47 protein-coding genes (2 of these 47 running past the window's edge) are annotated in these 57,671 nt (G+C 56.7%); 29 read left to right on the top strand and 18 right to left on the bottom strand.

Translation table 11 applies throughout. From position 1 onward, the window contains the following. Positions 1–1,196 carry the 3' portion of an ammonium transporter gene (locus ABD013_RS05810; RefSeq protein ID WP_343803560.1) on the top strand. It extends 16 nt beyond the left edge of the window, so only the last 1,196 of its 1,212 coding nucleotides appear in the window; the start codon falls outside the window, past its left edge; it ends in the stop codon at positions 1,194–1,196. Positions 1,197–1,329: 133 nt separating this feature from the next. Here the strand turns inward: ABD013_RS05810 and ABD013_RS05805 are convergent, their stop codons facing one another. After that, on the bottom strand, positions 1,330–1,812 hold the full coding sequence (locus ABD013_RS05805) for an FKBP-type peptidyl-prolyl cis-trans isomerase (RefSeq protein WP_343803557.1): 483 nt from the start codon (positions 1,810–1,812) through the stop codon (positions 1,330–1,332). Positions 1,813–2,042: 230 nt separating this feature from the next. Between ABD013_RS05805 and ABD013_RS05800 the strand changes: the two genes are divergently transcribed. The 6 genes from ABD013_RS05800 (at position 2,043) to ABD013_RS05775 (ending at position 9,529) form a co-directional block, all read left to right on the top strand. Next, on the top strand, positions 2,043–3,008 hold the full coding sequence (locus ABD013_RS05800) for an NAD(P)/FAD-dependent oxidoreductase (RefSeq protein ID WP_343803554.1): 966 nt from the start codon (positions 2,043–2,045) through the stop codon (positions 3,006–3,008). A gap of 41 nt (positions 3,009–3,049) precedes the next feature. After that, positions 3,050–3,985, top strand: a complete 936-nt coding sequence (locus ABD013_RS05795; RefSeq protein WP_343803551.1) for an AAA family ATPase — start codon at positions 3,050–3,052, stop codon at positions 3,983–3,985. Then, positions 3,969–4,952: a DUF58 domain-containing protein gene (locus ABD013_RS05790; protein WP_343803548.1), complete on the top strand. Its 984-nt coding sequence runs from the start codon at positions 3,969–3,971 to the stop codon at positions 4,950–4,952. The genes ABD013_RS05795 and ABD013_RS05790 overlap by 17 nt, the downstream gene beginning before the upstream one ends. Next, a complete protein-coding gene (locus ABD013_RS05785) occupies positions 4,949–6,925 on the top strand; it encodes a transglutaminase TgpA family protein (RefSeq protein WP_343803545.1) in 1,977 nt (658 codons plus the stop codon). Before ABD013_RS05790 ends, ABD013_RS05785 begins: the two co-directional genes overlap by 4 nt. A gap of 2 nt (positions 6,926–6,927) precedes the next feature. Beyond that, positions 6,928–7,614 carry a M48 family metallopeptidase gene (locus ABD013_RS05780; protein ID WP_343803542.1) on the top strand — a complete coding sequence of 229 codons (687 nt, stop codon included), beginning with the start codon at positions 6,928–6,930 and terminating at the stop codon, positions 7,612–7,614. Between the two features lie 115 nt (positions 7,615–7,729). Next, positions 7,730–9,529 (top strand): methyl-accepting chemotaxis protein, encoded by a 1,800-nt coding sequence (locus ABD013_RS05775; RefSeq protein WP_343803539.1) that lies wholly within the window; start codon positions 7,730–7,732, stop codon positions 9,527–9,529. A 21-nt stretch (positions 9,530–9,550) separates the two neighbouring features. On the opposite strand, the gene ABD013_RS05770 is transcribed toward ABD013_RS05775, so the two are convergent. After that, entirely contained in the window at positions 9,551–10,354 is an 804-nt protein-coding gene (locus ABD013_RS05770) for a response regulator (RefSeq protein ID WP_343803536.1), read from the bottom strand. 224 nt (positions 10,355–10,578) lie between these two features. On the opposite strand from ABD013_RS05770, the gene ABD013_RS05765 reads away from it, so the two are divergent. Together ABD013_RS05765 and ABD013_RS05760 are read left to right on the top strand one after the other, a co-directional pair. After that, positions 10,579–11,769: an MFS transporter gene (locus ABD013_RS05765; protein WP_343803533.1), complete on the top strand. Its 1,191-nt coding sequence runs from the start codon at positions 10,579–10,581 to the stop codon at positions 11,767–11,769. 3 nt (positions 11,770–11,772) lie between these two features. Beyond that, positions 11,773–12,612 carry a class II glutamine amidotransferase gene (locus ABD013_RS05760; RefSeq protein ID WP_343803530.1) on the top strand — a complete coding sequence of 280 codons (840 nt, stop codon included), beginning with the start codon at positions 11,773–11,775 and terminating at the stop codon, positions 12,610–12,612. On the opposite strand, the gene ABD013_RS05755 is transcribed toward ABD013_RS05760, so the two are convergent. The 3 genes from ABD013_RS05755 to ABD013_RS05745 are packed head-to-tail and all read right to left on the bottom strand — an operon-like array spanning position 12,609 to position 16,157. Next, positions 12,609–13,136: a mechanosensitive ion channel domain-containing protein gene (locus tag ABD013_RS05755; protein ID WP_343803527.1), complete on the bottom strand. Its 528-nt coding sequence runs from the start codon at positions 13,134–13,136 to the stop codon at positions 12,609–12,611. The genes ABD013_RS05760 and ABD013_RS05755 overlap by 4 nt on opposite strands. A gap of 20 nt (positions 13,137–13,156) precedes the next feature. Further along, entirely contained in the window at positions 13,157–15,139 is a 1,983-nt protein-coding gene (locus ABD013_RS05750) for a flavohemoglobin expression-modulating QEGLA motif protein (RefSeq protein ID WP_343803525.1), read from the bottom strand. Beyond that, a complete protein-coding gene (locus ABD013_RS05745) occupies positions 15,123–16,157 on the bottom strand; it encodes a glutathione synthetase (protein ID WP_343803522.1) in 1,035 nt (344 codons plus the stop codon). Before ABD013_RS05745 ends, ABD013_RS05750 begins: the two co-directional genes overlap by 17 nt. Before the next feature lie 329 nt (positions 16,158–16,486). Between ABD013_RS05745 and ABD013_RS05740 the strand changes: the two genes are divergently transcribed. Then, positions 16,487–17,395: an ATP-grasp domain-containing protein gene (locus tag ABD013_RS05740; RefSeq protein ID WP_343803520.1), complete on the top strand. Its 909-nt coding sequence runs from the start codon at positions 16,487–16,489 to the stop codon at positions 17,393–17,395. Positions 17,396–17,426: 31 nt separating this feature from the next. On the opposite strand, the gene ptsP is transcribed toward ABD013_RS05740, so the two are convergent. Beyond that, complete coding sequence (ptsP, locus tag ABD013_RS05735; protein ID WP_343803516.1) at positions 17,427–19,730, bottom strand: phosphoenolpyruvate--protein phosphotransferase; 2,304 nt, start codon at positions 19,728–19,730, stop codon at positions 17,427–17,429. A 143-nt stretch (positions 19,731–19,873) separates the two neighbouring features. Between ptsP and ABD013_RS05730 the strand changes: the two genes are divergently transcribed. Continuing rightward, positions 19,874–22,411 (top strand): EAL domain-containing protein, encoded by a 2,538-nt coding sequence (locus tag ABD013_RS05730; protein ID WP_343803513.1) that lies wholly within the window; start codon positions 19,874–19,876, stop codon positions 22,409–22,411. An 18-nt stretch (positions 22,412–22,429) separates the two neighbouring features. Continuing rightward, positions 22,430–22,633 carry a hypothetical protein gene (locus ABD013_RS05725; protein ID WP_343803510.1) on the top strand — a complete coding sequence of 68 codons (204 nt, stop codon included), beginning with the start codon at positions 22,430–22,432 and terminating at the stop codon, positions 22,631–22,633. Between the two features lie 36 nt (positions 22,634–22,669). Here ABD013_RS05725 and ABD013_RS05720 read toward each other — a convergent pair whose 3' ends face one another. Beyond that, the gene (locus ABD013_RS05720; protein WP_343803507.1) at positions 22,670–22,822 is read right to left on the bottom strand and encodes a hypothetical protein; all 153 of its coding nucleotides are present in this window, start codon (positions 22,820–22,822) and stop codon (positions 22,670–22,672) included. A gap of 281 nt (positions 22,823–23,103) precedes the next feature. Next, on the bottom strand, positions 23,104–23,676 hold the full coding sequence (locus tag ABD013_RS05715; RefSeq protein WP_343803504.1) for a TIGR04211 family SH3 domain-containing protein: 573 nt from the start codon (positions 23,674–23,676) through the stop codon (positions 23,104–23,106). Between the two features lie 130 nt (positions 23,677–23,806). On the opposite strand from ABD013_RS05715, the gene ABD013_RS05710 reads away from it, so the two are divergent. After that, a complete protein-coding gene (locus ABD013_RS05710) occupies positions 23,807–24,619 on the top strand; it encodes a mechanosensitive ion channel family protein (protein ID WP_343803501.1) in 813 nt (270 codons plus the stop codon). On the opposite strand, the gene ABD013_RS05705 is transcribed toward ABD013_RS05710, so the two are convergent. The 4 genes from ABD013_RS05705 to ABD013_RS05690 all read right to left on the bottom strand — a co-directional run bounded on the left by ABD013_RS05705 (position 24,616) and on the right by ABD013_RS05690 (position 30,483). Beyond that, entirely contained in the window at positions 24,616–26,823 is a 2,208-nt protein-coding gene (locus ABD013_RS05705; protein WP_343803498.1) for a hypothetical protein, read from the bottom strand. The two genes, ABD013_RS05710 and ABD013_RS05705, sit on opposite strands and share 4 nt — an antisense overlap. Positions 26,824–26,855: 32 nt before the next feature. Beyond that, entirely contained in the window at positions 26,856–27,137 is a 282-nt protein-coding gene (gene yidD / locus ABD013_RS05700) for a membrane protein insertion efficiency factor YidD (RefSeq protein WP_343803495.1), read from the bottom strand. A gap of 103 nt (positions 27,138–27,240) precedes the next feature. Continuing rightward, entirely contained in the window at positions 27,241–28,794 is a 1,554-nt protein-coding gene (mqo, locus tag ABD013_RS05695; protein ID WP_343804000.1) for a malate dehydrogenase (quinone), read from the bottom strand. Between the two features lie 300 nt (positions 28,795–29,094). Further along, complete coding sequence (locus ABD013_RS05690; protein WP_343803492.1) at positions 29,095–30,483, bottom strand: PhoH family protein; 1,389 nt, start codon at positions 30,481–30,483, stop codon at positions 29,095–29,097. 208 nt (positions 30,484–30,691) lie between these two features. On the opposite strand from ABD013_RS05690, the gene ppnN reads away from it, so the two are divergent. Continuing rightward, positions 30,692–32,077: a nucleotide 5'-monophosphate nucleosidase PpnN gene (gene ppnN / locus ABD013_RS05685; RefSeq protein WP_343803489.1), complete on the top strand. Its 1,386-nt coding sequence runs from the start codon at positions 30,692–30,694 to the stop codon at positions 32,075–32,077. Between the two features lies 1 nt (position 32,078). On the opposite strand, the gene ABD013_RS05680 is transcribed toward ppnN, so the two are convergent. Next, positions 32,079–34,427: a proline dehydrogenase family protein gene (locus ABD013_RS05680; protein ID WP_343803485.1), complete on the bottom strand. Its 2,349-nt coding sequence runs from the start codon at positions 34,425–34,427 to the stop codon at positions 32,079–32,081. Positions 34,428–34,590: 163 nt separating this feature from the next. On the opposite strand from ABD013_RS05680, the gene ABD013_RS05675 reads away from it, so the two are divergent. The 9 genes from ABD013_RS05675 to ABD013_RS05635 all read left to right on the top strand — a co-directional run bounded on the left by ABD013_RS05675 (position 34,591) and on the right by ABD013_RS05635 (position 46,297). Then, positions 34,591–35,523, top strand: a complete 933-nt coding sequence (locus ABD013_RS05675; RefSeq protein WP_486336247.1) for a M23 family metallopeptidase — start codon at positions 34,591–34,593, stop codon at positions 35,521–35,523. After that, positions 35,472–35,948, top strand: a complete 477-nt coding sequence (locus tag ABD013_RS05670) for a bactofilin family protein (RefSeq protein WP_343803479.1) — start codon at positions 35,472–35,474, stop codon at positions 35,946–35,948. The genes ABD013_RS05675 and ABD013_RS05670 overlap by 52 nt, the downstream gene beginning before the upstream one ends. A gap of 3 nt (positions 35,949–35,951) precedes the next feature. Next, positions 35,952–36,734, top strand: coding sequence for a class II glutamine amidotransferase (locus ABD013_RS05665; protein ID WP_343803477.1), 783 nt, complete (start codon positions 35,952–35,954; stop codon positions 36,732–36,734). A gap of 4 nt (positions 36,735–36,738) precedes the next feature. Further along, positions 36,739–38,391, top strand: coding sequence for an AMP-binding protein (locus tag ABD013_RS05660; RefSeq protein WP_343803475.1), 1,653 nt, complete (start codon positions 36,739–36,741; stop codon positions 38,389–38,391). Positions 38,392–38,465: 74 nt separating this feature from the next. After that, positions 38,466–42,377: an ATP-dependent RNA helicase HrpA gene (hrpA, locus tag ABD013_RS05655; protein WP_343803473.1), complete on the top strand. Its 3,912-nt coding sequence runs from the start codon at positions 38,466–38,468 to the stop codon at positions 42,375–42,377. Between the two features lie 357 nt (positions 42,378–42,734). Further along, complete coding sequence (locus tag ABD013_RS05650) at positions 42,735–43,703, top strand: porin (RefSeq protein WP_343803470.1); 969 nt, start codon at positions 42,735–42,737, stop codon at positions 43,701–43,703. A gap of 165 nt (positions 43,704–43,868) precedes the next feature. After that, positions 43,869–44,573, top strand: coding sequence for an MlaA family lipoprotein (locus ABD013_RS05645; protein ID WP_343803467.1), 705 nt, complete (start codon positions 43,869–43,871; stop codon positions 44,571–44,573). A gap of 201 nt (positions 44,574–44,774) precedes the next feature. After that, positions 44,775–45,815: a PP2C family protein-serine/threonine phosphatase gene (locus tag ABD013_RS05640; protein ID WP_343803464.1), complete on the top strand. Its 1,041-nt coding sequence runs from the start codon at positions 44,775–44,777 to the stop codon at positions 45,813–45,815. Continuing rightward, complete coding sequence (locus tag ABD013_RS05635; protein ID WP_343803461.1) at positions 45,812–46,297, top strand: STAS domain-containing protein; 486 nt, start codon at positions 45,812–45,814, stop codon at positions 46,295–46,297. Before ABD013_RS05640 ends, ABD013_RS05635 begins: the two co-directional genes overlap by 4 nt. 23 nt (positions 46,298–46,320) lie before the next feature. On the opposite strand, the gene tal is transcribed toward ABD013_RS05635, so the two are convergent. The 3 genes from tal to ABD013_RS05620 form a co-directional block, all read right to left on the bottom strand. After that, on the bottom strand, positions 46,321–47,268 hold the full coding sequence (gene tal / locus ABD013_RS05630) for a transaldolase (RefSeq protein ID WP_343803458.1): 948 nt from the start codon (positions 47,266–47,268) through the stop codon (positions 46,321–46,323). A gap of 36 nt (positions 47,269–47,304) precedes the next feature. Beyond that, positions 47,305–48,348, bottom strand: coding sequence for a tRNA dihydrouridine(20/20a) synthase DusA (gene dusA, locus ABD013_RS05625; RefSeq protein WP_343803455.1), 1,044 nt, complete (start codon positions 48,346–48,348; stop codon positions 47,305–47,307). A gap of 179 nt (positions 48,349–48,527) precedes the next feature. After that, positions 48,528–50,162, bottom strand: coding sequence for an electron transfer flavoprotein-ubiquinone oxidoreductase (locus ABD013_RS05620; protein WP_343803997.1), 1,635 nt, complete (start codon positions 50,160–50,162; stop codon positions 48,528–48,530). Between the two features lie 262 nt (positions 50,163–50,424). Between ABD013_RS05620 and ABD013_RS05615 the strand changes: the two genes are divergently transcribed. Together ABD013_RS05615 and ABD013_RS05610 are read left to right on the top strand one after the other, a co-directional pair. Continuing rightward, a complete protein-coding gene (locus ABD013_RS05615; protein ID WP_343803452.1) occupies positions 50,425–51,174 on the top strand; it encodes an electron transfer flavoprotein subunit beta/FixA family protein in 750 nt (249 codons plus the stop codon). After that, positions 51,174–52,103 (top strand): electron transfer flavoprotein subunit alpha/FixB family protein, encoded by a 930-nt coding sequence (locus tag ABD013_RS05610; protein ID WP_343803449.1) that lies wholly within the window; start codon positions 51,174–51,176, stop codon positions 52,101–52,103. The genes ABD013_RS05615 and ABD013_RS05610 overlap by 1 nt, the downstream gene beginning before the upstream one ends. A gap of 86 nt (positions 52,104–52,189) precedes the next feature. On the opposite strand, the gene ABD013_RS05605 is transcribed toward ABD013_RS05610, so the two are convergent. Then, positions 52,190–52,465 carry a hypothetical protein gene (locus ABD013_RS05605; RefSeq protein ID WP_343803446.1) on the bottom strand — a complete coding sequence of 92 codons (276 nt, stop codon included), beginning with the start codon at positions 52,463–52,465 and terminating at the stop codon, positions 52,190–52,192. A 147-nt stretch (positions 52,466–52,612) separates the two neighbouring features. Between ABD013_RS05605 and ABD013_RS05600 the strand changes: the two genes are divergently transcribed. Together ABD013_RS05600 and ABD013_RS05595 are read left to right on the top strand one after the other, a co-directional pair. Beyond that, on the top strand, positions 52,613–53,314 hold the full coding sequence (locus tag ABD013_RS05600; RefSeq protein WP_343803994.1) for a flavin reductase family protein: 702 nt from the start codon (positions 52,613–52,615) through the stop codon (positions 53,312–53,314). Between the two features lie 81 nt (positions 53,315–53,395). Beyond that, positions 53,396–54,712, top strand: coding sequence for a Na+/H+ antiporter family protein (locus ABD013_RS05595; RefSeq protein WP_343803443.1), 1,317 nt, complete (start codon positions 53,396–53,398; stop codon positions 54,710–54,712). 8 nt (positions 54,713–54,720) lie between these two features. Here the strand turns inward: ABD013_RS05595 and ABD013_RS05590 are convergent, their stop codons facing one another. Continuing rightward, positions 54,721–55,854 (bottom strand): GNAT family N-acetyltransferase, encoded by a 1,134-nt coding sequence (locus tag ABD013_RS05590; RefSeq protein ID WP_343803440.1) that lies wholly within the window; start codon positions 55,852–55,854, stop codon positions 54,721–54,723. Positions 55,855–55,928: 74 nt separating this feature from the next. Here ABD013_RS05590 and ABD013_RS05585 point away from each other — a divergent pair, with 74 nt between their 5' ends. After that, entirely contained in the window at positions 55,929–56,375 is a 447-nt protein-coding gene (locus ABD013_RS05585; RefSeq protein ID WP_343803437.1) for an HIT domain-containing protein, read from the top strand. Between the two features lie 215 nt (positions 56,376–56,590). Next, on the top strand, positions 56,591–57,671 hold the 5' portion of the coding sequence (aspS, locus tag ABD013_RS05580) for an aspartate--tRNA ligase (protein WP_343803434.1). It continues 683 nt past the right edge of the window; the window shows 1,081 of its 1,764 coding nt (coding positions 1–1,081); the start codon lies at positions 56,591–56,593; its stop codon lies beyond the right edge, outside the window.

Here is a 57,671-nt window from a genome sequence, read left to right as displayed (position 1 = left end):
GTGCGATCAGCGAGCTGTCGCAAAGTGCGAATACGATGTTTATCCTGCTGGGTGCGATCATGGTGTTCGCCATGCATGCAGGGTTTGCCTTTCTTGAAGTTGGCACGGTGCGTCGTAAGAATCAGGTTAACGCCCTGGCCAAGATCATGAGTGATTTCGGATTCTCGGCACTGGCCTACATGATTGTTGGCTACTGGTTGGCTTATGGCGTTACCTTCTACGACAGCGCTGATGTGTTGTCGCAGGGCAATGGCTATGAGTTGGTCAAATTCTTCTTCCTGATGACCTTTGCTGCCGCCATCCCGGCGATTATCTCCGGCGGGATCGCTGAACGAGGCCGTTTCTGGCCGTTCCTGACCGGTTCCGCGCTTGTGGTTGGGCTGGTCTATCCGCTGTTTGAAGGTATCGCCTGGAACGGCAACTACGGTATCCAGACCTGGCTGGAGAACCAGTTTGGTGCACCCTTCCATGACTTCGCCGGTTCCGTTGTGGTGCACGGTGTCGGTGGCTGGTTGGCACTGGTAGCCGTCGTGCTGCTGGGTATCCGTAACGGTCGCTATAAGGGCGGCAGACTGGTCGCTTTCCCACCGTCCAATATCCCCTTCCTGGGTCTGGGGGCCTGGATCCTCTGCATCGGCTGGTTCGGCTTCAACGTCATGTCCGCGCAGACTCTGGATGGAATTTCCGGCCTGGTAGCGGTCAACAGTTTGATGGCGATGGTCGGTGGCATCATCAGTGCCTTGATCGCCGGTCGTAACGACCCCGGCTTCATTCATAACGGTCCGCTGGCTGGTCTGGTGGCTGTCTGTGCCGGTTCCGATGTGATGCACCCCTTTGGTTCACTGCTGGTGGGCGGCGTCGCGGGTGTGCTCTTTGTCTGGACCTTCACCCTGGTGCAGAACCGTTGGAAAATCGATGATGTTCTGGGTGTCTGGCCGCTGCATGGCCTTTGCGGTGTCTGGGGTGGTATAGCCGCCGGTATTTTCGGCAGCGAAGCACTGGGTGGCCTCGGTGGCGTCAGTCTGATGTCACAGCTGCTGGGTACGCTGCTGGGCGTGGTCATTGCGCTGGTGGGCGGCTTGATCGTTTACGGCCTGATCAAGACCCTTGTCGGCCTGCGCCTGGATGCGGAGCAGGAGTACAATGGTGCGGACCTGAGCATCCATCGTATCGAGTCCACTTCCGACGACCGATGACACTGTGCAGACCTCGATTGAGATCGGGGTTTGCCTGTCTTGTACAGATACAAAAAATCCGGCGCCTGGAAACAGGGCCGGATTTTTTTCAGGTCAGTGGCGGGCCGGTTGTGCCGGCTGCCGTTGACGCGGCTTAGTGGTGATGACCACCGGCGCCGTGAGCATGGCCATGCTCAACTTCTTCTTCAGTCGCTTCACGCACTTCGACAACTTCAACATCAAATGTCAGCGTCTGGCCTGCCAGCGGGTGGTTGCCGTCCAGAGTGATGTTGTCACCTTCAACCTTGACGACTGTTACCGGCTGCTCGCCCCAGGGAGTCTGAGCCATGAACTGCATGCCGATCTGGATATCGTCGATGCCGCTGAAGGCGCTGCGATCAACGTCCTGTACCAGTTCGTCACGTACCGGGCCGTAACCTTCTTCAGGCTCAACGGTGACCTTCAGGCTGTCGCCAACGGCCTTGCCGACCAGTGCATTTTCCAGACCGGGGATGATGTTGCTGGCGCCGTGCAGGTACGCCAGGGGATCCTGACCGTTGGAGCTGTCCAGCACGTTGCCTTCGGCGTTGGTCAGAGTGTAGTGAATGGATACGACGGATTTATCGGCGATCTGCATCAGGGGTCTCCTGGTTGCTTGGAGATGCGTCGATGCTCAGGCTACCGCTGGCCGGTCCCTGCCAATGATGACACAGGGCTCCTTGAGCCGGTAACAGGGCAGCTTGGCAGGGCTCCCGGTTGGTTTGAGGCACATGCTAACGGTCGTGTTCCACAGGCGCAACCCGAAACCGGTTGATGAGTGATCCCTGCACTCAAAAAAGTCGTAGCAGATACCTTTAATCGGAGAAAATGATGCTGTCAGGAGAGCGCATTGCGGTTATAGGTGCCGGGGTGGCAGGGTGCATGGTCGCAAGGAATTTGGCTGATAAGGGCGCAAGGCTGGAAGTCTTTGACAAGAGTCGGGGGACGGGGGGGCGGTTGGCGGCCTCCAGACTCGGAGACGTGTCGGCAGACCTGGGGGCAGACGTGTTCGACGAGAGTACAGCCATGCGGCTGATGAGAGTTGAATCGCTGCCGTTGCAGCTATGGTCACATACACGGGCAGACCTGCAATTGCAGTCCCGAACCCGGGCTGATGCCTGGGTGTCGGCGCCTCGTGCCAGCGCACTTACCCGGCAGCTGCTGGACGGTATACCACTGCATGGCCAAACCCGAATTACTGAATTGAAGCCGGCTGAACAGGACTGTTGGTGGTTGCAGGATGAGTCAGGCAGGTACTGGGGGCCTTACAATCGAGTCATCATTGCGGTGCCGGCACCTCAGGCGGTTCCGTTGCTGGCAGGTGCGCCCGACTTGCAGTCTGCTGCGGCTGCAGTACGTATGTCGTCTGCATGGGTGTTGCTTTTGGCTTTGTCTCAGCGGCCACGTGTGCTGCAGGCCGTTGATCTGCTGGAAGGTGAACACTCGGTGCTGTCCCGCGTGTGTCGCGACAGCGGCAAGCCTGGGCGCAGTGGTGAGGTCTGGCAGTTGCGGGCGAGGGCTGACTGGTCCGATCGGCATGTAGATGCTAATCCCGAATACGTTGCACAACAGCTGCTCGATGCCTTTGTCGACCTGGTGGAGGAGCCTGTGCAAGTTGCCCGGCATCGAATACACCGATGGCTCTATGCGGATGTTGCCACGTCTTCCGGTTCGCCCCCGCTTTGCGGAACAGGCAGGCTCGGGGTCTGTGGCGATTGGGTCTGTGGCCAGGGGCTATCAGCAGCAATGCAGAGCGCAGATCTATTGACCCGGGCACTGGAGGCCGATCAGTGAGCGCTGGTAGACTAGCGGCCACATTTTGAGGGAGCGTGGTTGTGACGGACAAACTCAGGACGCATGTAGAGCAGGCACTGGCATCTTTGTCGAGTGTACTACTGGGCAAGGAGCAACAGGTTCGTCTGGCGATGGCCTGTTTGCTGGCAGAAGGGCATTTGTTGATCGAAGATCTGCCGGGGATGGGCAAGACCACCCTGGCTCATGCGTTGGCACGGGTACTGGGGCTGGGCGACAAGAGGATTCAGTTCACCAGCGACATGCTGCCTGCGGACATTATTGGTGTCTCGATTTTCGAGCCGGGGGAGAGTCGTTTTCGGTTTCACCCGGGTCCCGTATTTACCCAGTTGCTGCTGGCGGATGAGATTAACCGCGCCACCCCCAAGACCCAGTCGGCGCTGCTGGAGGCGATGGAGGAGGGGCAGGTCAGCGTTGAGGGTGAGCGTTATCCGCTGCCAGAGCCCTTTTTCGTGATCGCGACCCAGAATCCGTCCAGCCAGTTTGGTACCTTCCCGCTGCCGGAGTCCCAGCTGGACCGGTTTCTGATGCGAGTCACGCTGGGCTATCCGGCGGCGGAAGTGGAGCGTCAGTTGCTGGCCGGAGGTGGTACGCGCGAGAAGGCCCAGCAGTTGGAACAGTGCCTGACGCCGGAACAGTTGGCACAGGTTCAGCTGGCGTGTGGCCAGGTGCATGCTTCCGCCAGTCTGATCGGTTATGTGCAGCGGTTGTTGCAGTATACGCGAGAAGCCGAAGGGTTCAGTTACGGAGTGTCGCCACGTGGAGGTTTGGCACTGCTGCGCTGTGCCCGCTGCTGGGCCTGGCTGGCCGGACGGGATCATGTGGTGCCCGAGGATGTGCAGGCCGTTTTGGCTGCCGTGGTGGGGCATCGTATCCGCTCTGCCAGTGATTTGGCAGGTCACGAGAGCGAGCGTCTGGTGGCGCAGCTGTTGGCCGAGGTCGATGTCATTGGTCACTGAGCTTCGTTTGGCCCTGAAGGCTAGCGTCAGGCGCTGGACACTGGCGAGACAGCAACCTGCGCGCTCGCACACGCTGACCCAGAACCGTATCTTCATCCTGCCGACCCGGGCCGGCAGTGCCTGGTTGTTGCTACTGCTGTTGATGCTGGTGATGGCGATCAACTACGAAAACAACCTGATCTATGCGCTGACTTTCCTGCTACTGGGTGTGTTTCTGTCGGCGATGTTCCATACCTATGCCAATCTGGCGGGTATCGAAGTGCGGGTGCTGCCATCCGAGCCCTGCTTTGCAGGCACCCAGGCGGGATTCGAGCTGGAGTTACAGCGGCATGCATCGCGGCCATTTGAGCAATTGAGCCTCAGGCTGGAACATTCGGATCAGTTGCAGGTGGTCGATCTGTTACACGAGCGCCAGACGGTACGTCTCTATTGTCCCGCAAAACAGCGCGGCTGGTTGTTTCCGGGAGGGTTGAAACTGGAAACCCATTATCCCTTGGGCTTGTTCCGGGCCTGGTCCTGGCTCAATCTGGAAATGAAAAACCTGATCTACCCTGAACCTCTGGAGACGCCGTTGCCGGGTGCGCTGGAAGATCGCTCAGGTCAGGGACATGATCGTATGAGCAGTCGCCGGGGGGATGATGATTTTGCAGGCCTGGAACGGTTTCAGCCGGGTATGTCGCCCCGTCAGGTGGACTGGAAAAGTTATGCCCGTGGGCGGGGGCTTCATGCCAAGCATTTTGCCGGTCATCAGGATCCCGATCTATGGCTCGATCTTGATGCGCTGGGGGGAGAGGCGCTCGAGCGAAGGTTGTCGCGACTAACGGCCTGGGTTCTGGCGCTGTCGGCCAGAGAGATGCGCTTTGGCTTGCGCCTGGGCAGTTTCGTGCTGACACCGGCCAATGGTGAGGCCCAGCGTACCCGGGCACTGTCAGCCCTGGCATTGTATGGTCTGGAGGAGCGCCGATGAAAGGCGGGATGATCAGTCGTACGGCAGTCGTCTGGCAGCTGCTGGCGGTGTTGCTGGTCGTTCTGCCGCATCTGCAGTGGTTGCCATTATGGGTGCCAGCGCTGGTGGTCGTCACCATTGGGGCGCGACTGATGATCCATAGTGGTCGCTGGTCTTTCCCGCATTGGTTGGTCAAAGCGATGTTGGTCCTCGCGTGCTCTGTGGGGCTGATTTTGAGTTTCAATCACCAGGCAGGCCCTGAAACCATGGTCGCCCTGCTGGTGGTTGGTCTGGCGCTGAAACTGCTTGAGATCTATCACCGTCGTGATGCCCTGGTTGTGCTGTTCGTGACCCTGTTTGTGGCGGCAACCGCCTTTCTGTTCAACGAGTCGGTTTGGATGGCGGCCTATGTTCTTTTGGTGGTCGGCCTCGCGCTGGCGGCACTGAACAGCATTCAGCAGTCAAGCCACGCCAACCGCTACCGCGACAACCTGAAAACGGCCCTGCGTCTGCTGCTGCCGGCGATTCCTTTCATGCTGGTGCTTTTTTTCCTGTTTCCCCGACTGGAGCCCTTCTGGTCGGTCACGATTGACTCGGGCCAGGGCACGACCGGTCTTTCCGATGAGCTGTCACCGGGTGATGTGAGCAAGCTGGCGCAATCGAGTGAATTGGCGTTCAGAGCTACCTTCGCTGGAGACGTGCCGCCACCGGAACAGCGTTACTGGCGTTCACTGGTGTTGAGCGAGTTTGACGGGCGTCGCTGGACGCGACCCGCTATGCAGATTCGCCGGCAGTTGCGACCCGAAAAGCTGACGCCACTATCAGTTGCGCAGAATTATGATGTGATCATGGAGGCCAGTCGTCGCCCCTGGCTGGTGGCGCTGGATCAGCCGGTATCGGCCGGCCGGGGCGTGCGGATGACGCCGGTCCGCACCCTGAGGGCGGATCAACCGCTGGAACGTCGGCGGCAGTACCGTGTGGAATCTGTAGCCGAATATCAGCTGCAACCTCTGCTGACATCGCAGGAAAAGCAGCGCTATCTGCAGTTGCCACTGGGAGGCAACCCGAAAAGCCGCACCTTGGCACGTCAGCTGCTGGTCGAAGGCGGAGGAGAGGCCAGTAGGGTGATCAGCCTGTTGCTGGAGCGATTCAATCGTACATTCATCTATACGCTTGAGCCCGGTTACCTGGGGCGTGACAGTGTCGATCAGTTCCTGTTTGAGACTCAACAGGGGTATTGCGAGCACTTTGCCAGTGCCACGACATTTGTGCTGCGCAGCGCCGGTATCCCTGCCCGTGTCGTGACCGGCTATCAGGGGGGGGAATGGAATCCTTACGAGGGCTACCTTCAGGTGCGTCAGTACGATGCTCATGCCTGGGTTGAATACTGGCTGCCAGGGCATGGCTGGCAGCGGCTGGATCCTACGGCGGCGGTGGCTCCTGAACGAATCCGCTCCTCGGCGCAGGATTTTTTTCGTGCTAACGAGAGTCGCTTTTCCGGTGTCGGCCTTGGCTTGAATACCGGCTGGCTGCGTAATCTGCGTCAGCGCTATGATGCCTTCAATTATGGCTGGCATCGCTGGGTGCTGAACTATCAGGGACAACAGGCAAATCTGCTGCATGACTGGCTGGGTGGTGGCGAGCAGTGGCGCAAGGCGCTGGCCTGGCTGCTGCCAACCGCACTCGTCTTTGGTCTGTCGTTTTGGTGGCTGATCAGGCCTCGGGGGAGCCGGCCGAAGGATCCTCTGCAGCGCCTCCTGATGCAGTTGGAGCAGCGCCTGGCCGCGCTAGAAGCGGAGCGTTTCCCGGCAGAGTCGTTGTCGATGTGGCTGCAGCGTATTGCTGAGCACTGGCCCGAACAGCGGGCCCTGATGCTCAGGCTGGCGTTTCTCGACGACCGTCAACGCTATTCGGCACAGCCCAAGTCTGGGCAGCGCAGAGAGATGCTGCAGTTATGTCGCCAACTGCTGCGATTGCTGCCGCGCCGGAGATGATAATGACGCCAAAATACCAGTTACTGCGCAGTGCACGACGCAAGACACTTGCAATCCAGGTCCGCGATGGTCAGGTTGTCGTGCGTGCGCCTGTACGGGCCAGCTCGGCGACAATTGAGGCGTTTATACGCAGTCGGGCCGGCTGGATCAGAGAGCACCAGCAGCGCCAGTTGCACGCGATTGATACCCTGGGGATTCGTTTGGAGCAGGGCGGTGCGGTGCCCTGGCAAGGCGAGATGCTGAGACTTGACTGGCAGCGGGGAGGCGCCAGTGAGGTAGGCCAGGATTGCAGCCGCTTTCTGGTGACGCTGTCTCACCGGATTAGGCGTGTCGAAGTGGATGCGGTCAGGGATCAATTGAAGCGCTGGTTTATGCAGCAGAGCGAAATGCGACTTAAGACCCGTATACATGAGTTGGCCGGCGAGACGGGCTTGATGCCTTCAGCCGTTGCCATCGGCAGCTGGCGGGGCCGTTGGGGACAATGTTCAAGCAAGGGTGAGGTGGGCCTGAACTGGCGTTTGCTGCAGCTGACGCCGGCATTGCAGGATTATGTGATCCTGCATGAACTCTGTCATCTGCGCCATATGAACCATGGGCGTGAATTTCATGCCCTGTTACGCTGGCATTGCCCGGCGCATCCGCGTTTGCATGCCGAAATGCAGCGTTATACCCCTTGGTTGAAATGGTGAACGATACCTTAGGAGGATAGCGAATCGTCTGGTCCTGTGGCAGAAATAAGACACCTGTTCAGTGGGTCAATTGGAATGGCCAGAAACCGGAATAACGATAATTAGCGGGACAACGATGAGTCTTTATAGAGCGATCGAAAAAGCGGCATTCAACACCCTGACCAAGAAAATAGTCGGTAACGTACTTTTCCTGTTGTCACCCCACCTGATCCTGATCCTGCTGGGCAGTTACTTCGCTGCCGAAATCCGCCAGGTGGTTGCTGATCTGGCATTGAGCCCGGAACAGCAGCAAGCGATCGAGGGCAGCCTGTCGGCCCTGCTGTGGACCACCGGCAGCACGATCAGCGTGGCGCTGGTGGCTGGTATCTTCACCATCTTTTTCATGCGCCACCTGTTCCTGCGCCCGATTCGTGAAATCACGGAGGTGCTGAGGGCGATCAAGGACAAGGACGGTGATATCTCCGGTACTTTACCGGAATATACCCATGATGAAATCTCCGAGATGGCCGCAGCGTACAACGAGTTTTCCGGCAGCCTGAAGAAGATGATTGCCGAGAGCCAGCGCCGCTCGGTCAGCGTGGCACTCTGCGCGACCCGGCTGCAGAAGGTGGTGAAGCAGGCTCACGGTTCGGCCCATACCCAGGAGGAGCAGGCCCAGCTGGTGTTCCAGTCCAGTCAGGAGTCCACCCAGGCGATCGATGAGATCGCCGGCAGCACCCTGACCATCAGTGAGCAGAACAATGGCAATATGCAGGAGGTGCATGCCTCCCGTGATGAACTGCAGCGCGTGCATGAACAGGTCAGCGCTGTCTGTGAACTGGCACTGGGCTTCCAGCAGACAGTGGACAAGCTCAGTGAGAACTCCGGCAACATCACCAAGATTCTGTCGATGGTGAAGGACTTTTCCGACCAGACCAACCTGCTGGCCCTGAACGCATCCATTGAAGCGGCACGAGCGGGGGAAGCGGGACGAGGCTTTGCCGTCGTTGCTGACGAGGTTCGCGGCCTGTCGCAGAAAGTGAGTAGCGCTACTCAGGAGATCGATAAGAACATCGGTGAAATGTCGGCTCTGGTGGAAGATACCCGCTCCAGTGCTCACAATATCCTGGAGTACGTGGAAAATACCGACCGGTTCATCACCAGTACCCATGAGCAGTTTGCCCGCATGGTGTCGGATTTCGAGGAGGTCAATGCCCAGCTGACCGGAATCAGTGCGGCGATCGATGAGTTATCACACACCAATCGCGAGTCTCACGGTCATGTGCAGGCGATCACCGAGCTGTCGACCGAGATTCGTGACGAGATGGCCCAGTCGCAGAACTATTCCGAAGAGCTCGAGATCTCGACCGAGGAGACGCAGGAGCTGCTGTCCCGTTTCGTCATCGGCTATGGCGGTTTCGAGCGCATGATTCAAACCGGCAAGCAGTGGAACCAGCAAACTGTGTCTGCACTGGAGCAACTGCAAGCGGAAGGGGTCAACCTGTTTGATCAGAACTACCGACGTACCAATGAAGGTCAGCAGCCGGAGAAATTCGACTGCAGCTATACCGACCGCTTCGAGCGGCTGCTGCAGCCGATGTTCGATAGTTTCATTGCCGAGCGTCCCGAGTTTACCTATGCCATCGCGGTTGACCGCAACGGCTATGCGCCGGCGCATCATGCCAAGGTGTCCAAGCCGTTGACCGGCGACCCTCAGGTGGACAACCTGCAGAGCCGCAACCGCCGCATCTTTGCCGGTAACCGGGCGGAGAAGCGACGTGCTTCCCATACCTCACCCTTCCTGCTGCAAACCTTTATTCGGGATACTGGTGAAGTGTTGAATGATCTGTCGATCCCGATCTACATCAATGGCAAGCACTGGGGTGCACTGATCATGGGCTTCGACCCGGAACACCTGCTCAAGGATGTGAGCTGAAGGAAAAAACGGGGCGCCGACTTACTGGTCGGTGCCCGTGGTGAACTGACGTACCATCTGTTTCAGGGTGTCATAGTTGAGAGGCTTGTTGCAGATGGCGGAAACTTCTGCGCTCTGAATGGCCGCAAGACGGCTCTGGTTTTGCTCGGAGGTGATCATCATCACCGGGACTGTGGGCTGGTCGCTGTAATGACGGATGTGCTCAACAAGCTCCAGACCGTCGATGTTCGGCATGTTGTAATCCGAAATCACCAAGTCAAAACGGCGCTGCTTCATGATCTGCAGTGCTTCGGCACCGTCCTTGGCTTCAATAACCTGCTCGATTCCGATCGCATTGAGTCCCTTACGGACATATTTGCGTGACATCTGGCTGTCATCGACGATCAGGACCTGCATGAACTCCAGTTCAGAATGGTCATCCGGATCATGCTCCTGAAGATCCCGAATGTAGTGCATGGTGTTGCGCAATGCTGTAGCCAGCTCTTCCTTGCAGAATGGCTTGGGCAGAATGGCAATGGCACCCGCCTGGCGAATCGGCTCCAGATAGCGATAGTGGGTCTCGGACGAAATCAGCAGGAAGGTGACGTCCATCAATTCAGGGCTTTGACGCATCCGGGTGACCAGGTCAGTGCCGGTCATGTCGGGCAGGTGCATTGATGACACCACGATATCGGGCACCACCTGCTGCATGCGTTCAAGCGCTGGCGCAGCCTCCTCGAATGCCTCGATATCCCTGAGGCCGACTTCACGCAGGTAGTCGGTAATGATCGTGCGTTGCAGTTTGGACGGCTCAATCACCAGTACCAACAGTTCATCGAGAGTCATATTCTGTTTCATCCAGTTCGGGCGGCAGATCTTTGCAGGACATCAGGTCATGCCCCGTATCGTGCAATATACAAAAACAGAGCATCAGTGTCTCAAATTATCCACGCTAAATCTCCCCCAAATGAACGCTAAAGCGCTGGTTTCAAAGCCTGTAACTCTGGTTGTACTTGCATCCCCTGGGCGGAGCTCTTTAAATAGGTGCTCTTGTTATATGGGATAGTTATATGAATAGAGATGTCTGGTTGCTGGCGCTGTGCCAGGCGCTACTCAATACCGGTAACGTGCTGTTGGTGTCGGTTAATGCCCTGATCGGGCAGCAATTGGCTCCGTCTGAGGCGTTGATTACCCTGCCGGTCGCCTTCCAGTTTGTTGGCCTGATGCTGGCGACAATCCCGGCATCGTTGATCATGCAGCGAACCGGTCGGCGAAACGGCTTTATACTCGGCAATATGATCGGGTTGAGCGGCGCCTTGACCTGCCTGTGGGCGCTGCAGATCGCCGCTTTCGAGTTGTTTTGTCTTGGCACGGCGCTGCTTGGGGTGGGCATAGGGTTTGGTATGTTGTACCGCTTTGCGGCCGTTGAAGTATGCACACCAGGTCATGAAAGTCGCGCCATATCCATGGTCATGCTCGGGGGGATCATTGCCGCCATAGTGGGACCCAATCTGGCGATATACAGTCGTACACTGGAATGGGGTGTCGATTTCAGCGGCGCATTTGCCGCTTTGGCCGGGCTGTATCTGCTGGCGCTGGGGCTGCTGCAGCGCATTCGTATTCCGCCGATGCCTACGGCGACTCAGGGGCAGACCCGCCCGCTGCGGGTGATCTTATTGCAGCCGCGTTTCCTTATGGCGGTACTGGTCGCGATGGCCAGTTATGCGGTCATGAACCTATTGATGACGGCGACGCCATTGGCGATGCACCGGTGCGGCTATGCCTTTTCCAGTGCCGCAAATGTAATCGAGTGGCATGTGCTGGGCATGTATCTGCCGTCTTTCTTTACGGCTAATCTGATCCGCCGCTTTGGTGAAGTACCCTTGATGAAGACCGGTGGATTGTTAATGTTGGCCTGCATCGCCATCAACCTGCATGGTCAAAGCGAATGGCATTTCTGGGCTGCGCTTGTCCTGTTGGGGGTAGGCTGGAACTGGATGTTCATCTGCGCTACCGCCTTCCTGACCAAGGCCTATGAGCCGGCAGAAAAGGCCAAGACCCAGGCGGCGAACGAGTTTCTGGTGTTTGGGATGGTCACCTGTTCGGCTCTGGCCGCCGGCTGGCTGGAATCCAGCCTGGGCTGGGCGGCGATGAACGTGTTGATGATACCGGTCGTCGGTTTTACGCTACTGGCTTTGTTCCTGCTGGAGCCGGTGAGGCGTGAAGCTGAAGCCGGTATCCAGCCTTTGAAGGTAAGCTGACGCATGTGCGAACTTCTGGCAATTACCACGGCTGAACCGGTTCATCTGTCCCTGTCCCTGTCTCGATTTGCCCGGCATGGAGGCCTGGATGGGGTACACGGCGATGGCTGGGGTTTTGCCTGGTACGAGCAGGGTGACGTTCAGCTGATCCGCGAGGCGGCGGCCTGTGCTGATAGCGAAACAGCTCAGTGGTTGACCCAACGTCATCGTCCATCACAGCTGTTTATGGGCCATATTCGGCATGCAACTCAGGGGGAGGTTGCGCTGCGCAATACCCAGCCGTTCCAGCGGGAAACCGGGGGCGTGACACACCTGTTCGCCCACAATGGTGACTTGAACCGTTACATCCATAACCCCAAGCGCTTTCCGAGCGGTCAGTTCAGTCCCGTGGGTGAGACGGATTCGGAGCGCGCTTTTTGCGTCCTGATGGCTCGCATGGCGGCGGTGTGGAACGACGGGCGTCCGGAAGCGGACGTGCGCCTGGCGGTAGTGGCAGACTTCGCCGCCCGCCTGCGTCAGTTGGGGCCGGCCAACTTTCTGTATTCCGACGGAGAGCTGCTGTTTGCGCACAGTGACCGGCGGCGTCAGGCCAACGGTGAAATGTCGGCCCCCGGCCTGTACCTGTTGCAATGTGAAGCCAGTGGAAGTGGTGATATCGACGGTCTCGATCTGGAGCAGCGGGAGGAGGTTACGACCGCCATGCTGGCCAGTGTTCCCCTGGATGAACGCCTCTGGCAGCCGTTGCCCGAAGGGGAGGTGCTGATGTTCAGAAACGGGGTGCTGCTGGAGAGCTGCCCCCGCCTGACATTGTGGCACGAAGCGTTGGAAGCGCTGGAGGATTAACTGACTTCATCCTGAGTAGTGGCAGGCGCTGCTTCGCTGGCTGACAACCGACGCACCGCTTTTTGCAGAATCAGGTTGTTCGGGTAGTGAATGGTTTCACCATTGTCGCACTGTATGTGCAAGTGAAACAGGCTGATTTCGGTAATCATGCCGGTGATGTCGTCGTCCTTGTCCAGTACCTTGATGCGGTCACCAATACGGTAGGGAAAGGCGAAGAAGATGATGATGCTGCCGGTGATATTGCTCAGGATCGACCACTGGGCGAACAAGGCCACGCCGATCACGGCAAAAGCCGATGAGAACAGGATCATCAGTTCGGCATAATCCACACCCCAGATAATACAGATCAGCATCACCGTGACGATCAGCTGAAGCAGGCCGAAAAAACGCTTTACCATCAGCAGGCGGCGGTTCGCCACCTGCTTCTGAAGACCGATTCGATCCAGTACTCGGCTGCTGATCCAACGGGCGGCGAAGAGTACGCCAATGGCGACCGCCGTTAACGTCAGTTGTGTCTCCCACATGATCGGACTCCTGTCTCAATTCAACGAATGCAGTTCACCAGATAGGTGATCTCCGGGCTGCAGGTTTGCGGGTTCACCAGGCTGTCCGGCAAGTAGGCTGGTGCCTCAACCAATCCCCGGGCCAGCAGCTCGTTGATCAGCGGCAGGTAGGCAAAGCCGGTTTTACCCACGTACAGTCCGTTGATATCACCTTCGCGCCAGAGTTTCAGTGCCTGGCTGAAGCCGCTCAGGTAGAGGTGGTCCTTGGTGAAGCCGCCACCGCGATGCACCCGTGCCGTGATCTTGAACGCTTCTTCCTCCTGGCACTGGTAATCTTCGACCAGAGTGCGCCAGGTGCGGCAGAAATCGTTGTAGCGCAACATCTGATCAACGGCAATGACCCGGAGGGCCAGCGTTTTGAGCCGTTTCAGGGTCAGGTGGCCGCAGAGATACTCGCTCAGAATGGCCAGTCCCTCCTGAGCGTGAGTATTGCCGGGCAGACCCAGGGTAAAGACTTTCAGTGGCTGTGCGGCGGCATTCAGCGAGGTCACCATATGCACGCCCAACTCATGGTGTGCCAGGGCATGGAGTTCGGACTCGCTGGCAGTCGCACTGCGACGTACCATCAGAGCCTTGCGTCCATTGTTGACCATCGCCTGAGCCAACAGGCGGTCGGACAGCTCTACCTTGCACTCCAGCCCCCAGGCCTGCGCCTTTTGTTCGAAGAAGGGAATCATCTCTTCAGCCGAGTAGCGTTGACCGTTACTTTCCTCGGGGCGCTCCATCGCATGCAGCAGGAAGCGGGCATTGGCCAGATCTTCGCTGGTTGGCTCACCGTAATAGCGCAGTGAGTTGTACAGGAAACGATCACTGCCGATGCTGACCAGCAGGTCGATACGTTCAGCCAAGGCGTCGATCACTTCACGATACAACTGGCGTAACGCCGGGTCACGGATGCGGTCAACGGGCAGGCGATAGAGCTTTTCCCGATGCACATAGGGATCGATGCGAAGCTGGCGGTAGCGGAACTGCGGCTGGTAACGGCCCTTGCTACGCATGAACTGGCGCTCTTCACGTGCGATGTTGATCGGGTTGATATACAGCAGCGTTTCCAGTCCCTTGGCCAGCTTTTTCAGAGCGCGGTCTACGCGCAGTACCTCGCCCGGCAGTTCGCTGGGCATCAGATCATGGCCACTGAGCTTGAGGTTGGAACCCTGGCGTGCCAGGGTCGCAGCGGCTTCATAGAGGCTGCAGTGCAAGCCGTTACGCAGGGCATTGACCACCAGCGGGTAGAGATTGCCACTGGTATCTCGAAAGATAGGATCGATCTGCAGGGGGACGGTCAACGTCTGCTCATGGCGTGTATTGACGTGAGCGCTGAGGTAGTCCCCCTGGTAGTTCGACTCACCACTGGAAGTGCTGACTTCCTGATGCGGCAGCTCAATTGCCTGCAGCTGCTGCTTCAGGCAGTCGATCACCACTTCACCTTCAGGCATGCGGACCTGGCTGTCGATGACATGGAACACGCCACTGTCGCTGTCGGCGTTACGCGGCTGGCTGTGCAGGTCGATCAGCAGGCACTGGCCGTGGTCCTCTTCCAGCACATCGAGCAGGGCGTCGAGCAGATGATAGAAGCGGCGGTGTCGGCGGTGGGCATACTGCTGCATCGCCTTGGTGGGTGGCCGCTGCCAGAGGCTGCGACCGTCCAGACGCTTGCGCATGCACTGGGCCAGCGAGAAATTCAGATCGCAGGCCAGTCGCGACTCTTCTGCGATCAGAGTGATCGGCAGCAGGTCGGCGAGCTCGGCGGTACCGGCGGATTCGAACTGGCGTCGCTGTTCAGCTGTGAGCAGCAGGCGCTGCTCCACATCGGCTTTCAGCTCGGTACCCGAGTGAAGTACGGTACACACCAAGGGTACGTACTCGTCAATGCGGATACACAGGCCACCACTGCGCAGCCGGGCATGGACCGGCTGCCGGTTTTCGATCAGCGCCAGGATGGCGGCTTCAGACAGCGTCTGCATCTTCAATCACCTTGCGGAATGCGCTCTTGCGCTGTTCAACCAGGTTACGGGCTTCAATTACGTTTTCGACAAAGTCGATTACCTGGCGCTGCAAGCGGACGCGGTTCAGTTTATTGATACGCACGATACCGCCCGGAGCCATCACGTTCACTTCGATCAGCTTGTCGTTGATGACGTCCAGGCCGGTGAAGTAAAGGCCGTCACGGACCAGCTTGGGGCCGATACTGCGGCAGAGTTCGCGCTCGGCCTTGGTCAGGGTGTGTTTGACCACTCGGCCGCCGGCGTGAACGTTGGAGCGCACGTCGTTCTCGGCCGGAATACGGCGCATGGCGCCGATCGGCTCGCCGTTGAGCATCAGAATGCGGACGTCGCCGTTCTCGGCACCGTCGATGTATTCCTGCAGGATGACATAGTTGCTGTTGCTGCCGCTACCGATATAGAAGTCCAGCAGGGAGCGGAAGCTCTGGCGTGCGCTTTTTTCGATCACGATCACACCTTTGCCACCGAAGCCGTTCAACGGTTTAAGAATCATCCGTTCGCCCGGGTTTTCTTCCAGTGCTTTTTCCAGGTAATCCTTGTTCTTGGAAACATGGGTCACCGGCATGTATTTGGATGCCGGGCCGTTGAAGGCCGCGGTGTACAGCTTGTTGTTACCGATGCGCAGGCCGTCCAGGCCGTTCATGATGAAAACGTCCCCATGAATGGAATCGAGGAAGTTCAGCACGATGGTGTCCAGCGGCGGGTTCAGACGCACGATAATGGCGTCGAAGCCGGCCAGCGGCAAACGGCTGCGCCGAAACTCGGCATGGCGATAAAATGCCGGGATGTTCTCCGATACCTTGCCCTTGCGCAGCACATTACAGAAGGCACTGCTGATATTGTCGCGAATGGTCAGGTTGGCGGGCGAGGTGATCGCCACGGTATGGCCGCGCAGGGCCGCTTCATGCACCATGCGCAGCGTGGTGTCGGTGTCCGGTTTGACCTGTTCCCAGGGGTACATCAGAAAGCAGATTTTCATCATTTTTCTCCTGCAGACAGATGAGTATGGGGGCAGCAAAATGGCCCCTGGCAATGGCTGTCAGCGTTCGGTAAGTAAACAGGGAAATAGTGCCAGGGCTCAGGGCTGAGCGACCTGTGGCAAGTGCGCGCATTGGACGCCATAACCCCGTGTTGGGCAAGCATTTTTGTGTCGGCTATAGGTTATTTTTTTTCATCTATGTTGGGCAGTTTAGTGCGCGAATCTCATGACACCGATGTGGCTGAACCAAAGTATTGATATTGGGACTGGTGCCGGGACGCTGTGGCGCTTAATATCGCGCCATCTTTCATTCAGGAGTGGCAAAACCGATGCTGGGCTGGATCCTTTACAAGTCCGATCATACGCTGGTCAAACAGGAAACCTACGAGATAGAGCGGCTGGTCAGTCAGGCCAGCGCACACGGTATCGATATCAAGGTGTATACGCCGGAGGCCTTCGACCTGACGGTGACGCGGGACGATCGCACCAGCGTGATGATCGATGGTGAGCCAACGCCGTTGCCGGACTTTTTCCTGCCACGCATGGGGGCCGGGACCAATTACTTTGCATTGGCGGTAATTCGTCACCTTGAGCGCCTGGGCGTACACAGCTTCAATTCGGCTGAAAGTATCGATACGGTCAAGGACAAGCTCTACAGTCATCAGATTCTGGCGCAGAACGGGCTGCCGGTACCCAAGACGATGCTGGTCAAGTTTCCGGTCAATCCGGAGCTGGTCAAGAAGCAGATCGGCTTCCCGGTAGTGGTGAAAACCCTGTCCGGCTCTCAGGGCAGCGGTGTGTTTCTATGCGAAACGCTGAGTCATTTTGAAGACCTGATGCAGATGGTTGAGGTCACCAACCCCAAGGCCAACATCATTCTGCAGGAGTTCATTGCCGACAGCCGTGGTCGTGACCTGCGCGTTATTGTGATCGGCGGTCGTGCAGTGGCCTGTATGGAGCGGGTGGCGGAAGAGGGTAGCTTCAAGGCCAACTTCTCACGCGGCGCATCAGTGCATGAATTCCCGATGACGCCGGAGGTTGAGTGGCTGGCGATCGAAACGGCACGGGTGCTGGGGCTTGAGATTGCCGGGGTGGATCTGTTGTTTGCCGGCGACCACTACAAGGTGTGTGAAGCCAACTCCTCACCGGGGTTCGAAGGGGTCGAAAGCTGTTGTGACGTGGATGTGGTCAATGAGATCTACCACTTCCTGCGCATCAGGCTGGGTAATTTCCAGTAACGTCTGCCGAATACGCTAACCCGAACGGCACTCATTGAGCGCCGTTCGCATCCTCTTCGGGCAGGTGGGGACGCTTGTCCTTACCCCAGCCAACCTGCTCCAGCACAGGGGCCAGCAGGGCTCTTACTTCTGCTTCACTGCTGCACTGTCGCGTCTGCTCAAGCAGGGACATGAGTGCCTGGCGGCTGAGCGAGCGGATCAGCAGTTTCACGCGCGGGATATTGTAGGCGCTCAGGCTCAGGCAGTTGTAGCCCATGGCAATCAGCAGCAGCACCGCTGCCGGGTCCGATGCCATCTCGCCGCAGAGTGAAACCGGTAACCCCAGTGTGTCACACTGTTGCTGGATCTGTTCCAGCGCCACCAGGACAGCCGGGTGCAGGTGGTCGAACAGGCTGGACACCCGCGGGTTGTTACGATCGACAGCCAGCAGGTACTGGGTCAGGTCGTTCGAACCGATGGAGACAAAATCGATATAGGGCGCCAGACGGGGCAGCAACAGCATCGCCGAGGGCACCTCGATCATCATGCCGATCTTTGGCATGCGTACAGCCTGGCCTTCACGATTCAGTGCTTCAACCGCTTTTTCCACATAACGCCGAAAACTCTGGATTTCGTCGACTCGACTGATCATGGGGACCAACAGGCGGAGGTTGCCGTTATCCATGTCCGCACGGAGCATGGCACGGATCTGGCTGATCAGCAGTTGGGCGTTGTCCAGGCTGAATCGGATGCCGCGCCAACCCAGGTAGGGATTGGTCTCGCTGATATCGAAGTAGGGCAGCTGCTTGTCACCGCCAATATCGAGGGTGCGCATGTTGACCGGTCGGGGGGCGTACGCCTGCAGTACCTTGCGGTACAGCTTGTACTGCTCCTGTTCGGTCGGAAAGCTGTCGTGGATCATGAACGGGATTTCGGAGCGGTACAGCCCGACTCCTTCTGCGCCGCGCTGCAGTCCGGGGGTCGCATCGGCGAGCAGGCCTGTGTTGGTCAGCAGGCTGACGGTGAAGCCATCTGTGGTGACGGCTGGCTGGTCACGAAGCCGCTCCAGCCCCTGCATGAAACGCTGTTCATCATCGATCATGCGTCGGTATTCCGCCAGCAGCGCGGCTGGCGGATTGAGCACGCACTCGGCACGATGGCCATCGGCGATCAGGGTTGCTCCCTTGTGATGTTCCGGCTCGAACTGCTCGACGCCCATGACCGCCGGGATCCCCAAAGCATTGGCCAGGATCGCCGTATGCGACAGCGTAGATCCCTGGGTGCAGATAATGCCGTGGATCTGGTGCAGCGGGTATTCGGCCAGGTCGGCAATGCTGATCAGCTCGCCGGCCAGGATCAGCGCTTCGTCCGGTGTCTCCATCGATGGCCGTTCACGTGACAGCAACTGGTTGAGGATGCGCTGGCCGATGTTACAGATATCTTCGGCACGCGCTTTGAGGTAGGGGTCATCGGCCTGACGGAACTGTTCAGCCATGTCCGTAATGGTCTGCTTCAATGCCCAGGGAGCATTGTCGCCGGCATCAATGTGGGTCTGTATCTGCTGACTCAGCTCAGGGCTCTGCAGCATCATCTGGTAGACACTGAACAGGGCGTGGAGGTCACCGGGCAGGTGCTGCCCCAAATGACCGGAGCCGGATTCAAGCTCGTCGCTGACCGCTGCAATGGCTTCCGAGATGGCTTTTTTCTCGGCGTCCGGTGCGGAGGTACAGGCAGCGCGTACCTGTTCGAGTGACAGGTGTGGGCGTACCAGCCAGAGCTTGCCCATACCCAGTCCTGGCGCACCCTTAAGTCCCGGGAAGCGGCGGTAGCTGCCGCGAGCCGTGCGTTTTTCATACCAGCCGCCCTTGCTCTGCAGCTGGGACAACGTACCAGCCAACTGGGATGCCACCGTGATCAGGAAGGCTTCGGCTTCCTGTGGAAAGGGCTCACGCTCACGCCCCTGAATGACCAGTACACCGATCAGCTTGCGCAGATGCAGCAGGGGTACGCCAAGAAAACGGTGATAGGGCATTTCGTGGGTTTCGGGGATGAATACAAAGCGGTCATCAGCGGGGGCGTCGCCCAGGTTCAGCGTGCTGAGCGAGGCGGCAATATGGCCCACCAGGCCCTCATCCAGCTTAAGTTTCGCCTTGCCTACTGACTGCGGTGAAAGCCCTTCGGTAGCGGCCAGAATCAGGTGCTGAAAATCAGGCGTGCAAAGATAAAGGCTGCACACATCAACCTTCATCAGGTCTCTCAGGCGCTGGACGATATTGCTCATCACGGTTCTGGGGTCGCCGGTGCGGGCAATCTGTTCAACAATCGAGGTCAGGGCGCTGAGAGAAGGTTGTTGCATCACCGTGGTTCCGAATCTGGCGGGGTACGATATTTGATGCTGGCACACTGGCCGCAGCAGAGCAATGCTTGCGCCGCAGTAATTGGATTTCAGCTGATCCTGGTCTGTCTGCAAATTGAGGCAGCTATGGTAATCTGCCGAACATGAATGATAATTCCCGACACAAGAACACGCTCAAAGTGGCTGCGATTTGTCAGCCCGATGTGATCTGTATTGAGCTGGGCACGCCGCTGTCCACGGCAATCGAGCTGATGGCACAGCGCCATGTGGGCTCGGTTCTGGTCGAGGAGCAGGGGGGTGTGCTGGGTGTGATTACACGCCGCCAGGCAATGAGCATGGCGTTGGCTGATAGTGGGGAGATGCTGATAACCCGTAGCGGTTTGCAGCTGATTCCCAAGGTCGTAGGTGACATGGAACTGGATGAGCTGGGTCTGGAACTGATCAGCCAGAATGTCACCCATGCCCTGGTGTTTTCGACCTCCGGCGAACGCCTCGGCATCGTCAGTCAGAGTGACATCGTCAACCATCAGGGGCTTGAGCATGATCTCTTCCTTAAGCCCCTGCAAGAGGTGACGCACTTCGATGTGCTCCGGCTTTCACGTGACTGCAGTTTTCGGCAGGCTGTGGAGCGGATGCATGGGGTCAACTATTCGGCTGTACTGGTCGGGGACGAGGGGACCGGCTGGCAGATCATGACGGAAACGGATGTCATCCGCTTTCTCACGACGGGCATTGACCCTGACATATCGCTGGCGTCACTGGCACTGCCATGTCTGATCGCCGTTGATTGTGATATGAGTCTGTTCAACGTGCGCAAATACTTCAAGCAGCATGAGTTCCGCCATATCGGGGTTAAGGACAGGACGGGCCGGGTGATTGGCCTGGCATCCTATGCCGATATCCTGCGCAGTGTCGAAATGGATTACATCTACCGCCTTCGCGAGTTGCTGAATGACCAGAGTCGAGCACTCAAGAAGTCGCAACATGATCTGAGATTGATTGAAACCGTGATTAATGCCTCCCGTGAAGGCATTGTCATCACTGATGCTTTGGGTTGCATACAGAGCGTCAATCCTGCTTTCACGGCCATTACCGGCTATGAGCCCTGGGAAGCCCTGGGTAACAACCCGAGCATGCTCAGCTCGGGGCGGCATGATACTGGCTTCTATCGTGGACTCTGGGACACACTGAAGCGGACCGGTGTCTGGCAAGGGGAGATCTGGAATCGCCGCAAGGATGGCACGGTCTATCCTGAATGGCTCAGTATCACGGCGATTGAAAACGACCAGGGCGACGTCAGTCAGTATGCGGCAATCTTTCATGATCTGACGGAGCTGAAGCGATCCCAGGCGAAAATGCAGCAGTTGTCCTGGTTTGACTCGGTGACCGGGCTGGCCAATCGCCGCCTGTTCGAGGACCGTCTGCAACTGGCGTATAACTATTGCAATGAGCAGGGGCGGATGATGGCGCTGTTGGCGCTCGATCTGGACCTGTTCAAACAGATTAATGACCGTTTCGGCCACAAGGGGGGAGACCTGTTGCTGAAACAGGTGGCCGAGCGTATTGAAACGACCCTTGAGGACAGGGGTACGGCGGCGCGGCCGGCGGGTGATGAGTTTTATATCATTCTTTCTGAACTGACGGACGTGAACGCGCTGACGGCGTTTCTGGATGAGTTGACCCGTGTACTGTCGATGCCATTCTGGCTGGAGCGTGATGAGGTCCGGGTGATGGTCAGTATTGGTGTGGCAGTCGTGCCGGATGATGCTGAATCCAGTGAGGCGTTGATTCGCTGTGCCGAGATTGCACTGCAGCACTCGAAGGAGCAGGGGCGAAATAATATCTGCTTCTTCTCGCCAGCCCAGCATGAGGCCGTCCTGAGTCGCTATCGCATTGCCGGCTTGTTGCATCAAGCACTGGAAAACAACGAGTTTTTCATGGTCTATCAGCCACAGATTGACGTGGCAACGGGGGAGCTGATCGGGGCTGAGGCATTGATTCGATGGTACAGCCCTCAGTTGGGACAAGTATCGCCCGAGGTGTTCATTCCGGTCGCTGAAGATGCGGGCTTGATTGAAGCAATTGGTTATTGGGCACTGGAGCAGTCCATCAAGGAGGCAGCCGGCTGGGGGCGCAAAGGGCTTAGGTTTAAACTCTCGGTCAATTTTTCGGCGCGACAGTTCCAGCGGGGCGAGGTGGCTAACCGTTTACTGGCGCTGTTGCACGAGTATCAGTTGCCGACAGCTCTGTTTGTTGTTGAGCTGACCGAGACCTGCTTCATGCAGTGTGCTGAAGCGACCGAACGTGAGCTGGTTAGAATGCGCGCACAGGGCGTTCGCATTGCAATTGATGATTTTGGTACCGGTTATTCCAGTCTCAGCTATATCCGTAACATGTCGCTGGACATGATCAAGATCGACCGCAGTTTTATCAGTCAGATCGACGGAGCGGGAACCGGTGGGCGCCTGGTGCAGGCGATGATCGATATGAGCCACGCGATGAAGCTGGAGGTGGTGGCGGAGGGTGTGGAATCCGCTGAGGACCTGGATGTGCTCAAGCAGCTTGGCTGTGACCAGGCACAGGGATACCATATTGCCCGCCCCATGCCGGCCAGTGATTTGGAAGGCTGGGCGTTTAGCTATAAGGCTGAGCGGGCAGAATGCCGCATCGACTTACCCTAGTGACAAGCGGAGTCAGGCTTGAAAAGTTATATTTTTGCCACCGATAACGATCGTGGCGGGGTTATCCTGTGCGATATCGAGACCCTTGAAGAAGCGGTCGATTACCTGCAACAGCGCTTCAAGGGTGTAATCAGGGTGGAGCAGGGACGGCGCTACTGGGCTCAGAGCGAGGGGTTTGCAGAGCTCGAACCGCTGGCGCCTGATGCCGGCCGCAGCGGCTGAGCTGAGCGGGTAGAGCGGTGGGGGCCGGAATGGATATCAGTGTCTGCGCCGGCGTGCTGGTTGCTGCTCTACCCGAATTGGCTGGGGGCGCATCTTGTGACCCTGGCTTCTGGCTTCCCGTGCCAGTAACACTCCCAGAACGGCGGCTACGGCCAAGACCAGGGATACGGTCAGAGAGGTTGTCAGCATGGCGTTATCTCCTGTTACGTTACCGGTATGACCCTTGAAACGGGACCAGGTTTCCTTGCTCTGGATTTTTCTTTGGCGTGAATATAAACGTACGCCAAAATATCCATTTCGCAAAGCGCTTTCCCCTCTGACGGTGAGTCACCGCCAAAATCCATCTGTAATGTGACCTGCTGGACCATGCAAGCTTCCCAAGAGTCTCTATGACCATTGAACCGGGAAGCACTGCATGAAGCTAATGGCGATAGCCTATAGAGTCGATAGTCTCAGGCTATGTCCCGCATTCAGAACCAGTCGTCACTGCGTTTACGCTTACGCGGCAGGTGGGGCACGATCAGGCCCAGAATCACCCCGCCAAAAGCGATCAGGCCGCCATAGGTCAGCCAGCGCATCAGATTGCTCTGATCCATATTGCTGATCTGGGACTCGAGGTCACGAATTTCAGTTTTGAGAGAGCGGATCTGGTCAGTATAGGTGCTGCTGTCGCGCTGCAGCTGTTCCAGAGTGCTGTTCAGCTTCTCAATGGTGTCGGCCTGCTCACTGATGGTGGTACGGCTCTGTTCAAGCGAAGCTTCCAGCTTGGGAAGTTCGATCAACTTACTGTCGCCTTCTCCGACGAGAGCGGCCTGAAGCCAGCCTGTACGACCGCTTGAGGTACGAATCTGGACGTACTCGGTATCGTTGTTCCGCGCGAGAATTTCGACCGATTCGCCACTATTAACCCGCCCGCTGATGCGGTACTGATTGCCGGGACCACTGTGAAAGAAGACATGGGCATCATCGGCGATATGGCCTTTCTCGGCAAAGGCCGGTACAGAAGCGCAGAGCAGGGCGCCAAGTAACAGAATTTTTTTCATACTGATTCCAACGGCTGAAGCAACAAACACATGATTTTACACTACAAACACTTTATCGTTTAGGAGCTGTCCGGAATCTGAACGGCAGCCGAACTGATGCTTCCATATTCAAATTCAAAGGGGAATTTACATGGAGTCCTTCTCTCAAGAATATATTTTGCCCTGGCTGATTAATATCGGCCTAGCGATTGCCATCTTCGTGTTGGGTCGCTGGGTGGTCAAGCTGCTGATCAATGTGCTGGGACGTGTTCTGCGCAAAACCAAAATGGACACCATGCTGATCAATTTTGTCAGCTCCATTGCGCATGCCCTGCTGCTGCTGTTCGTCGTGATTGCAGCCCTGGGTCAGCTGGGCGTCGATACGACTTCCCTGATCGCCCTGATTGGTGCTGCAGGCCTGGCTATTGGTCTGTCATTGCAGGACTCGCTGAAAAACTTCGCGGCTGGCGTGATGCTGATCGTATTCCGCCCCTTCCGTGAGGGTGATTTCGTTGAGGCCGGTGGTGTCAGTGGTATTGTGGAGCACATCACTATCTTCAACTCGGTTTTTCGGACCGGTGACAACCGCGAGATTATCCTGCCCAACGGCAAAATCTACAGCGATTGCATCATCAACTACTCCAAGCGTGACACCCGTCGTGTCGATATGGTGTTCGGTATCGGCTATGGCGATGACTTGCTCAAGGCCAAGCGTGTGCTGATGGAGATCCTGGAGCAGGATGAGCGTGTGCTCAAGGATCCTGCACCCGTGGTATCGGTAGCTGAACTGGGTGACAGCAGTGTCAATTTCAACGTGCGTCCCTGGGTGAAGACAGCGGATTATTGGGCTGTTCGCTGGGATATCACCGAGAAGGTCAAGCTGGAATTTGACCGCCAGGGCATCAGTATTCCCTTCCCGCAGATGGATGTCCACCTGCATCAGGAAGAGAAAACCGCCGGTTAACCCGGCCCTCGCGTAAGCGCCGAGTTGTCACCTTGACTCTCGGCCAGCAGCTGTTGCCGCAGCGTTTCGTTCTCATGACGCAAGCGCTGCGCTTCTACTCGATAATCAAAAATCTCCTGATATTGACGCTCCAGCTTGGCTTCAAGCTGCTCCAGTTCATTGCCTTGTTGATCAATCTTCAGCTGCAAGTGCTCCAGTTGGTCCTGGAGGTCGTCCAGCATCTCGAAACCGCGGCTTTGCGGCTCATTTGCCTTATCCGGGTGGAATCGGTACGAGCCCTGAAGTTCGTTGACAATATGGCTGTAAATGGCGGTGAGGTCTGACCGCTCGCGATCTGTATAGCGGATGTTTTCCTCGATCGCGGTGTGCGCACTGGCGGCACCAATGGCGCCCGCCAGAATCTGTTCCAGCATGCGGTGAAATTCCATCAGTTCCACGACCGATATGTGGCTCTTGTCGTAAACCTGAAGATCATCGGCGATGCGGTTGACGTTATGCTGTGCTTTTTCATCACCCAGGTAACGACGCAGTAACTGCTCGGCTTCGACCAGTTTGGGTGCCAGTTCGATATAGGCATTAAGCCCGGTGGGGCGTGCTTTTTCCTGGGTTCGCAGGGCGCGGCTGGTATAAAGGAACTCGGTGGTCAGGGTGCGTTCCTGCTTGTGCGGGTTATAGAACCAGGAGCCCAGAAAATAGGCCAGCAGGTTTACAGAAAGAGACCAGAAAACGGCGTGGGGAATCTTCGGCAGGTCGCTGCCAAACAGCGCTTGCGGGGCCAACCATTGAATGCCAAGAGGACCATGCTCCAGCAAGCTCAGAGGAAGCCAGCCTTCCTCGACCCAAGCAGGTACGATCAGGGTCCAGGTCCAGAGGCCGAAGCCGGCCATTAGCCCGAGCATGGCGCCCATGCTGTTGCCACGGTTCCAGAACAGTCCGATGAACGTCGCCGGTGCAAACTGCAGAGCGGCAACGAACGAGATCATGCCAACGGCTACCAGCATGTAGGTGTCGGTGAGCAGACGCGCGAGCAGCAGGCTGCCAAACAGAATGATGGCCACCAGCACCCAACGGACCTGCAGCAGCCAGGTTCGCATCCAGGCCAGCTGCTGGAACTTTTCGCAGAAAGGCAGCAGCAGGTGGTTGGATACCATGGTGGCCAGCGTCATGGTGGTGATGATGACCATGCCACTGGCGGCGGCGAACCCGCCGAGGAAAGAGAGCAGCGCCAGGTATGGTTCGTCGAGTGCCTGGGGCACCAGCAGCATGAAAAAGTCGGCAGACTGCTCAGGTAGTCCCAGGATGCTGCCTGCAGCGGCAACGGGGACCACAAACATTACGATCAGTACTGTATACAGCGGGAACACCCAGAGTGCCCGTCCCAGATGGCTGGGGGACACGTTCTCCACCACGCCGACATGAAACTGACGTGGGAGCAGTTGGACGCCCGCGAAGCTGAGAACAATCAGCGTTAGCCATTGGATTCCGCTATCCTCGCCGCCGAGGCTGACCAGGTGTTGCAGGTTGTGTTCTTGTATCTTCTGGTAGATGTCGAGAGGCCCGTCAAAAAACTGGTAGCTGATGAACAGGCCGATGATCAGGTAGGCGATCAGTTTGATCACGCACTCGGCCACCAGTGCCAGGATCATGCCCTGGTGGCGTTCGGTCGGGTCCAGGCGACGGACACCAAAAATGATGGTGAAGACCGCCATCAATAGGGTGATGACCATGCCGGAGGAGCTCCAGTGAATATGGCCGGCACCTTCATGGGTGATCAGGCGCAGCGAGCGGATCACGGCTTCCAGCTGCAGGCTGATGTAGGGCAGCAAACCGAACAGGGCGATCAGGGTTACCAGTGCGGCGATGCGCTGGGAGCGTCGATAGCGGGTTGAGATAAGGTCAGCGATGCTGGTGATATGAAATGTCTCTTTTACCGCAATCATACGCCTGATGGTGTACTGCCAGAAAAACAGCGAGAGCAGCGAACCGACATAGACGCCTAGATAAAGCAGGCCTGACTGAGTCGCAAAGCCTACACTGCCGTAAAAGGTCCAGGTGGTGAAATACACACAGAGCGACAGTGCATAGATAGTGGCTGAATTAATTGGCCGGCCACGGCGGGTGCGGTGTTCACCCCATTGTGCGAGCCCGAACAGCAGCCCGATGTAAAGGGTAATGACCAGTAGTACGCTCAGGGGTGAGAACATCTGTATACCTCTAACTGGCGGATATCGCTGATCTATTCAGTGTAGTCGGTAGCCGTAGCGTCATGTGCCTTGCCATGCGGGCAGCAGCGGGGTGGCACGGGGTCCAGGCCGCCTTCGGAGTAGGGGTGGCAACGGAGGATGCGGCGTGTGCCCAGGTAGAGGCCCTTGAGGATACCGTGTACCTGTATCGCTTCGATCATGTAGCTGGAACAGCTGGGATAGAATCGGCAGTTATTGCCAAGGAAGGGGCTGACGGCGATCTGGTAAAGCCGTACCAGCCGAATCAGCAATCCTGTAACCAGGCGGTTGATCATATGCGGGATTCCCAAAACCATCTGTTGCAGATGATAGCCCCTGGTGTCACGACTGGCCAGTGATGCAAAGCAAGCCGGGAGCCCTAAGGCTCCCGGTGGTCGATCAGGCCTGGCGATCCAGTTCCAGAACGGAGAGGGTGCGTGCGCGGACGCGGTTGAGCAGATCGGCGTCTTCAGTCATGTTTTGACCATAGGAGGGTACCAGCTCGCGGATTTTTTGCTGCCAGCTGTCTTCCTTCAGGCGCTCGGCGAAGCAGCGCTCGACGATGCTCAACATGGCACTCACCGCGGTGGAAGCGCCCGGAGAGGCACCCAGTAGGGCGGCCAGAGAGCCGTCCTGGGCCGTGATCACTTCGGTACCGAACTCCAGTTTGCCAGCGGTTTCAGTACCCGGCTTGATGATCTGGACACGCTGACCGGCATAGGACAGTTCCCAGTCCTCGTCCTTGGCTTCGGGGAAAAAGTTGCGCAGCGAGTCGACACGGGAGGTGTGCGACTGCATCACTTCGCTGATCAGGTAGCGGGTCAGGTCCATGTTGTTCTTGGCCACGGACAGCATCGGCTTCAGGTTGCCGAGGCGAATGCTGCACGGCAGGTCCATGAAAGAGCCCTGCTTGAGGAACTTGGTGGTAAAGCCGGCGAACGGGCCAAACAGCAATGCCTTCTTGCCATCGATGATGCGGGTATCCAGGTGCGGTACGGACATGGGGGGCGCACCGATTGGTGCCATGCCATAGACCTTGGCCTGGTGCTGTTCGATGATTTCCGGACGTTTGCATACCAGCCACATGCCACTGACCGGGAAGCCGCCGTAACCCTTGCTTTCCGGAATGTCGGATTTCTGCAGCAGCGGCAGGGCGCCACCACCGGCACCCAAGAAGACGAAGCGGCTGTTGATTACTTCGCTGCCGCCTTTCTCGGTGTTTTTCAGTTTTACGTTCCAGCTGCCGTCGGCCTGCTGGTCCAGGTCTTCAACGATTCGGCTCAGCAGCAGGTCGAAGTTGTCCTGCTGTTCCAGGTTCAGCACCATGAAACGGGCCAATGCGCCGAAGTTGACATCAGAGCCGTAGCGTACGCGGGTCCCTGCAACCTTGTCGGACGGATCGCGGTCTTTCATCACCAGCGGCATCCATTCGCGCAGAGTGTCGTGATCTTCACTGTACTCCATGTCCGTGAAGCAGTGGTGCTGGCTCAGCGCGTCATAGCGCTTGCGCAGGAATTCGACGTTCTTCTCGCCCCAGACAAAGCTGGAGTGCGGAGTCGGGTTAATGAACTCCTTGGGAGAGGGCAGGTTGCCCTGTTCGACCAGGTATGACCAGAACTGCAGGCTGACTTCAAAAGAGGTGTTGATTGCGAATGCCTTGCTGGTGTTGATGCTACCATCCGCCTGTTCCGGCGTGTAGTTCAGCTCACAGTAGGCAGCGTGGCCGGTACCGGCGTTGTTCCAGCCGTCGGTACTTTCGCGGGCAACATGGTCGAGTCGTTCGACCATACAAATCTTCAGGCTCGGGTCCAGCTGTTTGAGTATCATCCCGAGGGTGGTACTCATTGCGCCGGCGCCGACTAGCAGCACATCTACAGTTTTAGTGGTCATATGAGTTCGCCATTTGATCGTAAACAATGGGTTGGAAACGACGGAAGGTGGCTTTTGGCGCATCCTGGGCAAGTGGTAGACCTGTCCGGAGGACTTCCGCGTCTCACTGCCATCTGCATCCACCCGATTGGGTGGTGACACCGGCAGATTGAATGATTATTTACGCTTAGTACTTTGGTGCGGTGCATTATATGCAACTGGAACTGGATTAAAACTCGAATTGTCTACAGTGAAGCGCGCGTGGATAGCATCATCAGGCTGTAACCCGCATGGTATAGGGGTTTCGCCGGATTTTTAGACTTTGGTCTGCAGAAAAGAAAAGCAGTGTTGCAGTGGGCGGCTGCCCACTGCAGGAAGGCTGTGTTACAGGTGCTCTTCGGCGTACTCGGCCAGGCGTGAGCGGAAGATGCCTTCGAAGTGGACACTGGCGGACCCTTCGAAGTTACGGAAGCGTTCCACAATGTAGGTCAGGCCCGAAGTGAGTGCAGTGAGATAATTGGAATCGATCTGGGCCAGGTTGCCCAGACAGACCATCTTGGTGCCCTTGCCGCAGCGGGTAATGATGGTCTTCAGCTGCTGCGGGGTCAGGTTCTGCGCCTCGTCGATCAGTACGATAGCATTCTGAATGCTGCGACCACGGATGAAGTTGAGCGACTTGAACTGGATGTTGGCCTTTTCCAGAGCGTACTTGACACTGCTCTGTGGCCGCTCGTCCTGTTCATGCATCGCTTCAAGGTTGTCGTTAATCGAGCTCATCCAGGGGGTCATCTTCTCCTCCTCAGTGCCGGGCAGGAAACCGATATCTTCAGCCACCGGGGGCGTGGAGCGGGTGACGATGATCTTGTTGAAGCGCTGTTCCTCAATCACCATCTCGAGCGCGCAGGCCAGCGCGATCAGGGTCTTGCCCGAGCCGGCCGCACCGAGCAGAATGCTCATGTCGATATCCGGGTCCATCAGTGACTGCATGGCAAATGCCTGCTGCAGGTTGATCGGCTGGATACCCCAGCACACCTGATCCATCAGGTGCTCATAGCCCAGGTCGAGCAGGGTGACGGTGGTTTCATCCATGGCAACTGTACGGGCGGAAAAATCCTTGCTGTCGTCGTAAATGTATTCATTCAGGTAGGTGTTAGGCAGCAGGCTACGATCGACCTTGTGGTAGGTTCGCCCATCCTTTTGAAAGCTGTCGACGTTTTCCACTCCCTCCCAGAAGGGCTTGTCCAGGTGCTGGTGGCCTGCTGGCAACATCTCGATGTCGGAGACCAGCTGGTCGGTGCGGTAGTCTTCGACCCGCTGCAAACCGGCGCCCAGCGCCTTTAGGCGCATGTTGATGTCCTTGGTCACCAGAATGATCTGGCGATGCGGGAACGTGGCCTGCAGGTGCAGGGCGCAGTTGATGATGCGGTTGTCTTTGTTGCTTTCGTCAGGCAGGAAGCCCTGGCGCATGGTCAACTCGTGGTCGGGGAAAATCGACAGTTTGCCGAGCTTCTGTTCGCGCTCCTTGCCTTCTATCAGGATGCGTACACCCTTGGTGATCTGGCTGGCGTTGGTGGCCGTTGAAAGGATGTTGTCGATGACCCGGATCGCATGGCGTGCTTCGGCAGCAACACTCTGCTTGCGGTCCTTGATTGAGTCCAGCTCTTCCAGCACCGTCATCGGGATGGTGATGTCCTGTTCCTTGAACTGAAACAGACACTTTGGGTCGTGCAGCAGCACGTTGGTGTCGAGGATATACAGTTTTGATGCAGACATCGAAGGGCTTCCTTGTACAGCGGTGTTTTGTCTTCAAGCTAATCCAAGGATGAAAGAATTACAATGGCATTTCTGCTGTGGGCTCGAGGAAGGTGGTTGTCATCCGACTGTCATTCGCCGGTAGTAAATCTGGCTGACAGGGTTCATAGTTAAAACAGGCACATGCGTTATGTGTCTGGCAGTATCCGCAAGGAACAAGGAGGTCAGCATGATGACCGAGCATTACATTACATCCAGTGTTACTCCGCTGGATAATCTCGACGTACTTTCTCCCTTCGAAGTGGCGCGGTTGCAGGACAAGAGTCAGGGCGGCCTCTACAACCTGTTTCGTCAGTGTGCATTGGCTGTACTCAACTGTGGTAGCGAGCTGGATAGCACCCGTACGGTGCTCAACCGTTTCCGTGCCTTCGATATCCAGATCAGCCAGAAACACCGTGGCGTGCAGCTTGATCTTATCAATGCACCGGCGACCGCCTTTGTCGATGGTGAGCTGATTCAGGGGATCAACGAGCACCTGTTTTCGGTGCTCAGGGATCTGCTCTACGTGGCTGACAAGGTGGAATCCTGCTGTGAAGGACTGGACCTGTCGGGCACTATTACCAACCAGGTGTTCAATATGCTCAGGCACGCGGAAGCATTACGACCGCATGTGAAGCCGAGCATGGTGGTCTGCTGGGGTGGTCATTCAATCGGCCATGACGAGTATGAATATACCAAGCGGGTTGGCTATGAGCTTGGCCTGAGAGGCATGGATATTTGTACCGGCTGTGGGCCGGGCGCAATGAAGGGCCCGATGAAGGGCGCGACCATTGCGCATGCAAAACAGCGCATTTTTGAGGGGCGTTATGTCGGTATCTCCGAGCCGGGCATTATCGCGGCGGAATCGCCGAACCCGATCGTCAATGAACTGATCATTATGCCTGATATCGAGCGCCGGCTGGAGGCGTTCGTGCGCTTGGGGCACGGCTTTGTGGTTTTCCCGGGAGGGGTGGGTACCGCTGAGGAGATTCTCTATATTCTGGGTATCCTGCTGCAGGCGCGTAACAGCAGTCAGCCCTTCCCGCTGATCTTCACCGGACCGGCTGGCAGCGAGCAATACTTCGAAACCGTTGATCGCTTTATTCGCGCGACGCTTGGTGACAGGGCAACCCAATGCTATGAGATCATCATCGATGATGCGCATGAGGTGGCGACCCGGATGCGTGACGGTCTGGCAGAGGTAACGACGCACCGCAAAGCGACTGGCGAGGCCTATCACTACAATTGGCAGCTGCATATCCCTCTGGCTTTGCAGCAGACGTTTGAGCCGACCCATGAGGCGATGCGAGAGCTGTGTTTGTCACGCCAGCAGCCGGACCATGAGTTGGCGGCGCAGCTGCGTTGTGCGCTCTCCGGCATCGTGGCCGGTAACGTCAAGGAGCCGGGTATTCGTGCCATCGAAGAGCATGGCCCCTTCGAGCTACATGGCGAGCCGGAGGTGATCGAAGCGCTGGATCAATTGTTGCAGTCGTTTGTGGATCAGCGCAGGATGAAGATCAATCACGAGGAATATGAACCCTGCTTCCGCTTGGCGGCGGCCAGCAAGGCATCATAAGTCAACGTCTGCGGGTGATGGCGCGCTCGCGGACAAATGCCATCAGGTAGTTGGGCCCTCCATAAAGGGGGCCCGTTCCCGATACGCCGGAGCTGCCTGAAGGGTGAATGCTGGCGGACATGTCAGTAAGAGGCGTGTTGAGCAGCAGGCGGCTGGCCTGGAGTTCATCCGTCACCTGATCAATCAGGGCGTCATCATCGGAGTAAAGGCCGCAGGCCTGTCCTGGACAGCAGCGGTTGATCTCCACCAGCACTCGGGTCATTTCTTCTCGTTCGAATCGAATAAGGTGCAGTACCGGGCCACTGATCGGCGCGGACAGCTCATCCAGCGTATACAGCCGCAATAGGGTCGGTGGCACATAATAGCCGTGATCGTGCTGCTCGTTCAGCTCCAGCTGGGCGAGCACCCGTTGGCGCAGGCGGAGGCGTTCAATATGCTGATAGGTCTGATCCATCAGGTCGCGTCGGCTAAGCGGGCCAATATCGGTATCCAACTGAACGGGGTCACCCAGCTGAAGCTGCTGCATGCCACTGGCCAATTGTTGTTCAATTTCATCCGCGATGCTGGCTTCGATATAGAGTGTGCCCAGCGTGGCGCGCCTTTGTCCGGCATGACTAAAAGCACTGTGCAACAATCCTTGGATCTCCGAGGTGCTCAGGCGTCGGTCCAGGATCTGAGTACCGGGCATGCAGCTGTGCGACAGCAGCGGCACAACAGGGGCACCCTGGCGACTGGCCAGTCGCCTGTTCAAGTCGGTTGTTCTTCCGGGGCCGAGAAAACAACAAATGCCGGCTATACGGTAGTCTTCCACCAGCCAATGGGCGACCTGGCTATCACCCGGCAGTAAAGCAAGTGCGCCAGAAGGGAGGCCCGCTTCCCACAGGTATTCGCTGGCCAGTGAAAGACAGGAAGCGGAGCTTGGATCCGGGTGCAAAAGCACACTGTTACCGCTGACCAGCAGGGCAGCCAGCTGGCCGAGGGCCGTTGCCAGGGGCTCGTTGTGGTCGGTCAGGCAGATATAGATGCCCCTTCCGTGCAGCTCAAGCCGGTTTTCCTCGGGCTGGTGGCCATGCAGAGTACGGGGCGCGAGTTTGATGCGAGCCTGGTTGCAGTAGTAATAGCAGAGGTTAATCGCGGTGCGCAGGTCGGTAAGCGCGTCACGGACGCTAAGGCCGGTTTCATGTACACAAGTGGCGACCAAGGCATGCTGTTCTTGTTGCAGGCGCTCAGCCCAGCGCTGGAGGATATCGGCACGAGATTCAACTCCAAGTCGGTTCCACTTTGACTGTGCATCCAGAGCACAATCAAATGCGGCGCGAACCTGCTCTTCCGTGGTCGAGCAAAGTTGTCCGATTGTCAGGCCCGCGTGGCTTGGGCTGAGTCGTTCATGCGTTTCTGGACTTTTCAGGCTTTCGCCGTTGATCAGCGGACCGACATCCAGGGAATGTACTGCGTACTGCTCCAGCGCCTGAGTCAGGGCGTCGTTGGTTAGAGTCTGGCCGACAGGGGGGCTGGATGCATTGTTGCGTACCGGCAGGAAAATATCTGACGGCTGAGCTGGTAGCTGGGCGTACGTGTGCAGGGGCTGGTGAGACAGCAGGGAGGCACGCAGGCGGGTGTTATTCAGGCTTTGGATAAACTGCAGGCAAAGCTGCTGGCCGATGCGGCAGTGCTCAGGGTCAGTCAGAACCGGATAGCAGGTATAGCCAGCGTGCTGAGCGCTCAAGATCTCGTTGGTGTCAGGCATGCCAGTGATCAACTTTATTGGAATGCTGACATTCAACGAGCGTCCCAGGTGTTCCAGCCAGGCCAGTGTCGGCAGGGCTCGTTTGCTGCTGGTGTGCAGGCAAATGCCCAAGTCTCCCCAATGCTCAAGGCCAGGCAGGGTCAGGGTTGTGGCCAGGATATCCAGTGTCAGTTCAATAGTTGCCTCGTTGGGGGGATGCAAGGTCAGCTGGTGACCATTCTCGCGTGCCGCAAGTGCCAGCACATGCAGGCGATGGCAGAGTCCGTCTTGGATGCTGCTTCGCTTAAGTGCTTCATAGCGAGGGTGGAGGTCGGCTGGGTTAATCAGCAGGGTGGACGGTGCAGGCAGCTCCAGTTGTTTCAGATATTGGTTAAAGCGCTGATTGGCAGCCGCTGCAGTCAATGGATGAGCCGGAGGTAAAGCAATCACTGGTGGTGTCTCAGGCTCCACAGGTGATATCACGGGGAAGTGGGGGCTGAGCGCCTGCCAGCTGTCGACCAGAAACTGGTCGGGAACGGCAAAATACTGACCGAGATTTCGGGTCAGTTGCTGCCGGGTGAGCAGTCGGTACTCGTCCGAGAAAAATATGCTGAGTGGTAACATCCCTCTGCTCCGCAGGTTGCTGTAATCCTGGCGCCAGTCTAGCGTAAATATTATTGCCAGGAGGCAGGTTGGTCGGTAAAACCCCTTTATCAGGAGCGACTTACACGTGGAGGTGTTGGTTGTAATCGCTTATAGTGGTTCATTTTTTTACAGGGTATCTCTTTTGCGACGCAAGCTAGTTCTGACGCTGACGACCCGTCACGGGTCGCGACAAATTTTTCTGCATCAGCTGTTGGCATACCTGCTTCTGACCTTTGTGCTTTTGTCGGGCATGAGCTTTTTCGTGTCCAACTGGTTGTTGGTCAAGACACATGATGATCTGACCGACCTGGAACGAGATCATCAAGACCTTAACGAGCAGTATCAGTTGTTGCTGGGAACGCAGCAGCTGTATATCTCTGAGCTTGATGAGCTGGGCAGCTCGCTGAGTGATCTAAGTGCCGAGCGGGCGCGGCTGGTGGAAGAAAATCAGGAAATTGGGGCCACGCTGAGTACGCTGGAAACCCGTCTGGGCCTGTTGCAGGAACCCGTTGGCATGAGCCTTGAAGAGCGCCTGGAATTGACGCGGATGGCCGCCCGTCAGAGATTGTTCCTGCTGCACAGCATTCCAAACGGAGTGCCGATCTCGGCGGAAAGGATCAATGACAGCTACGGCATGCGAATGCACCCGGTGCTCAAAACACGCAAAATGCACAATGGCATGGACTTCAAGGCTGATCGAGGTACGCCAGTGTATGCAACTGCCGACGGAGTGGTCGAGTATGGCGGTTATCGTAAGGGCAGCGGCTTTGGCAACCTGGTGGTTTTGCAGCATAATTTCGGCTTTAAAACCTATTACGCCCATCTGCAGAAGGTGCTGGTGAAGAGTGGCACCTTTGTACACAAGGGCCAGCAGATAGCGCTCAGTGGCAATAGCGGGCGCTCGACCGGAGCGCACCTGCACTACGAGGTGCGTTTCATGTACAGGCCCCTGAATCCCGGGCCTTTCCTGCAGTGGGGGCTGGATAATTTCAATGCCCTGTTTAGCGAAGTCGAGGAGGTGCCGTGGGAATCCTTAAGCGCAATGTATCCGCTAAATCAGTCCGGAGCGCAGTAACCATTATTGCGCAAGGTAACCAGCTGTCGGGTGATATGCGGGTTTGCGGCAAGGTTCATATTGACGGTGTCGTTGAAGGGCGACTGGAAGTCGCCGATGATGTGACGATCGGGCGTCAGGGAGTCGTGCGTGGTTGTCTGGTAGCCAATCATGTCAACGTTAGTGGTCTGTTGGAAGGCGACCTGATCTGTACTTCGTTACATGTTGAACGAGGCGGTAAGGTTCGGGCTAATGTGTGCAGTGACAAATTGAGCATCGACCCCCAGGGGTGCTTTGTCGGTGAGCGTCGCATGCAACGCTCGACGCCGCGGCTCGAATATCATCCGGATGACTCCGGTAAGGCTGCAATTGGGGGAGAGGTGCTGGACTATGCATTGTTCGATACCTTGCCGGACCGTATTACCCTGAGTCGTCAGGAGGATTGATGCATGTGTGAACTGCTCGGCATGAGTGCCAATGTACCCACGGATATCTGCTTCAGTTTTACGGGGCTGATGCAGCGTGGTGGCCGTACCGGGCCACACCGGGATGGCTGGGGGATCGCTTTCTATGAGGGTAAGGGGCTGCGCAGTTTTCATGACCCAGAACCCAGTGCTGACTCTCGGATCGCCGGGTTGGTAGCGGACTACTCAATCAAGAGTCGGGTGGTCATCAGTCATATTCGCCAGGCTAATGTGGGGTCGGTTTGTCTGGAGAATACCCACCCTTTCAGTCGCGAGCTCTGGGGCTATACCTGGACCTATGCCCATAACGGCCAGCTCGATAAAGCGCTGTTTGACTGGCCGCTGAAATTTTATCAGCCGGTAGGCACCACTGACAGCGAATATGCCTTCTGTTGGTTGCTGGATCAGATTCGCAGTCGCTACCCGGAACGACCATCCGATTTCGGTGAACTCCAGCAGTTCATTCACCAGTGCTGTGATCAGTTGCGAGCCTTGGGAGTGTTCAATATGTTGCTCAGCGAGTCGACTCGCCTTTTCTGTTACTGTACGACCAAGCTGGCCTGGATTACGCGACGCTCGCCCTTTGGTGAGGCCAGGCTCAAGGATTGTGAAGTCAGTGTGGACTTCGGTGCCGAGACCACACCCAATGATGTGGTCACGGTCATCGCGACCGAGCCCTTGACCGACAACGAACGTTGGCAAAAGCTAGGCACTGGAGAGATGGTTGTCTTTGTCGATGGTGAGGTTGCGGCTCAGCTGAAGGAGTAGGGGTATGCAGGCGGTCGGCCCGGACGTTGCCAGTTTGTCTGATTTGCTGTTTCAGTTGGCGCGGCGTTTCGACGAAAAGCCTGCTTTCGGTCATCTGGGGGCCAGAATCAGTTTTGCCGACCTGGACCGTCTTTCACGTCGTTTTGCTGCTTGGGTTCAACGCGAAACTGACCTCCAGTCCGGAGATCGAATCGTGCTGCAGCTGCCTAACCTGATGCAGTACCCGGTCCTGCTTTTCGGAGCGCGGCGTGCCGGTCTGGTGATCGTCAACGCCAATCCGCTGTTGTGTGCAGAAGAGCTGGGTTGTTTGTTAAGGGACTCCGGGGCGCGTGCGCTGGTGAGCTTCGCTCCTGTTCCTGTTGAGCGGCTCCAGATTCTGAGTGCTTCTCCCATTGAATATCTGATCACGACCGAGCCGGGTGATCTGCATCCGGTGCCGGGTCGTCAGTTATTGAACCTGTTTGCACGCTTCAAGGCCGCTGGCTCCGGTAAGGGAGTAAGAGGGGGGCGGGTTCCGCCGGGGATTGAGCGAGTTTCATTCACCGCGATCATGCAGCTGGGAGCAGGGCGTATCTGGCAGCCGCCAGAACAATCTTCCGAGCTGGCCTTGCTGCAGTATACCGGCGGAACTACCGGGCCCGCCAAGGGCGCGATGCTGAGCGAGCGGGCATTGTTGAGTAATTTGGTGCAGCTTGATGCCCTGTTGTCAGAGTACACCACGCCCGGGCAGGAGCGCCTGCTGCAACCCCTGCCGCTCTACCATATCTACTCGTTTACGTTGACCCTGCTGATGCTAAGTATCGGTGCCTATATCGAACTCATCCCCGACCCTCGTCACACTCGGTCGCTGGTCCGTTGCTGGGATCGTCTTGAGCCGACCATTATGGCCGGCATCAATCCATTGTTTATCCACCTTTGTCAGCAGCCCGAATTTCAGCGGCTGGACTTTTCGTCGCTGAAGCTGACCATCTCGGGCGGCATGGCACTGACACGCTCGATTGCAGCGCGTTGGCAGAAAGTCACGGGCGGTGATATCTGTGAGGGTTATGGGCTGACCGAGTGTTCGCCGGTAGTTAGTGTCAATCGTCCGAATACCTTTCGGGCAGGAACTGTAGGCAAACCGCTGGCGGGCACGGATGTTCGTGTACTGGGTGAGGCGGGTAAGCTGATGCCGCCCGGCGAAAGCGGCGACATCTGGGTGCGTGGCCCGCAGCTGATGTCGGGTTACTGGCATCAGCGTGAAGAGACTCAGGGGGCGATGCAGGATGGTTGGCTGGATACGGGTGATATAGGTTTGATCGATAGTGACGGCTATCTGAAGATCATCGATCGACGCAAGGAGGTGATCAATGTATCCGGGTTCAAGGTCTACCCCAGTGAGCTGGAAGATGTCATTGCCTGTCATCCCGATATTCTTGAATGCGCCGTGGTCGGTCTGCCCGACAGCAGCGGTGGTGAGCAGATCAAGCTGTATGTGGTTCCAGCCAATCAGCAGCTGTCAATTCGGCAGGTGCGTGACTACTGCCGCGAGCGCCTGACGGCCTACAAGGTACCCCGCTCAGTGGAATTTTGCCGTTCACTGCCGCGCACGCCAATCGGCAAAGTGTCGCGCCGAGATCTTCGTGAAATGGCCCTGCAGGGCAAGCGGGTGCATTAACCTGTTAGTAATTAAGCAGGGCTTAATGGATAATATGCGGTCGTTTCATTCACCTGCAACAAGGTCGCAGCAGTTTGTCCATCTCCATCAAGACACTTCAACAGCAGCTGGTTCATTGTCGTATTGCCGATCGCTTCCCATTACGCCGTGAGCTGGATCGACTAAAGCGTCAGGCGTCGCCCGATAGCGATAAGCTGGCCAGCCTTGCCGAACGTATAGCGGCGTCCTGTGCGCAGGTCGATAAGCTCAAAGGTTTGCCCTCGGTGCCGGAATACCCTGATCTGCCAGTCTCTGAACGGCGGGAAGAGTTGCTCAAGGCGATCGCCGATCATCAGGTAGTGGTGATTGCCGGCGAGACCGGCTCGGGCAAGACAACTCAGATCCCCAAGCTCTGTATCGAGCTGGGGCTGGGATGCGTGGGCATGATTGGTCATACCCAGCCAAGACGCCTGGCCGCCAGAACCGTGGCGTCGCGTATTGCCGAAGAATTGAAAACCCCGCTGGGCGAGCGGGTCGGTTATCAGGTGCGGTTTCACGATCAGGTCTCGGAAACGACCCAGGTCAAGCTGATGACGGACGGGATTCTGCTGGCGGAAACCCAGCATGATCGCTTCCTTGAAAAGTACGAAGTGCTGATCATCGATGAGGCTCATGAGCGCAGCCTCAATATCGATTTCCTGTTGGGCTACATCAAGCGCATCCTGCCACGTCGTCCTGATCTCAAGGTGATCATTACCTCTGCCACCATCGATCTGGAGCGCTTTTCGCAACATTTCGACGGCGCGCCGGTGATCGAAGTCTCCGGTCGAACCTATCCGGTTGAAACGCTGTATCGTCCACTGCACGAGATGGAAGCGGATGATGAAAAGGCGGTCGACCTGCAGCAGGCGATACTCGCGGCCGTGGATGAACTGGTAGCGATCGATCAGGATAAACGAAGTGGCGGTCCGGGCGATATTCTGGTGTTCCTGCCCGGTGAGCGCGAGATTCGCGAAACCGCCGAGACCCTGCGCAGGGCTCAGTTGCGCGACACCGAAGTGATCCCGCTCTATGCCCGGCTATCGCTGGCGGAACAGAACCGCGTGTTCCATGAGAATCGCAAGGCGGGGCGGCGAATCGTACTGTCGACCAACGTGGCGGAAACCTCGTTGACAGTACCGGGTATCCGTTATGTGATCGATCCGGGCCTGGCGCGTATCTCACGCTACAGCTACCGCTCCAAGGTGCAGCGCTTGCCGATCGAGGCGGTCTCTCAGGCCAGCGCCAACCAGCGCGCCGGTCGCTGTGGTCGTGTGGCGCCCGGTGTCTGTATTCGTCTGTACTCCGAAGAGGATTTCCTGGCGCGCCCGGAATTTACCGATGCCGAAATTCGCCGTACCAATCTAGCGGCTGTCATCCTTCAGATGTTGCAGCTGAAACTGGGCGACATCCGTGAATTCCCCTTTGTAGATCCGCCCGATACGCGACTGATCAATGATGGCTACAAGCTGCTGGAGGAACTGGGTGCGGTCGATGATCGGCGCGGTATTACCTCGGTGGGGCGGCAGCTGGCACGGTTGCCGGTGGATCCGCGCATCGCGCGTATGGTGATTGAGGCTGCAAAGCAGGGCGCGCTGCGTGAGGTGCTGGTGGTCGCAAGTGCGCTCAGCGTGCAGGATCCGCGCGAGAGACCGCATGACAAGCGCCAGGCTGCGGACCAGAAGCACAAGGAATATGCCGACGAAGAGTCGGACTTCATGACACTGCTTAACCTTTGGCAGCTCTGGCACGAGCAGCGTGAAGAGATGAGTCAGAGCCAGCTGCGCCGCTGGTGCCAGAAACAGTTCCTGTCGTTCATGCGTTTGCGCGAATGGCGTGATGTACATCGCCAGTTGCTGCTTAGTGTCAAGGATCTGGGCTTGAAGGAAAACACGGAGCCGGCCGAGTATCCGGTGATTCACCAATCCCTGCTGGCCGGGTTGCTCAGTCATATCGGCTTCAAGCAGGACAAGGGGGAATATTTGGGGGCACGCAACCGTCGCTTCAAGATATTCCCGGCTTCGGGTGTGTTCAAAAAAGCGCCCAAGTGGGTAATGGCGGCAGAGCTACTGGAAACCAGTCAGCTGTACGCCCATCAGGTGGCGCGGATTGAGCCGGAATGGATAGAGCCCTTGGCCAAACACCTGGTCAAGCGCAGCTGGATGGAGCCGCATTGGGAGAAAAAGCGCGCCCAGGTGGTCGCCAGCGAGCAGGTCAGTCTGTTTGGCGTGATCATCGTGCCGCGCCGTCGAGTCAATTACGGCAGTATCGATCCGATTGTCTCCCACGAGATCTTTATTCGCAGTGCCCTGGTTGAAGGTGAATATCAGACCCGGGCTCCGTTTTTTAGCCATAACCGAGCGCTGCTGGAGGGTGTTGCGGCGCTGGAAGACAAGTCACGTCGTCGTGACCTGCTGGTTGACGAAGAGCAGCTGTACCAGTTTTATGCCGAGCGATTGGAGGAGCTGAAAGGCTCTCATGTGGTCAATGGCAAGGGGTTTGAGCACTGGCGCAAGCAGGTCGAGCAGGCTGATCCTGAGGCACTGTTCATGCGTGAAGCGGATATCCTGCAGCGCAATACTGAACATGTAACCGGTGCGCGCTATCCCGATGTACTGCCGCTGGATGGTGTCGAGCTCCCGCTCAGTTACCACTTCGAGCCTGGTGCCGAGGATGATGGTGTTACGCTCGAGTTGCCGTTGGCACTGTTGCGCGTAGCTCCTTTGCAACGGCTGGAATGGCTGGTGCCAGGGATGTTGGAAGAAAAGGTGGTCGCCATCCTCAAAGGGTTGCCTAAGCAGCTGCGCAAGCATTTCGTGCCGGTACCCAATTATGCAGAAGCCTTCTGCAATGTGGTGGTGTTTGCGGAAGGGGACTTGTACGAGGCGTTGTCGTTGCAGCTGCTGCGCATGACCGGTACGCGCGTGCAGCCGGACGTGTTGCGCGAAGTGAAGCTGGAAGCGCATCTGAAATTCAATCTGCGCCTGCGTGACGATCGCAATAAGGTGATTGGCAGTGGTCGCGAATGGGAGTTGCTCAATAAGCGCTTCGGTGAACGTGCCGAGGCTGCGCTGCAGTCCGGCCCGTCGGAGAGCTGGGGGCAGCAGGGGCTGACGAGCTGGAGCTTCGGAGACTTGCCTGAGAGCGTACATCTGCGCCAGGCGGGTGGGATTGAGGTTGAGGCTTGGCCTGCCTTGATTGATCGTAAGGACAGTGTTGAGCTGAAAGTGCTGCCCTCGGCAGATTTGGCAAGGCATGAAACCTTAAGAGGCGTGGCGCGTTTGCTGCTGATGTCGTTACCGGCGCAGCAAGTTAAGTATTTGCGTCGAGACATTCCCAGGTTAAACGAAAGTCTAATACTTTCCGGCAAGCTTTTTGATCGTAAAACGCTGGAAGACGATGCGCTGGTTTTGGCGGCACAACGGGCGTCCGGTTTAACTGAGGGAAATTCGCCGCGTGAGTCAGGTGCATTTGATCGGCTGCGGGAGCAGATGAGGGCCAATATAGCTGACGAGCTGGAGGCTTTGGGTGGTTTTATTCATGGCTGTCATCAGTCGGTTCACCGGATCAATAAACAGCTTAACGGCAAAATTAACCTTCAGGCGGTTCCAGTGCTGAATGATATCAAGCAGCAGCTGGCCGAGTTGATGAGCAGGCATTATCTGCTTGAAGCAGATGTGAGCTGGTTGCCGGAATATCCACGATATCTTAAAGCGATAGAGTTGAGGCTGGAGAAATACCAGCGTGACCTGCGGCAGCAGTGTCTCTGGTCGGATCAGCTGGCGGGGCTGAGGCAGCAGTATTTAAAAAAACAGCAGGAATATCAGGCGCGCAATGAGCGGCCAGAGTCTCTGGTGCGTTTTCGTTGGTTGTTGGAAGAGTACCGGGTCTCATTGTTTGCCCAGCAACTGGGGACGAAAGAAAGTGTATCGGAGAAGCGTCTTAAGCAGGCGCTGCAAACACTGTAAATCGGTAAAAGGCGAAAGTTTCCGTTTTTCTTGTTGATGGGTGTCAAATAATCATCCAGCCCTTGTGGATAGAGGCATGCAGCGCTTGCGCCGGTCGCGGGGCTGTGGTGTAATGCGGCCAATTTAGGTAGTTGCTCAACTGCAGCGAGCCCAAACCCTTGCTCTTGCTTAATGAGAGCCTCGCTAAGGAAAGCAATTGCCAGGCAACATCGCAGTCAAAATGACACAAAATACAAAATCTTTTTGTGTTCATTGGTTTGCAATAATCTGGATTTATAGTATTTTTCTGGGAGCACCTTGTGTGCTTAAGAAAAACTAGAATTCACTACTAGTATGTTGAATGAAGGGGAAATGTTGATGAAAAAGTCACTGATTGCTCTGGCTGTTGCTGGCGCCATGACTGCTCCGATCGTCGCTCAGGCTGACGCTACTCTGTACGGTTCTTTCCGTGTAGGTCTGCACTCTGCTGAAGATACTGATCTGGACCTGCGTGACGAGTCTACTCGCATCGGTATCAAGGGCGACGTAGATCTGGGCCTGGAAGACACTAAGGGTCTGTTCCACTGGGAAGCCAACGTAGATACTACTGACAACGAAGGCGAAATGTTCGCTGCTCGTCTGGCTTACATTGGTGCAACCGGTTCCTGGGGTACCGCGCTGGCTGGTCGTCAGTACCACCCGCACTACCTGCTGGTTAACCTGCCGACTGATATCTTCGACGCTGCTACTTCTGATGCAGGCGAGTGGAACCAGCTGGGCAACAACGTCCACAAGCGCGTTGATAACACCATCGCTTACCACTCTCCGGTAATGAGCGGTTTCCAGTTGATCGGTGGTGCAGTTGTTGCTGCTTCCGGTTCTGACGACAATGGCGTAGCTGACAGCAACATGGACGGCTACAACATCGCCGCCAAGTACACTGCAGGCGACCTGTACGTAGCAGCTTCCTACGGTGACGTTCAGGAAGACGTTGCTGCTACTGCAAACGACATCGAAACTATGGGTGTTGCTGTCAAGTACCAGATCGCTGACCTGGGTCTGGCTGCCAAGTACGAAACCCAGGAAGTTAAGGGTGACTACGACGAAACAGCTTGGGAGCTGGCTGCTACCTACGACATCGGCGCTACCCAGCTGCAGGCTCGCTACTCTGACTTCGAAGAAGATCTGGCCAACGAAGAAGGTTCTCAGTGGGCTGTTGGTGTTCAGCACAAGCTGGGCAAGAAAGGCCGCGTTTACGTTAACTACTTCGACTTCGATTCCGATGCTGAAGCTCTGAGCACTGCATTCAAAGATCGTCTGGTTCTGGGCTACCGCGTAGACTTCTAATATCACTTGATATTGGGTTTATCCAAAAAAGGCTCCCTCGGGAGCCTTTTTGCGTTGTGGTCTCCGTTATTAATTAGTTCAAATATGATGGCTGGATGCTTTCTTCCCTGTAATAGCCTCGTTAGAATAGCCACATCATATGAATCGGCTTATTAAGGATAAAGTATGCTGACTTCTACACTGCGCTCCAGTTTTCTGGCGACAGGTATGGGTGTGGCTTTGATGGCTGCGCCGGCGATGGCAGAGACCGAGCAGGATCCCTGGGAAGGTTTTAACCGTTCCATTTTCAGCTTTAACGAAACCCTTGATCGCTATGCGGTAAAACCCTTGGCGCAGGGTTATCGTTATGTCACTCCGGATATTGCCGAGAAGGGTGTCAGCAACTTTTTTGATAATCTCAGTGATGTCGGTAATCTGTTCAACAACCTGCTGCAATTCAAGTTCGACGCGGCGGGTAAGACCTTTGCTCGACTGACGTTCAACACCACCTTTGGCCTTGCTGGACTGGTTGATGTGGCGACTCCGATGGGGATTGAGGAGCATACAGAAGACTTTGGCCAGACGCTGGGTCACTGGGGAGTGGGCTCCGGTCCCTATCTTGTGCTGCCGTTCATTGGTCCGAGCACTGTGCGTGACGGTGTGGCTCTGCCTGTAGATTGGGCGGTTGACCCTGTGGGTGAGGTCGATCACGTGCCGACTCGAAACAGTTTATACGCTCTGCGCCTGCTTGATACCCGTAGCCGCCTGCTCAAAGCCGAGCAGATCATCAGTGGCGACAAGTACAGCTTTGTGCGTGATGCCTACCTGCAGCGTCGTGCCTATCAGATCGATGATGGTGCTGTTGACGTGAACTACAACAGCGACTTCTGATCGGCTTGCATCGTCAATGGCATGGGGATACTGTTGAACTTCCTGTATCAGTATCACATGAATGGCTGATCAATGGATCCTAATACGCAAAGGGTGTTGCTGCTTTCGGCATGCACCCACACAATCGATCGAGTCTTTGAGCTGTGTGAACTTTGTGATCATCAGCATCTTCGGCTGGTTGTGTGTTCGGATGCCGATGATGTGGATCGTCAGCTCGAACACTTCGATATTTCTTTGGTCATCTTTGATCTGGCCACGATCGGCAGCAGTCTGTTGATGGACAAGCTGGCTCAGCGAGTCAGCCCGAAGCCGCTGCTGGCATTAATACGTGAAGGCACGGCGGAGCAGTTGGTTGCCGCGCTGCGAAGTGGTGCCGACGATGTATATGTCTCCGGTGAGCTGGACCTGCATCCTGAGCTGTTTGTGCGTTCTGTAGAGCGTCAGCTGCGCCGTGCGCGCTATATCGAGGAGGTGCATAGCCTGCGGGATAGTCTCGAGCGCAGTCTGGATGAGCTGCGTGAGGATCAGCATGCGGCTCAGCAGGTGCAGCAGAACCTGCTGCCACCGCCTCATCAGCGCATCAATGGCATCGATTTTGATTATTGCCTCAAGCCTTCACTGTTACTCAGTGGGGATTTCGTTGATGCGCTGGCCATTAATGACGAATTAAGTCTGTTTTATTTGGCTGATGTGTCGGGGCATGGTACCTCATCAGCATTGGTGACCGTGCTGCTGAAAAACATGACGCATCGCTTGCTGCGTAATTATCGACGTAACTCCAGCTTCGATATTCTTTCGCCTTCAGATACGCTTCATCGGATCAATAAAGAGCTGCTGCTGACCTCGCTGGGTAAGCATCTGACGATGTTTGTGGGGCTTGTTGATCATCAAAAGAACACACTCAGATATGCGGTTGGCGGTCATCATCCGCTGCCAGTACTACAGCAAGCCGGTGAGGTGCGCTATCTTGAGGGTAGGGGGATGCCTCTGGGCTTGTTTGAAAGCCCTGTGTTCGACGAGTGCGAGCTGCCGTTGGCTGACAACTTTGTGCTGACCCTGTTTTCAGACGGTATTCTCGAAGTGTTGGCCGGTGACTCGCTGGTAGACAAGGAGCAGAAGCTACTGCAGTTATGTCGAGATAATATGGGGTCGCCAGCGGTGTTTTTGCAGAGTATGATGCCTGCCGAGCGGGTGCATCCCGATGATGTTGCGATCATGACTGTACGCAGAGAATCTATATGAGTGATGGCGCGATTTATTACGCGTGCTGTGACGGGCACTATGTCCTGAAGTTTGTCGGTGATGTGCGTCTTACCCTGTGCTCAACGATTGAGCGACATCTGGAAGCCGTGCTGCAGCGAGAAGATGTAACCGATACGCTGGTGGATCTGACGGAAACCGAGAATATCGACAGTACCTCCCTGGGGCTAATCGCCAAGCTGGCCATCAAGGCGACCGAGAAAGGGATGCCTCAGCCAACATTAGTGTCGACCAATGAGGATATTAGTCGGATCCTGTTGAGTATGGGGTTTGATCGAGTCTTTGTGCTTCTGCAGGAGTTGCCCAGTAGTCGTTGCGATCTTAAGCAGGTGCCGTTTGTGCAGGAGTCCGAGGATGAAGTGCGAGAGCGCATTCTGGACGCTCACCGGGTGTTGATCGGCCTGAATGATGATAATCGGGCGGCGTTCAAGGATCTGGTGGCCACTCTGGAAAACTGTCGCTGACTGTCCCCAGAATGGCGTGCTGATCAAGCCTGTGCCAGAAGCTGTTCCAATTTGATCTGGTCTGCCGCAAAGTTGCGGATCCCTTCGGCCAGTTTCTCCTGAGCCATTACATCTTCATTCATCGCCCAGCGAAAAGCACTTTCGTTCAGGCTGCTCTTAGCGTCTGTGCTGGCCATGCCATCAGCAAGCTGTTGCTCAAGCGGGCGCTGGTCTTCTGCCAGTGCCTGCATCAGGGCGGGGCTGATAGTCAGGCGATCGCAACCGGCTAGCGCCTGGATTTCGCCGGTGTTGCGGAAGCTTGCGCCCATTACAACCGTATCGTAGTTATGGGCCTTGTAGTAACGGTAGATACGGCTGACGGATTGTACGCCGGGGTCTTTATCGAAGCTGAAGTCTGCATCGGGCTGGCGCTGCTTGTGCCAGTCCAGGATGCGGCCAACGAACGGTGAAATCAGGTAGATGCCGGCCTCGGCGCAGGCCTGAGCCTGAGCGAAACTGAACAGCAGGGTCAGATTACAGTTGATGCCCTCCTGCTCAAGCTGGCGACCAGCCTCAATACCCTCCCAGGTGGAGGCGATCTTGATCAAAACGCGATCGCGACCAATGCCCAGTGCTTCATACTGCTCAATCAGCTGGTGTGCCTTATTGATAGTGGCTTGGGTGTCGAAGGAGAGTCGGGCATCTACTTCGGTCGAAATGCGTCCGGGGATTAGCTGGGTGATTTCCCGGCCAATCAGAACACCAAAGCGGTCGGTCATGCTTTCCAGGCGGCTGTGCGGGTCACCGCCATGTTGGCTGGCCCAGTCGCGGGCTTCCTGCAGTAGTTCGGTATATTTGGGGTCCTGTGCGGCTTTCAGCAGCAGGGACGGGTTGGTCGTGGCGTCTACAGGTTGGAACTGGCGAATGGCATCGATGTCGCCGGTATCGGCAACGACGGTGGTCATCTGTTTGAGTTGTTGTAACTGGTCCATCGGTTGGTGTCCTGTATCCGTTTCCTGAAATTATCGTCAATTCTGGCGTTCTGCAACGCAGTCAAGCGCGGCCTTGAAAGTGTCGACGGCGGCGCCTCGCTTGTGTCCGTTCTCGCTTAGATAGCGGCGGAACTGCTTGCCGCCTCGCTGGCCATGGAACAGCCCCAGCAGGTGCTTGGTGACGGCATAGAGGGGAGCTCCCTCGGCGAGGCGCTGCTCGAGATAGGGAATAAAGGCCAGGGCGGTCTCCATGCGGCTCGGGATTGCGTGATTGTCATCAAAATAGCGCGCATCGACCTGGCTAAGCAGTGGCCAGGGGTTTTGATAGGCTTCGCGGCCTATCATTACACCATCCACGTGTTGCAGGTGTGTGTCGCACTCCTCGAGCGTTTTGATCCCGCCGTTGATGATCACTTCGAGTTCTGGATAGAGCGCTTTGATGCGGTAGACGCGGTCATAGATCAGCGGCGGGATATCACGGTTTTCTTTCGGACTCAGACCATCAAGAATCGCTTTGCGTGCATGGATGGTGAAGCTGTGGCAGCCGCTTTCCTTCACGGTATCGACAAACTGGTGCAGGTGCTCGAAGCTGTCGAGGTCATCAATGCCCAGGCGGTGCTTGACGGTCACCGGGATGCTCACAGCAGCCTGCATCTCGGCCAGGCATTCGGCGACCAGCTTGGGGTGAGCCATCAGGCAGGCACCGATCATGTTGTTCTGTACGCGATCGCTGGGGCAGCCGACATTAAGATTGACCTCGTCATAGCCCCATTCCTGTGCCATGTGTGCGCACTGGGCGAGTGCCTTGGGGTCGCTGCCGCCCAGCTGCAAGGCAACTGGATGTTCACTGTTGTGATACTGAAGATGGCGTGCCGCGTCACCATGAATCAGGGCGCCAGTGGTGACCATTTCCGTATACAAAAGGGTGTGGCGTGACATCAGGCGATGGAAGACTCGGCAGTCGCTTGTGGTCCAATCCATCATGGGGGCGACTGAAAAACGACGATTAACCGGGTCGTTGTTTATTTCTGTGCTTTGGGTTGAGGAATCAGGTGTGTCCGCGGGCTGGTGTACGCTCATCAATTGCCTGTTTTGATCCGTTGTATCGGCCCTGTTGCAGTAGATCGCTCTCTGTGTGGGCGCGAAGAAAATTACTCAATGAGGTGATCATACCATGGCGACCAAAGGGGAGTGTAAGCAAGCGTGCTTGAGATTAAAAAAGCCGGCATGGAAGCCGGCTTTTTAAGTACGGGAAGGGATTACATGTTCGGGTAGTTCGGCCCGCCGGCACCTTCAGGCACCACCCAGGTAATATTCTGGGCAGGATCCTTGATGTCGCAGGTTTTGCAGTGGACACAGTTCTGAGAGTTGATCTGGAACTGAGGGCCGTCTTCGCCTTCTATCACTTCATATACTCCGGCCGGGCAGTAGCGCTGCGCCGGTTCAGCATATTTCGGCAGGTTCTGAGCGATCGGGATACTGGCGTCCTTCAGCTGCAGATGGCAGGGCTGGTCTTCTTCATGGTTGGTGTTGGACAGGAACACCGAAGACAGCTTGTCGAACGAGAGCACGCCATCAGGTTTCGGGTACTGAATTTCCTGGCATTCGCTGGCCGGCTTGAGCTGTTCGTGGTCCTTGTGCAGGTCATGCAGGGTAACCGGAATCTTGCCACCGAACCAGTTCTGGTCAATGTAGTTGAACGCGCCTCCCAAATAAGGGCCGAACTTGTGCATGGCCGGGCCGAAATTGCGGGCACGGTAAAGTTCGTCGTACAGCCAGGAAGCCTGGTAGGCATCAGTGAAGCCGCTCAGGTCCTTGCCGCCTTCATCGCCGTTGGCCAGTGCGGCTGCAATCGATTCTGCTGCCAGCATGCCGGACTTCATGGCGGTGTGAATGCCTTTGATCTTGGAGAAGTTCAGGGTGCCAGCATCACAGCCGATCAGCAGGGCGCCGGGCATGGTCATCTTCGGCAGGGTGTTGAAGCCGCCCTTGGTGATGGCGCGAGCACCGTAGGCCACGCGCTTGCCACCTTCGAGATATTGCTTGATCTCCGGGTGGTGCTTCATCCGCTGGAACTCATCGAAGGGACTCAGCCAGGGGTTGGAGTAGTTCAGGTCGACGATCAGGCCGACAACTACCTGGTTGTCTTCAGCATGGTACAGGAAGAAACCGCCGCTGGCGCCATCGCTCAGCGGCCAGCCGGAGCCGTGCACCACCAGGCCGGGCTTGTGCTTGGCTGGGTCGATATCCCAGAGTTCCTTGATGCCGATACCGTAGTGCTGCGGGTCGGCATCCTTGTCCAGCGCAAACTTTTCGATCAGCTGCTTGCCGAGGTGGCCGCGGCAACCTTCGGAGAAGATGGTGTACTTGGCGTGCAGCTCCATGCCCGGCATGTAGTTGGGACCCTGCTCACCGCTGGCGGTGACGCCCATGTCACCGGTTGCAATGCCCTTGACGCTGCCGTCTTCGTTGTAGAGTACCTCGGCGGCGGCAAATCCAGGGAAAACTTCAACGCCCAGCTGCTCGGCCTGTTCGCCCAGCCAGCGGGTAACGTTGCCCAGGCTGACAATATAATTGCCATCGTTGTGCATGGTTTTGGGCACAAACGCATTGGGTAGCTTGGCGGCGCTGGTTTCGTTTTTGAGCATGAACAGCTGGTCTTCGGTGACCGGGGTGTTCAATGGTGCGCCGAGCTCCTTCCAGTTCGGGAAGAGTTCATCCAGCGCACGGGTCTCCATTACGGCACCCGACAGAATGTGGGCACCGACTTCAGAGCCTTTTTCCACCACACAGACAGTCAATTCCTGCTCGGCAGCCTGGGCTTGCTGCATCAAGCGGCAGGCGGCGGAAAGGCCCGCCGGGCCGGCGCCGACGATTACTACATCAAATTCCATCGATTCGCGATTCACGATTGTTCCTCCATCGGTGTGGATGGTTGATTCTTCTAGTTATTGTGTGCCACAGCGTATGACATTATTGTATGTGGACATAATAAGTAAAAACCCCTATTTGTAAAGTTAAAGGCCTGATATTTGATGGTTAGGCTTTTGTATAAGGGATATTGCTTATTTGTAATCTGTGGTTATGATTCAGAACAACACCCACAAGAGGTGAGGCCGTAATGCACGGCCCATAACACAATCAAAGGGTATGACAATGAAGGTCCTGGTAACGGTAAAACGCGTCATCGATTACAACGTCAAGGTGCGGGTCAAGTCAGACAACACCGACGTTGATCTGAATAATGTGAAAATGGCGATCAACCCCTTCTGTGAAATTGCGGTCGAGGAAGCGGTGCGCCTGAAAGAGTCAGGTCAGGCCAGCGAAGTCGTCGTAGTATCTCTGGGGTCCCAGGCTGCGCAGGAGCAGCTGCGTACAGCCTTGGCGCTGGGTGCGGATCGCGCCATTCTGGTACAGAGTGACGAGAATCTGGAATCCCTCTCCGTTGCCAAGCTACTGGCCAAGATTGTTGAGAAGGAACAGCCTGATCTGGTGTTGATGGGCAAGCAGGCGATCGACTCTGACAACAACCAGACCGGACAGATGCTGGCTGCGCTGACGGGTATGGGACAGGGTACTTTCGCCTCCGAGGTAAAAATCGACGGTGACCAGATCCAGGTTACGCGTGAGGTTGATGGTGGTCTGCAGACCGTCGCTTTGAACAAGCCGGCGGTAGTTACAACAGACCTGCGTCTGAATGAGCCGCGTTACGCTTCACTGCCTAATATCATGAAAGCCAAGCGCAAGCCGCTGGAAACTCTGACCCCTGCTGACTTGGGTGTCGAAGTAAAAGCGCATACCAAAGTGCTGAAAGTTGAGCCGCCGGCGGAGCGTTCTGCGGGTATCAAGGTGGCTGACGTGGCTGAGCTGGTCGAGAAACTGAAAAACGAGGCGAAGGTGATCTGATGAGTATTCTGGTAATTGCTGAACATGACAATCAGGCGCTGAAGCCGTCTACCCTGAGCACGCTGGCGGCTGCGAGCCAGATCGGTGGCGAAGTAACCCTGCTGGTGGCGGGTAATGGCTGTGCTGCTGCTGCTGAAGCGGCCGCCAGGGCCGCAGGCGTATCCAAGGTGCTGCTGGCCGATAATGCTGCCTACGACCACGAAATTGCCGAAAATATGGCGGCGCTGATCGTTTCAATGGCGGCTGGCTTTACTCATATTCTGGCTCCGGCCACGGCCAATGGTAAGAACTTCATGCCGCGTGTGGCGGCCCTGCTGGATGTGGGTCAGATCTCTGACATCATCAAGGTAGAGTCGGCGGATACCTTTGCCCGTCCGATCTACGCCGGTAATGCCATCGCAACGGTACAGTCACTGGATGCGGTTAAAGTGATTACTGTTCGTGGTACGGCATTTGATGCGGTGTCAGCCGAGGGCGGCAGTGCGGCCGTTGAAGCTCTGGCGCAGGTAGAAGACACCGGTCTGAGTCGTTTTGTTGGTGAAGAGATGGCCAAGTCTGACCGTCCGGAATTGACCGCGGCGCGCGTCGTGATCTCTGGCGGTCGCGGCATGGCGGACAGCGAACATTTTCACCTGCTGGAGAAAGTGGCTGATAAGCTGGGTGCGGCAGTCGGTGCGTCTCGTGCGGCAGTTGATGCCGGCTTTGCACCGAACGATATGCAGGTGGGCCAGACCGGCAAGATCGTGGCGCCTGAGCTCTACATCGCGGTTGGTATTTCCGGTGCCATTCAGCACCTGGCGGGTATGAAGGATTCCAAGGTGATCGTGGCGATCAACAAGGATGAGGAAGCCCCGATTTTCCAGGTGGCTGATTACGGTCTGGTTGCAGACCTGTTTACGGCTTTGCCGGAATTGGATGATTCGCTTTAAGTGAAACATAAAGCCACAAATTTTATGTGGCGTACACACAAATACCGCGCTGAACAGCGCGGTATTTTGTTCAAGGCCTTGGATGACTACAGGCCGGGGTGGCCGCCGTGCTGAGGATGATTTTCGATGAAATGTCGAAGGGCGCCATAAAGCAGAGCCTGCTTGTTCCGGTCGCCGCAACGCTTGGCACGTTCGATATCATCCAGTATGAAACGTTGAATCCTCTGCTCACCATCATGAGTGATCAGATAGTGTCCAAGTGCAACTGCAATCATTGGGTCCATGTGTTCATGTTCGGCGATTGCAGATATCTCGTCAGATGTCAGGTCGCTCATCTCCAGACACTCTTCATAGGTCAACATACCGCTAGTCCTCCTCGGTTCATCTTCCTGGCATGAAGTGAAAACGGGTTGCTGCTGGGACTCTCAGTTTAGGCCTCCTCGGGCGTAATACGAGAGCTGCCGGGTGCGTATTTTTCATCACTTTCAGGTGGATACGCAGTGAGTCTCATGCTGCGCTTGCACACGGAAGGGGTGCCTCAATGCTCAGGAGTGGTATTCTTTCAGGTCAAATTCGATGAGTGCGGAGCAGCAATGATTTTTTCGGCACACGAAATGGCCCCGGCCGATGTCTATCACACATTGACCCAGATCATAATTCCACGGCCCGTTGCCTGGGTGTTAAGTCCCAATGATGAAGCGGGCGATAGTCTAAATTTAGCACCCTTTTCATTTTTCAACGCCGTCTGCAGCGACCCGCCGGTACTGATGCTTTCGATTGGAACTAAAGCCGACGGGACATTGAAAGACAGTTGCCGCAATCTGTTGGAGCGCAAGCGCTGTGTCATCCATATTGGTTCAGAAGAGCAGGTGCAGGCGATTTCCGATACTGCGCGCGAGCTGGCATTCGGTGACTCTGAACTCGAACTGACCGGGCAGGAATTGGTTGAGTTTCAAGGTGTCGGCATGAAGCGGCTGCAGGGAGCGCCCATCGCCATGGCCTGTAGCCTGCACCAGCATATCGAAGTGGGTAACAAGCCTCAGCACCTGCTGCTGGTTGAAGTCGAACAATTCTGGATCGATGATGCAGTCTGTTATCGGGATGACAAGGGGCGGACCCGGGTTGATGCCGATAAGGTACGGCCTCTGGCACGCCTGGGTGGCTCTGAATATGCCCGTCTTGGTGAGGTGTTCAGAGTGGTGCGGCGCTAAGTCGGGTTTGACAACCGGTCGATGCTGCTGCAGAGTGCAGCGCTTTTTTACCAACCCCCTGAAAATCCGGGAGACAAATTGATGAATGCTGTACTCGCAGCGGTAATCGTGATGCTGGCGCTTAGCCTGTTGCGTACGCCGGTTGTGGTCGCACTGGTGTTGGGTGCGCTGAGCGCCGGCTTGCTGGCGGGAATGGGACTTGAGCAGACCATGGAGGCGTTCTCAAGTGGTATCGGTGGTGGTGCCGAGGTAGCGCTCAGCTATGCCATGCTGGGTGGTTTTGCCGTGGCTATCGCGCAATCAGGCTTGCCGCATGCGATGGCAGACCTGGTGCAGCGCAAGCTGGGTACAGGTGAAGGTCAGGCCGGACGGGTGGTCAAGTATTCTCTGATCCTGGTTTTGATTGCTGTGGCGATCTCCTCGCAGAACCTGATCCCCATTCATATTGCCTTTATTCCCCTGTTGGTGCCGCCGTTGCTGATGGTGATGAGCAAGATGCAGCTGGACCGTCGGTTGATTGCCTGTGTGCTCACCTTTGGCCTGGTGACGCCGTACATGTTCCTCCCGGTGGGGTTTGGTGGGATTTTTCTGAACAACATCCTGCTGAAGAACGTGGCAGATAATGGTCTGACGATTGAAGGCATTAATGTGATGTCGGCAATGTGGATCCCGGCTGCCGGCATGCTGGCCGGTTTGATGCTGGCGCTGTTCAACTACCGCAAGCCGCGACGTTATGACATGGAGCGACTTCAGGCAGCTGAGCGGGTCGAGGTCAACTACAGCACGGCACGTCTGGTGTCGGTGGTTATCGCCATGCTGGTGGCGTTCGGTGTCCAGCTGTGGACAGGATCCATGGTGCTGGGGGCGTTGTCCGGTTACATGATCTGTACCCTGACTGGCATTATCCGCTGGAAGCAGGCTGATGGTGTGCTGATTGATGGCATGAAGATGATGGCGATGATCGGCTTTATCATGATCACCGCAGCGGGCTTTGCCGAGGTGATGCGCCAGACGGGTGAAATTTCGACGCTGGTTAACAGTACTGCCGAGTTGATCGGTGACAACAAGGCGCTCGCAGCGTTGCTGATGCTTTTGGTCGGGCTGCTGGTGACGCTGGGGATCGGTTCCTCGTTCTCAACGATTCCGATCATCGCGGCGATCTATGTGCCGCTGGCGTTGTCGCTCGGGTTTAGCCCGCTGGCCATCGTGGCGCTGGTGGGTACCGCTGGTGCGCTTGGTGATGCGGGCTCCCCGGCATCGGATTCTACGCTGGGACCGACAGCCGGTTTGAACGTGGACGGCCAGCATCACCATATCTGGGATACCGTGGTGCCGACATTCCTGCACTACAACCTGCCGCTGCTGGTGGCCGGCTGGGCGGCGGCGATGATTCTCTGACCCTTTGCCTAACTATCTGGCTGTCGGAACGGCAGCCAGGTGGTCAATTCTGCGATCTGCTGTTCCATCAGGTCGCGCTCTTCCTCCAGGAATGCCTCAATTGCCTGCTGGAACCTTGGGTCTGCAATCCGGTGCAGTGACCAGGTCTCAACGGGTTCAAATCCGCGCTGGATCTTGTGTTCACCCTGAGCGCCTGGGTCGAAGCGCTGAAGCCCATGCTCAATGCAGTATTCGATACCCTGGTAGTAGCAGGCTTCGAAATGCAGGCTGTCGTGGTCTGCGCTACACCCCCAATAACGCCCATATAGGGTCCTCTCGCCGATGAAATAGAGTGCCCCAGCGATGCTAAGATCTTCACGCCTGGCCTCGACCAGTAGCAAGTGTTCCGGCATGGTCTGATGCAAGCGATGGAAAAAATCGGCAGACAGGTAACCTTGGCGGCCGCGTTTCAAGTAAGTGGATTGGTAAAAGTGATAAAACTGGTCCAGCTGCTCGGGCTGAACCTGCGAACCGCTCAGGCATTGCAGCTGGATTCCCTGTTCCTTAACCTTGCGCCTTTCACGCTTGACGGACTTGCGCTTGCGGGCATTGAAGCGGGCAAGAAAATCATCGAATTCTCGATAGTCCCGATTGAACCAGTGGTACTGGCATCCTAATCGCTTGAGTACTGGCTTGGCTGTGTGCTCGACCATATATGCCGGCGGGAAGAGGCAGTGCCAGGAGGAGGCGTTGACCTCTTGCATCACCTGCTCAAGCACCTCGGGGATGAGTGAGAGTGCTTCGGCTTCGGATAGTGAAGTGCCATAACGTGGCCCGCTGGCCGGAGTGAATGGGATGGCATTAAGCAGTTTTGGATAATAGGCCAGACCGTTGCGCTCATAGGCATCGGCCCAGGCCCAGTCGAACACGTACTCGCCCCAGGAGTGTGACTTCAGGTAGAGCGGCATCACCAGCACGCAGGTGTTGTCTTGCATGACTTCAAGGTGCAAGGGCTGCCAGCCGGTCTTGGCACTGACAGAGCCGGACGCTTCAAGTGCATGCAGAAATGCATGGCGCATAAAGGGATAGCTCGGGTCACAAAGGGCATCCCAGCGTGAGGCTTCGATTCCCTCAATGCTTGAGTGAAGATTGACTTTATACATGCTGGCCTATACTAATTCTGGTAGCGATTTTTGTAACACTCGGATTAACAAGCATATTTTAAAGGAGCAGGGTGATGGATGAATTGGAACTGGAATTTGAGCTCGATCCCCGCCTGGTGACTGACACCATAGCGTTGGGGGATTTCCCGCTGTGCCGCCTGCTGCTGATGAACGATAGTCAATACCCCTGGCTGATTCTGGTACCGCGCCGCGCGGGCGTTACTGAACTCTATCATCTGCCGGCCAATGAACAGCAGCAGCTGATGCATGAGGTCAGTGAGCTGTCTGAAACCCTGGCGGACCTGTTCCAGGCTCGCAAAATGAACGTTGCCACCTTGGGTAACATGGTGCCCCAGTTGCATATTCATGTCATTGTTCGTCAGGAATCCGATCCGGCCTGGCCTGGTCCTGTCTGGGGCAAGGTGCCGGCAGTGCCGTATACGCCGGAAGGGTTGGAGCGTGTTCGTGGCAAGCTGGAACGTCTGCTCGATGGCGAGCTCGCGTTCGAACCCCACGACTGATTCATGGTGAATGACTGGTTGTCCCCTTTGGGAGGCCAGTCCCCTGGCTGAAGGGCTGTTTGCGCACAGAGTGCGTTCGAGCAAGATGTACCGTCTCTTGCCATTTGTCGAATGCACGGTTCAGGCTGTTGTGGCTGCTGTCAGGTTCGGCCAAATCGGTTATAATTCCCGCCTTTGATTTCCACGTTGCATTCGGATAACAGGAACAGGACACTATGCGCAGCCATTATTGCGGCGACCTTAGAGCAGACCATATCGGAGAAGACATCACCCTGACCGGCTGGGTTCACCGCCGTCGAGATCACGGTGGCGTAATCTTCCTTGACCTCCGTGATCGTGAAGGGATTGCCCAGGTTGTATTCGACCCGGATCGTGAAGAAAGCTTTCAGCTGGCCGACAGCGTGCGCAGTGAGTACGTGGTTGAGGTGCGTGGTACTGTTCGCGGTCGTCCGGAAGGCACCGTTAACAAGGAAATGGGTACCGGTGAGATCGAGGTGCTGGGTAAAGAGCTGGTCATTCTCAATAAGGCTGAAACTCCTCCGTTCCAGCTGGATGAACACCAGCAGGTAGGCGAAGATGTTCGTCTGCGCAACCGTTTCATCGATCTGCGTCGCCCGGAAATCCAGCGCAAGCTGCGTTTCCGCTCCAAGATCACCCACAACATCCGCAACTTCCTGGAAGAAAACGGCTTTCTCGATATCGAAACGCCGATTCTGACCCGTGCGACTCCGGAAGGCGCGCGTGACTACCTGGTGCCGAGCCGCACCCATGAAGGCAGTTTCTTTGCACTGCCTCAGTCGCCGCAGCTGTTCAAGCAGCTGCTGATGGTGTCCGGCTTCGACCGTTACTACCAGATCGCCAAGTGCTTCCGTGACGAAGACCTGCGTGCGGACCGTCAGCCAGAATTCACTCAGATCGACCTGGAAACCTCGTTCATGGACGAGGAAGGCATCATGGGTCTGACCGAAGGCATGATCCGCAAGCTGTTCATCGAACTGCTGGATGTGGACCTGGGCGACTTCCCGCGCATGCCGTACTCAGAAGCGATGCAGCGTTACGGTTCCGACAAGCCGGATCTGCGTATCCCGCTGGAGCTGGTTGATGTTGCCGACTTGCTGCAGGATATCGAATTCAAGGTGTTCGCCGGTCCTGCCAAGGACCCGAAAGGCCGTGTTGCTGCACTGAAAGTGCCGGGTGGTGCTGAGCTGACCCGCAAGATCATCGACGACTACACCAAGTTCGTCGGCATCTATGGTGCCAAGGGTCTGGCCTGGATCAAGGTTAACGAACTGGAAA

This window comes from Marinobacterium maritimum, assembly GCF_039523155.1.
GTDB lineage: Bacteria > Pseudomonadota > Gammaproteobacteria > Pseudomonadales > Balneatricaceae > Marinobacterium > Marinobacterium maritimum.
This window is presented reverse-complemented; position numbering and strand designations above follow the sequence as displayed.

Excerpts from the sequence above, each read along its gene's own strand:
- ppnN (WP_343803489.1), top strand. The coding sequence starts at position 30,692 with ATGATGACCGAGCATTACATTACATCCAGTGTTACTCCGCTGGATAAT.
- ABD013_RS05705 (WP_343803498.1), bottom strand. The coding sequence starts at position 26,823 with ATGTTCTCACCCCTGAGCGTACTACTGGTCATTACCCTTTACATCGGG.
- ABD013_RS05660 (WP_343803475.1), top strand. The coding sequence starts at position 36,739 with ATGCAGGCGGTCGGCCCGGACGTTGCCAGTTTGTCTGATTTGCTGTTT.
- ABD013_RS05750 (WP_343803525.1), bottom strand. The coding sequence starts at position 15,139 with ATGCAGACGCTGTCTGAAGCCGCCATCCTGGCGCTGATCGAAAACCGG.
- ABD013_RS05730 (WP_343803513.1), top strand. The coding sequence starts at position 19,874 with ATGAATGATAATTCCCGACACAAGAACACGCTCAAAGTGGCTGCGATT.
- ABD013_RS05800 (WP_343803554.1), top strand. The coding sequence starts at position 2,043 with ATGATGCTGTCAGGAGAGCGCATTGCGGTTATAGGTGCCGGGGTGGCA.
- mqo (WP_343804000.1), bottom strand. The coding sequence starts at position 28,794 with ATGCGCCAAAAGCCACCTTCCGTCGTTTCCAACCCATTGTTTACGATC.
- ABD013_RS05790 (WP_343803548.1), top strand. The coding sequence starts at position 3,969 with ATGTCATTGGTCACTGAGCTTCGTTTGGCCCTGAAGGCTAGCGTCAGG.
- ABD013_RS05765 (WP_343803533.1), top strand. The coding sequence starts at position 10,579 with ATGAATAGAGATGTCTGGTTGCTGGCGCTGTGCCAGGCGCTACTCAAT.
- ABD013_RS05645 (WP_343803467.1), top strand. The coding sequence starts at position 43,869 with ATGCTGACTTCTACACTGCGCTCCAGTTTTCTGGCGACAGGTATGGGT.
- ABD013_RS05665 (WP_343803477.1), top strand. The coding sequence starts at position 35,952 with ATGTGTGAACTGCTCGGCATGAGTGCCAATGTACCCACGGATATCTGC.
- ABD013_RS05595 (WP_343803443.1), top strand. The coding sequence starts at position 53,396 with ATGAATGCTGTACTCGCAGCGGTAATCGTGATGCTGGCGCTTAGCCTG.
- yidD (WP_343803495.1), bottom strand. The coding sequence starts at position 27,137 with ATGATCAACCGCCTGGTTACAGGATTGCTGATTCGGCTGGTACGGCTT.
- ABD013_RS05690 (WP_343803492.1), bottom strand. The coding sequence starts at position 30,483 with ATGTCTGCATCAAAACTGTATATCCTCGACACCAACGTGCTGCTGCAC.
- ABD013_RS05650 (WP_343803470.1), top strand. The coding sequence starts at position 42,735 with ATGAAAAAGTCACTGATTGCTCTGGCTGTTGCTGGCGCCATGACTGCT.
- ABD013_RS05760 (WP_343803530.1), top strand. The coding sequence starts at position 11,773 with ATGTGCGAACTTCTGGCAATTACCACGGCTGAACCGGTTCATCTGTCC.
- ABD013_RS05615 (WP_343803452.1), top strand. The coding sequence starts at position 50,425 with ATGAAGGTCCTGGTAACGGTAAAACGCGTCATCGATTACAACGTCAAG.
- ABD013_RS05710 (WP_343803501.1), top strand. The coding sequence starts at position 23,807 with ATGGAGTCCTTCTCTCAAGAATATATTTTGCCCTGGCTGATTAATATC.
- ABD013_RS05680 (WP_343803485.1), bottom strand. The coding sequence starts at position 34,427 with ATGTTACCACTCAGCATATTTTTCTCGGACGAGTACCGACTGCTCACC.
- ABD013_RS05745 (WP_343803522.1), bottom strand. The coding sequence starts at position 16,157 with ATGAAAATCTGCTTTCTGATGTACCCCTGGGAACAGGTCAAACCGGAC.
- ABD013_RS05590 (WP_343803440.1), bottom strand. The coding sequence starts at position 55,854 with ATGTATAAAGTCAATCTTCACTCAAGCATTGAGGGAATCGAAGCCTCA.
- ABD013_RS05620 (WP_343803997.1), bottom strand. The coding sequence starts at position 50,162 with ATGGAATTTGATGTAGTAATCGTCGGCGCCGGCCCGGCGGGCCTTTCC.
- ABD013_RS05780 (WP_343803542.1), top strand. The coding sequence starts at position 6,928 with ATGACGCCAAAATACCAGTTACTGCGCAGTGCACGACGCAAGACACTT.
- ABD013_RS05610 (WP_343803449.1), top strand. The coding sequence starts at position 51,174 with ATGAGTATTCTGGTAATTGCTGAACATGACAATCAGGCGCTGAAGCCG.
- ABD013_RS05775 (WP_343803539.1), top strand. The coding sequence starts at position 7,730 with ATGAGTCTTTATAGAGCGATCGAAAAAGCGGCATTCAACACCCTGACC.
- tal (WP_343803458.1), bottom strand. The coding sequence starts at position 47,268 with ATGGACCAGTTACAACAACTCAAACAGATGACCACCGTCGTTGCCGAT.
- ABD013_RS05740 (WP_343803520.1), top strand. The coding sequence starts at position 16,487 with ATGCTGGGCTGGATCCTTTACAAGTCCGATCATACGCTGGTCAAACAG.
- ptsP (WP_343803516.1), bottom strand. The coding sequence starts at position 19,730 with ATGCAACAACCTTCTCTCAGCGCCCTGACCTCGATTGTTGAACAGATT.
- dusA (WP_343803455.1), bottom strand. The coding sequence starts at position 48,348 with ATGAGCGTACACCAGCCCGCGGACACACCTGATTCCTCAACCCAAAGC.
- ABD013_RS05585 (WP_343803437.1), top strand. The coding sequence starts at position 55,929 with ATGGATGAATTGGAACTGGAATTTGAGCTCGATCCCCGCCTGGTGACT.
- ABD013_RS05600 (WP_343803994.1), top strand. The coding sequence starts at position 52,613 with ATGCTGCGCTTGCACACGGAAGGGGTGCCTCAATGCTCAGGAGTGGTA.
- ABD013_RS05715 (WP_343803504.1), bottom strand. The coding sequence starts at position 23,676 with ATGAAAAAAATTCTGTTACTTGGCGCCCTGCTCTGCGCTTCTGTACCG.
- ABD013_RS05755 (WP_343803527.1), bottom strand. The coding sequence starts at position 13,136 with ATGTGGGAGACACAACTGACGTTAACGGCGGTCGCCATTGGCGTACTC.
- ABD013_RS05635 (WP_343803461.1), top strand. The coding sequence starts at position 45,812 with ATGAGTGATGGCGCGATTTATTACGCGTGCTGTGACGGGCACTATGTC.
- ABD013_RS05770 (WP_343803536.1), bottom strand. The coding sequence starts at position 10,354 with ATGACTCTCGATGAACTGTTGGTACTGGTGATTGAGCCGTCCAAACTG.
- ABD013_RS05720 (WP_343803507.1), bottom strand. The coding sequence starts at position 22,822 with ATGCTGACAACCTCTCTGACCGTATCCCTGGTCTTGGCCGTAGCCGCC.
- ABD013_RS05785 (WP_343803545.1), top strand. The coding sequence starts at position 4,949 with ATGAAAGGCGGGATGATCAGTCGTACGGCAGTCGTCTGGCAGCTGCTG.
- ABD013_RS05605 (WP_343803446.1), bottom strand. The coding sequence starts at position 52,465 with ATGTTGACCTATGAAGAGTGTCTGGAGATGAGCGACCTGACATCTGAC.
- ABD013_RS05805 (WP_343803557.1), bottom strand. The coding sequence starts at position 1,812 with ATGCAGATCGCCGATAAATCCGTCGTATCCATTCACTACACTCTGACC.